This is a genomic window from Streptomyces sp. 2131.1, from assembly GCF_900105515.1.
GTDB classification, from domain to species: domain Bacteria; phylum Actinomycetota; class Actinomycetes; order Streptomycetales; family Streptomycetaceae; genus Streptomyces; species Streptomyces drozdowiczii.
Genome location: NZ_FNSY01000001.1, coordinates 5,252,215 through 5,308,702 on the forward strand (window position 1 = coordinate 5,252,215; position 56,488 = coordinate 5,308,702).

Consider the following 56,488-nt stretch of genomic DNA (forward strand, 5'->3'; position numbering starts at 1 on the left):
AGGATCCACTGCACCTGCTCGGGCGAGCTGGTCTCGTAGACCGGCACGGTGACCGCGCCCGCGCTCCAGATCGCGAAGTCCAGCAGCACCCACTCGTAGCGGGTGCGGGACATCAGGGCCACCCGGTCGCCGGGCTCGACGCCCGCGGCGATCAGGCCTTTGGCGGCCGACCGGACCTCGGCCAGGAACTGCGTGGCGGTGACGTCCGTCCAGACGCCCGCCACTTTGCGGCTCATCACCGCGACATCGGGATGCTGAGCGGCATTGCGGCGGATGAGATCCGTCAGGTTGCCGTCCGAGGGGACCTCGTACAGGGCCGGAAGGCTGAACTCGCGCAAGACTGCTGCTCCTCATCGGGCTCCGGTGCCACGGCTCTGTGTGACGCACCGGCGCGGTCCAAGATGGCGGGTGCTCAGTGGGGTGAGCACGACTGGACTGCCCGGACGTTACCCACCAGTACTCGGTTCCGGATAGGGGGTTCCGGCCAGATGTCTTATGCGTCACACATATCGGTCGTCCTTTCGCGCACAGTAGTCCACCCGCCCGCACCCCTCGAAATAACCGCAGGTCCAGGGCCTCTACCCAGGTGAGACCCCTCGTTCTAGGGTGGGTCTTCATGCGAGCAGGAGCGAACAGCCGGGGGGCCGCCGGCCGGCGCACCCGGGTCCACGTGGTCAGCGACGTGCACGGCAACACCGAGGCGCTGGTCCGCGCCGGGGACGGCGCCGACGCCCTGATCTGCCTCGGTGACCTGGTCCTCTTCCTCGACTACGCCGACCACTCGCGCGGCATCTTCCCCGATCTCTTCGGCACCGAGAACGCCGACCGGATCGTCGCCCTGCGCACCGCGCGCCGCTTCGAGGAGGCCCGCGACTTCGGCCGGGAGCTGTGGCAGGGCATGGACCGCAACGCCGCGATCACCGGCGCGGTCCGCAAGCAGTACGCCGAGATGTTCGCCGCGCTGCCCACCCCGACGTACGCCACCTACGGCAATGTCGACATCCCCGCCCTGTGGCCCGAGTACGCCGCCCCCGGCACCACCGTCCTGGACGGCGAGCGCGTCGAGATCGGCGGCCGCGTCTTCGGCTTCGTCGGCGGCGGCCTGCGTACGCCGATGCGCACCCCGTACGAGATCGACGACGAGGAGTACGCCGCCAAGATCGAGGCGATCGGCGAGGTCGACGTGCTCTGCACCCACATCCCGCCCGAGGTGCCCGATCTCGTCTACGACACCGTGGCGCGCCGCTTCGAGCGGGGCAGCCGGGCCCTGCTCGACGCCATCCGCCGCACCCGCCCCCGCTACTCGCTCTTCGGGCACGTCCACCAGCCGCTGGCCCGGCGGATGCGGATCGGCGCCACCGAGTGCGTGAACGTCGGCCACTTCGCCTCCACCGGCCGGCCCTGGGTGCTGGAGTGGTGAACCGCCCCACCCTGGGAGAGGCCGGCGGGCGCACGCGATAGCCTTCTGGCGGCAGGCCTCTGCCCATGAACCGGTACACCGCACTGGAGGGCCACAGCGATGGCTGAACACACCAGCTCGAGCATCACGATCGAGGCGGCGCCGGCCGACGTCATGGGTGTGATCGCCGACTTCGAGCGCTATCCGGAGTGGACCGGCGAGGTCAAGGAGGCCGAGGTCCTCGGCACCGACGAGCGCGGCCGCGCCGAGAAGGTCCGCCTCGTCCTGGACGCCGGCGCGATCAAGGACGACCACACCCTCGCCTACACCTGGATCGGCGACTACGAGGTCAGCTGGACCCTGGTCAAGTCGCAGATGCTCCGCGCCATCGACGGCTCCTACGCGCTCGCGCCGCTCGGCGACGGCGACCGCACCGAGGTCACCTACCGGCTGACCGTCGACGTCAAGATCCCGATGCTCGGCATGATCAAGCGCAAGGCGGAGAAGGTCATCATCGACCGCGCCCTCGCCGGCCTGAAGAAGCGCGTCGAATCCGTCCCGAAGGCCTGAGCGCGTGCGTACGGTCCTGGTCACCGGACCCGGCGGAGCCGGCCGTACCACCGTCGCCGCCGCCACGGCGCTGGCCTCGGCCCGCGACGGCGCCCGCGCCCTGCTGATCTCCGCCGACTCGGTACCCGGCTTCCCGGACGCCACCGGGCCCACCCCCGTCACCGGGGGCCTGTGGTCCGTCCGGATCGACTCCGGCGCCCACTTCCGCGATGAACTCCTCGCCCTCCAGCAGCAGTTGTCCGGCGTCCTCGACCTGCTCGGCGGCAACCCGCTGGACGGCGAGGAGCTGACCGAACTCCCCGGCAGCGCCGAACTCGCCCTGCTGCACGCGCTGCGCCGCGCCGCCCACGGCGACTGGGCCGACGGGGCGTACGACCTCCTCGTCGTCGACCTGCCGCCGCTGCGCGAGGCCCTCGCCCTGCTCGCCCTGCCGGAACAGCTGCGCCGCTACCTGCGCCGGCTGCTGCCCCGGGAACGCCAGGCCGCCCGCGCCCTGCGCCCGATGCTCGCCCAGCTGGCCGGCGTCCCCATGCCCGCCCAGTGGCTGTACGAGGCCGCCGCCCGGCGCGACGCCGAGCTGGCCCAGGTCCAGGCGCTCATCGAGGACCGCGCCACCACACTCCGGCTGGTCGCCGAGCCCGGACCGGCCTCCGACGACGCCCTGCGCACCGCCCGCACCGGACTCGCCCTGCACGGCCTGCGCACCGAGCCGCCGGTGGCCAACCGGGTGCTGCCCGGCCACTCGCCGGACCCCTTCTTCGCCGCGCTCGCCGCCCAGCAGGAGAAGGTCATCGCCCACTGGGACGCGGAGGGGCCTGGCCCGGTCCGCATCGCGCACCTCGGCCGTGACCCGCAGGGCCCCGCCGACCTCCTGGCCCTCGACGGCGGGGACGGGGCGCTGGCCGTGCCCGGCACCGCCGAGACGGCCGGCCGGGCCGCGGATCCCTGGTGGATCGAGGAGGCCGGCGGGCCGGAAGGCGACGGGATACTCGTCTGGTGCCTGAAGCTGCCCGGCGCCGTCAAGAAGGAACTTCAGCTCGTCCGGCGCGGCGGCGAACTCCTGCTGACCGTCGGCCCGTTCCACCGGATCGTGCCCCTGGAGCCCGTGCTGCGCCGCTGCACCGTCTCCGGCGCCGCGCTCACCGACGGCGTGCTCCGGGTCCGTTTCACGCCCGACCCGGAGCTCTGGCCCCGGACGAGCTGAACGGCGTACCACCGTTCGGGTAACGTCGAAGGTACGTGTCCGGTATGCCGGGCCGCCGGCCGCGATGTCCCAGGAGTCCGCCATGAGCGAAGCCACCGATCGTCCCGTCGACGACGACGCGTGGGCCGACGCGTGCGCCGAGGACCTCGCCGCCGAGCAGGCCCGCCGCCGCGCCGCCTACGGGCCGCCGCCCGGCTCCGCCGCCGAGGAGCTGCGCAAACTGGTGGACGCGGTCGCCGACAAGCTCGGCTCGTTCCAGGCGCCGCTCCTCGGGCTTGCCGCGCAGGGTGCCGTACAGCAGGTCATCCAGCAGGCCAAGGCGGCCGTGGAGCCCGTGATCGAGCGCAATCCGGACGTTTTCGAGCACATCGCGGCGGCCGGGAACGAACTGCTCGCCGCCTATCGCTCCGCCGTCCAGGGCCAGGAAGGCCGCTGGACCCGTGGGGCGGGCGACCCCGCGGGCACCGAAAACAAGGCGGAAGACCCCGAAGGCCCCCACGACGAGGGGTCCGGCGCCGGCGAACACATCGACCTGGACTGACCGGCGCCGACAGGGCGGGGCCCCGCCTCGGGTACGGTTGCCTCAGCGGGGCTCGACCGGAACTGAGGGATTCATGGGACTCACCATCGGCGTCGATATCGGCGGCACGAAGATCGCAGCTGGAGTGGTCGACGAAGAGGGCCACATCCTCTCGACCTTCAAGGTGCCGACCCCGCCGACGGCCGAAGGCATCGTGGACGCGATCGCGGCGGCGGTGTCCGGCGCAAGCGAGGGGCATCCCGTCGAGGCGGTCGGCATCGGCGCGGCCGGCTACGTCGACGACAAGCGGGCCACGGTGCTGTTCGCACCCAACATCAACTGGCGCCACGAGCCGCTCAAGGACAAGGTCGAGCAGCGCGTCGGCCTCCCCGTCGTCGTCGAGAACGACGCCAACGCGGCGGCCTGGGGCGAATACCGCTTCGGTGCCGGCCAGGGGCACGACGACGTCATCTGCATCACGCTGGGCACGGGCCTCGGCGGCGGCATCATCATCGGCAACAAGCTGCGCCGCGGACGCTTCGGCGTGGCCGCCGAGTTCGGCCACATCCGGGTCGTCCCGGACGGTCTGCTCTGCGGCTGCGGCAGCCAGGGCTGCTGGGAGCAGTACGCCTCCGGCCGCGCCCTCGTGCGGTACGCGAAGCAGCGTGCCAACGCCACCCCGGAGAACGCCCCGATCCTCCTGGGGCTCGGCGACGGCACCGTGGACGGCATCGAGGGCAAGCACATCAGCGAGGCCGCCCGCCAGGGCTGCCCGGTGGCCGTCGACTCGTTCCGCGAGCTGGCCCGCTGGGCCGGCGCCGGACTCGCCGACCTGGCCTCGCTGTTCGACCCGTCGGCCTTCATCGTCGGCGGCGGCGTCTCGGACGAGGGCGAGCTGGTCCTCGACCCGATCCGCAAGTCGTTCCGGCGCTGGCTGATCGGCGGCGAGTGGCGCCCGCACGCCCAGGTGCTCGCCGCCCAACTCGGCGGCAAGGCAGGGCTCGTGGGGGCCGCGGACCTGGCCCGTCAGGGCTGAGCCCACCGCATCACGGAAACATCGGACGCCCGTCGCGCCCCCTCGGGGAGCGGCGGGCGTCCGCACGAACGGCGGGCCGGGCGACACTTCGCGGACACGACCTGGCGCGGCGGGCGTCCGCCGTATCGTGAGGGCATGGCCACGATGTCGCTGCCCGATTCGCGCACCGAGCAGGACGGCTCGGCCGTCGTCCGCGTGCTCAGCTACAACATCCGGTCGATGCGCGACGACAGCGCCGCCCTCGCCCGGGTCGTCCGCGCCTGCGCCCCCGATCTGGTCCTCGTCCAGGAGGCGCCGCGGTTCTTCCGCTGGCGCAAGTACGCCGCCCGGCTCGCCGCCGCCACCGACCTGGTGGTCCTCGGCGGGGGCGCCACCGCCGCGGGGCCGCTGCTGCTGTGCTCGCTGCGCGCCACGGTCGAGCGCACCGAGGACATCCTGCTGCCGCGCACCCCGGGGCTGCACCGCAGGGGCTTCGCCACCGCAGTCGTCCGGTTCGCGGGCGCCCGGCTCGGCGTGGTCAGCTGCCACCTGAGCCTCCAGCGGCAGGAGCGCCTGGCCCAGGCCGAGCGGCTGATGGAGACCGTGGACGCGCTGGGCGTGGAGCATGCCGTGGTCGCCGGCGACCTCAACGACGTACCGAGCGGGCGGGCCTTCAGGCGTCTCGCCGGGCGCTACCAGGACTGCTGGGAGGTGAAGCCGCAGGGCGGCGAGTACACCTTCCCCGCGCACGACCCGCGCCGCCGGCTCGACGCGGTGTTCGCCACCGACGGCATCGAGGTCCTCGGCTGCGGGGTCCCGGACGGGCTGCCCGGGGTGCCGGCGGCCGACCTGCGCGCCGCCACCGACCACCTGCCGGTGCTGGCCGCGCTGCGGGTGCCGGCCAACTGATCCGGACGGGTCGTCAGACGACCGCGCCCCGGCCAGGGTCGTCGTCGCCGTCGTCGTCGGGGTTCATCCGCGCCACGAGCGTCACGAACCCGCCCAGGAAGCCGCCGACGCAGACCGTCGTCAGCCACCAGGTCATCTCCCAGGACAGCAGCACCGCGACCAGCATCAGCAACGGGCCGCCGACCACCGCGAGCCAGGCGAACTTCGCCGTGACGTCGGCCTCCGGCAGCGGCGGCGGCTCCGGCGGCACGAAGTGCCCCTCGTCGTCGTCCCCGCCGGGGGCATCCGGATCGGCCGGCTCGTAGTCGCGCGGGCCGCGCACGCCGGGAGCGAACACCACGGAACCGCCCAGCGGCCGGTCCTGGTCCGGTTCGGGCCTGGGCGGCTTCTTGCCGAGGCCCTTGTCCGCGGCCGGGGCGGTCAGCGGACCGTCGTCCGGCAGCGCGAGATCCTCGATCGACCGGAAGGGCCGCGCGCCCGGCGGGTCCGGCGGCTCCTCCCCGTACCCCGCGACGATGGCCTTCCAGGCGGCCTCCTCGTCGATCGGTCCGTCCCCCTCGCCGGCCACCGGGGCCGCCGGTGCCGGGGCGGCGCCGTCGTCGGCGACGGCCGCCCCCTCCACGGGGAGCGGCTCGCGCTCCTCCTCGCTGCCCGCGCGTTCCGCGTCGTGCTCAGCCACCGGACGTGCTCCCCTTCTTCCCGCCCTGATCGTTCTCGCTCGGAGCGAGGCGGCCGATGAACTCGAGGCTCTCGTCGAAGATCCGCTTCGCATCATGGTCCAACGTCGCCACGTGGTAGCTCTGTTCCAGCAGGACCTCGCGGACATCCGTCGAGGAGACACGGCTCAGGATGCGGGCGGAGTCGGCGGGCGGCACGACATGGTCCTGCGGGCTGTGCAGCAGCAGGAGCGGCTGGGTGACCTGGGGCAGACCGCCGTCGACCAGCCGGAAGAACGTCCGCACCGAGTGCGCCGCGTGCAGCGGGACCCGGTCGTAGCCCACCTCGGCCACGCCCTTCAGCGCGATGTCGCTGACCAGGCCCTTCGTCGTCGGCACCAGATGGCGGACCACCGGCAGCGCGTGCGCCGCGAGGCCGTGCACCTTGTTGGCCGGATTGACGAGGACCAGACCGCTGACCGCGTCCCCGTGCTTCGCGGCCAGGCGCAGCGCCAGCGCCCCGCCCATCGAGAGCCCGAAGACGAAGACCCGCGCGCAGCGCTCCAGCAGACCGCGCAGCTCCCGGTCCACCTCCGCGTACCAGTCCTGCCAGCCGGTCACCTGCATGTCCTGCCAGCGCGTGCCGTGCCCGGGCAGCAGCGGCAGCGAGACCGTGAGGCCGCGCTCGGCCAGGTACTCGGCCCACGGGCGCAGCGACTGCGGGGAACCGGTGAATCCGTGACAGAGGAGGACGCCGACCTCTCCGCCCTCGTGGCGGAACGGCTCGGCTCCGGGAAGGACCGGCACCGGGGTCTCCTGTTCGTGAGGCACGCGGGGAGCGTGAAGGGGGTGTACGGAAGGGTGTACGGGAGTGCGCGAGGATTACTTCACCGTACGCGACCGGGCCGACACCGACCAGGGCCGTCACCGGCCGGTCCCGCCCCGGGTGCGGCCACCCCGCCCGCGCCAGGGGCGGGACCGGCGACGCCTCGGGTTAAGGTCTGTCGGACAGCACACAGGAGGCATCCGAGTTGATCTACGGCGCTATGAAGTTCTCCATCGGCGGGTCTCTGAAGCTCGCCTTCAGGCCGTGGGTGGAGGGCCTGGAGAACATTCCCGCGCGCGGGCCCGCGATCCTCGCCAGCAACCACCTGTCGTTCTCAGACTCCTTCTTCCTGCCGGCCGTCCTGGACCGCAAGGTGACCTTCATCGCCAAGGCCGAGTACTTCACCGCGCCGGGCGTGAAGGGCAAGCTCACCGCCGCGTTCTTCAAGGGCGTCGGCCAGCTCCCCGTCGACCGCTCCGGCGCGCGCGGCGCCGGCGAGGCGGCGATCCGGGCGGGCATCCAGGTCATCGAGAGCGGCGGCCTCTTCGGTATCTACCCGGAGGGCACCCGGTCGCCGGACGGCCGGCTCTACCGGGGCAAGCCCGGCGGACTGGCCCGGGTCGCGCTCGCGACCGGGGCCCCGGTGATCCCCGTCGCGATGATCGACACGGAGAAGATCCAGCCGCCCGGCCAGGTCGTGCCCAAGCTGATGCGCCCCGGCATCCGCATCGGCAAGCCGCTCGACTTCAGCCGCTACCACGGCATGGAGGGCGACCGCTTCATCCTGCGCTCGGTCACCGACGAGGTGATGTACGAGATCATGAAGCTCTCGGGCCAGGAGTACGTCGACATCTACGCGACCGCCGCCAAGCGGCAGATCGCCGACGAGGCCAAGCGCCGGTCCGAGGCCGCGAAGAAGACGGACGGCGACCGCGCCTGAGGCGGGGCGCGGCGGTCCGCCGGGGGACGACGGGGGAGAACAGCATGGTCAAACGCGTACGCGTGGTGCGGATGTCGGTGGAGCAGCCGCTGTGGCGTGCCCTGACGGCGTACCGCGTTCTGACGATGCTCTACGCGCTCCTGCTCGCCGCCTTCGCCCGGCACGACTACGAGCGGCCCTGGATAGCGATCACGTTCCTGTCGCTGATGACCGTCTGGACGCTCGCCACCCTGCCGAAGGTGGGCAGCGCCGCCGCCTGCACCAAGCGCTTCCTGGGCGCGGACCTGGCCATCGCGCTGACCGGCATCGTCGTCACGCCGCTCGCCGATCTCCAGGCGCAGCACATCGACGGACCGACCCTGCCGTCGATCTGGACCGCCGGTTCCGTCCTGGCCTTCGCGATCAAGGGCGGCTGGCGCTGGGCTGGCTTCGCCTCCAGCCTGGTCGCCGTCGCCAACCTCATCGAGCGCGGCGAGCCCAGCCGCGACACCCTGCACAACGTGATGCTGGTCTGGGTCGCCTCCATCGCCATCGGGTACGTCGTCGAGGTCGCCCGCGCCAGTGAGCGCACCCTCGCCCGCGCCCTGGAGATCGAGGCCGCCACCCGCGAACGGGAACGCCTGGCCCGGGACATCCACGACAGCGTCCTCCAGGTCCTCGCGATGGTGCAGCGGCGGGGCACCGCGCTCGGCGGCGAGGCGGCGGAGCTGGGCCGGATGGCCGGGGAGCAGGAGGTCGCCCTGCGCACCCTGGTCTCCAGCGGCCTCGTGCCCCCCACCCGGGTCTCCGAGGACGCCTCCGAGGGTGCCGTCGTGCGCACCGTCGAGGCGGACGAGGACGAGCCGGGCGACGGGGACGGCGGCGAGACCGATCTGCGGACGCTGCTCGCCCCGCACGCCGGATCCCGGACCAGCTTCGCCGAGCCGGGCGCACCGGTCCTGCTTCCGGCCCCGGCGGCCGCGGAAGTGGCGGCGGCGGTCGGCGCCGCCCTGGACAATGTCCGGGTGCACGCGGGGGAGGACGCCCAGGCGTGGATCCTGCTGGAGGACTGGCCGGACGAGGTCATCGTCACGGTCCGGGACGACGGACCCGGGATCCCCGAGGGGCGGCTCGCGCAGGCCGAGGGGGAGGGGCGGCTCGGGGTCGCCCTGTCGATCCGCGGCCGGCTGCGCGACCTGGGCGGTACGGCAGAACTGATCTCGGTGCCCGGCCAGGGCACCGAGGTCGAATTGAAGGTTCCTAAGGTTCCACGGGGGAAGGCGGGTTCGGTCCGATGAGCGCGACACACGAAGAGGACGCCGGGCAGCGGGCGATCAGGGTGATGGTGGTCGACGACCACCCGATGTGGCGCGACGCCGTGGCCCGCGACCTCGCCGAGGCCGGCTTCGACGTGGTGGCCACCGCCGGGGACGGCCCGCAGGCCGTCCGCCGGGCCGGTGCGGTCACCCCGGACGTGATGGTCCTCGACCTCAACCTGCCCGGCATGCCCGGGGTCCAGGTCTGCAAGGAGCTCGTCGGCGCCCAGCCCGGACTGCGGGTGCTGGTGCTCTCCGCCAGCGGGGAGCACGCCGACGTCCTGGAGGCGGTCAAGTCCGGCGCCACCGGCTACCTGATGAAGTCGGCGAGCACCCAGGAGCTGACCGAGGCCGTCCGCCGCACCGCCGCCGGCGACGCGGTCTTCACCCCGGGCCTGGCCGGCCTGGTGCTCGGCGAGTACCGCAGGCTGGCCTCGGAGCCCGCCCCGGCCGCGTCCGACGAGCCGAAGGCCCCGGAGCTGACCGACCGGGAGACCGAGGTGCTGCGGCTGGTGGCCAAGGGGCTCTCGTACAAGCAGATCGCGGAGCGGCTCGTCATCTCGCACCGCACCGTGCAGAACCACGTCCAGAACACCCTGGGCAAGCTCCAGCTGCACAACAGGGTCGAGCTGGTCCGGTACGCCATAGAGCGCGGACTCGACGACGCGTAGGGCCTGAGCGGCGCGGCGGGCCGTCCCGCCGTATATTCGCGAGGACCGGCCGCGCAGCACGCAGACAGGGGAGACGCCGTGGAGATCCTGGCCTTCGGAGTGCAGTCCGACGAGAAGCCGCTGATCGAGAAGGCCTTCGCCGGGAAGCACGAAGTCCGGTGCCTCGACGTCTTCCTGAACCGCGACACCGCGCCCATCGCCGCGGGCTACGAAATCGTCTCCACGAGCGTCAACGCCGACCTGGGCGGCGCCGTGCTCCAGACCCTCGCGGCCGGCGGCACCCAGCTGATCGCCCAGCGGTCCACCGGCTTCAACAACATCGACCTGGACGTCGCCGAGCGCCTCGCCCTGCGCGTCGCCCGGGTCTCGTACTACTCGCCGTACTCGGTCGCCGAGTTCGCCTGGACCCTCGCCATGGCGGCCAACCGCCGGGTGATCCGCGCCGCGAGCCGCACCCGCGACTTCGACTTCCGGCTCGACGGGCTCCTCGGCCGCGACATGCACGGCCGCACGGCCGGCGTCATCGGCACCGGCAAGATCGGCGAGGCGTTCACCCGGATCGCCCACGGCTTCGGCATGAAGCTGCTCGGCTGGGACGTCGCCGAGAACCCGGCCTGTGTCGAGCTGGGCATGCGCTACGTCGACAAGGAGCGGCTGCTCGCCGAGGCCGACCTGGTCTCCCTGCACGTGCCGCTGCTCCCGGCGACCCACCACCTCATCGACAAGGACGCCCTCGCCCTGATGAAGGACGACGCGATCCTGGTCAACTCCAGCCGTGGCGGCCTCATCGACACCTCGGCCCTCGTCGTCGAGCTGCGCGGGGGGCGATTCCTGGGCGTGGGACTCGACGTGTACGAGGCGGAGGCCGGGCTGTTCTTCCTGGACAAGTCGCTGGAGGGTGTCGACGACGACACCCTGGCCCGGCTCGTCACCTTCCCGAACGTCATCGTCACCTCGCACCAGGCGTACTACACCGAGGACGCGGTCGGCCAGATCATCGACGCCACCGTGAAGAACGTCGACGACTACCTGGCCGGCCGCCGCAGCGAGAACGTCCTGGTCCCCGCCCGCCCCGGGTCCTGACCCCGCCAGGACCCGGAACGGCCGCGCCTCAGCCGCGTACCGGCAGCGCCGCCAGCAGCTCGGTCACGATCGCCGCACCGCGCAGCGTCAGCACCGACTCCGGGTGGAACTGCACCGAGGCGAACCCGGCCCCGCGCAGCGCGTGCAGCTCACCGGAGACCGCGTCCCGGCTCACCTCGATGCCGTGTGCGGCCAGCTCCGCCGCCCCGGAGTCGTCGCAGCGCGCGGTGAAGCTGTTGTAGAAGCCGACCGTCTCGGGCCGCCCGAACAGCTCGATACGGGTCTGCGCACCCTGGTACGGCACCGCCTTGCGGACGATCTCCAGGCCCAGCTCCGCCGCGATCAGCTCATGGCCCAGGCACACACCGAGCAGCCCGTGCCGGTGGTCCCGCAGCAGCTCCGCGGCCATCGCGCGCAGCAGCCGCATCTTCGGGTCGGCCGCGTCCCCCGGATTCCCCGGCCCGGGGCCCAGCACCACGGGCCCCTCGTGCGCCCGCACCGCCTCGCGCAGCCCAGGCTCGTCGTAGCGGCGCACGGTGACGTCCAGCCCCGAGGCGCGCAGCAGGTGCCCGAGCATCGCGGTGAACGTGTCCTCGCCGTCCACCACCAGGGCGTGGCCGGCGCGGTCGGCGGCGCGCTCCTGCATCCGCAGCCAGAACGGGGCGAGCCCGTCGCGCCGGGCGTCCAGGGCGTCCCGCACCCGGGGATCGGCGGCCAGCCGGGGCCGCTCCCGCTCCGCCTCGGGCCGGGCCGGGCGCACGCCGAGGGCGGACAGCACCCCGGCGGCCTTCGCGTGGGTCTCGGCGACCTCGCCGTCCGGCTCCGAGTGGCGCACCAGCGTCGCCCCGACCGGCACCCGCAGCGTGCCGTCGGCGTCGATGTCGGCGGTGCGGATCAGGATCGGCGAGTCCAGGCTCTGGGTGCCGTCCGGCTCCCGGCGCAGCAGGGCCAGCGCGCCCGCGTAGTAGCCGCGCCCGCCGGCCTCGTACCGCTCGATGACGCGGCAGGCGTTCTGCACGGGGGAGCCGGTGACGGTCGCCGCGAACATGGTCTCCTTCAGGACCTCCCGTACGTCCAGCGAGGAACGTCCGCGCAACTCGTACTCGGTGTGCGCGAGATGGGCCATCTCCTTCAGACGCGGGCCGATCACCACCCCGCCCATGTCGCCGACCGTGCACATCATCTTCAGTTCCTCGTCGACCACCATGGAGAGCTCCTCGGTCTCCTTGCGGTCACCGAGGAAGGCGAGCAGGCCCTCGGGGGTGGGCCCCTCGGCGGGATAGCGGTAGGTCCCGCTGATCGGGTTCATCACGACGGTCCCGCCGGACATCCGTACGTGCACCTCGGGGCTGGCGCCGACGAGCACACGGTCCCCGGTGTGCACGACGAACGTCCAGTACGCGCCCCGCTCGCCCGCGAGCAGCCGTCGGAACAGGGCCAGCGCGTCCGCCCGGCCGAACCCGTCGATCCGCCCCCGGAACGTCCGCCGGATCACGAAGTTCGCGCCCTCGCCCCGGCCGATCTCGTCCTCGATGACCCGCCGCACGGTCCCGGCGTACTCCTCGTCGCTGACGTCGAACTCCCCGTCCTCCACGTGGACTTCGTGGCGCGGCAGCCGCTCCAGCGCCTCGTCGAGGGTCAGCGTGTACGACTCGTCGGCGACCAGGACGGACAGCGGTGTGCCGTCGTCGCGTACGTCGAAGCCGCGCTCCGCGATCTGCCGGAACGGGACCAGTGCCAGCGAGGGCCGCTCGCCGACGGGGATGTCGGCGAGCCGGTCCGCCTCGTGCACCCGGCCGATCAGTACCTCGACGGTGTCGTGGTCGTGGCCGGGGGTGCGGCGGCGCAGCAGGGCGAAGGGCGGGCAGTCCTCGCCGAGGAGTCTGTCGATGCTCATGCCGGTGTTCACGGGGTGTGGTTCCTTCCAGGTGGATCAGCTGGGAGGAACGGCCCGCGGACACGGAAAAGGCCGCCCCTCGGGCGGCCTCTGCGTCAGTGCGAACGCGCGATCAGTGGGCCGCCGGATGAGCGGTCCACCACCAGTTACGGGTCGAGTGCGCGAACATGCTCCGTACCCTAACCCACCCGGGCCCGGGCCGAGACGTGCGTCTCAGTCACTGGGCAACCCGGAAAAGCAAGGGGCGCGACCCCGTAATGTGGGGCCCGTGACCGTGAACGCCAATACCTCCGTCGCCGGTGGCAACACCTGGCGAGACCTTCCCGCGGCGCAGCAGCCCGAGTACCCCGACTCCGAGGCCCTGCGCGATGTGCTCGCGGACCTCGCGTCGTATCCGCCGCTCGTCTTCGCGGGCGAGTGCGACCAGCTGCGTGCCCGTATGGCAGCCGTCGCCAAGGGCGAGGCGTTCCTGTTGCAGGGCGGCGACTGCGCCGAGGCCTTCGACGCCGTGTCGGCCGAGCACATCCGGGCGAAGCTCAAGACGCTGCTCCAGATGAGCGCCGTCCTCACCTACGCGGCCTCCGTGCCCGTCGTCAAGGTCGGCCGGATCGCCGGCCAGTACTCCAAGCCGCGCTCCAAGCCGACCGAGACCCGCGACGGCGTGACCCTGCCGACCTACCGCGGCGACTCCGTCAACGGCTTCGCCTTCACCGAGGCCGACCGGGTCCCGGACCCCGAGCGCCTGAAGCGGATGTACCACGCGTCCGCCTCCACGCTGAACCTCGTGCGCGCCTTCACCACCGGCGGCTACGCCGACCTGCGCCAGGTGCACGCGTGGAACCAGGACTTCGTGAAGTCGTCCCCGTCCGGCCAGCGCTACGAGGCCCTGGCCCGCGAGATCGACAACGCGCTGAACTTCATGAAGGCCTGCGGCACCGACCCCGCCGAGTTCAAGGCCGTCGAGTTCTACGCCTCCCACGAGGCGCTGCTCCTCGACTACGAGACGGCGCTGACCCGCACCGACTCGCGCACCGGCGAGCTGTACGACACCTCGGGCCACATGGTGTGGATCGGTGAGCGCACCCGCCAGATGGACGGCGCGCACATCGAGTTCGCCGCCAGGGTCCGCAACCCCATCGGGATCAAGCTCGGCCCGACGACCACCGTCGACGAGGCGCTGGGCTACGTCGAGCGCCTCGACCCCGAGCGCGAGCCCGGCCGGCTGACCTTCATCGTCCGCATGGGCGCCGACAAGGTCCGCGACAAGCTGCCCGAGCTGGTCGAGAAGGTCACCGCCTCCGGCGCCACCGTCGCCTGGGTGACCGACCCGATGCACGGCAACACCTTCGAGGCCGCCTCCGGCCACAAGACGCGCCGCTTCGACGACGTCCTGGACGAGGTCAAGGGCTTCTTCGAGGTCCACAAGGGCCTCGGCACGCACCCGGGCGGCATCCACGTCGAGCTGACCGGCGACGACGTCACCGAGTGCGTCGGCGGCGGCCACGAGATCTTCGTGGACGACCTCCACCAGCGCTACGAGACGGCCTGCGACCCCCGGCTCAACCGCAGCCAGTCGCTCGACCTGGCCTTCCTCGTCGCCGAGATGTACCGCGACCAGTAGGCGTCGCGAGCGGCACCCGTACGACTGTGGGGCACGGATCGATGTGATCCGTGCCCCACAGGGCGTTCCGGGGCTTTTACCGCCCGCGCGCGACGGGTAAGGTTAGGTTAGCCTCACCGATCATCGGGGCGGCGCCCACGACCCGTCCCCGCCCGGGAGGTGAACCGCATGTACGTCTGCTCGTGCTTCGGCGTTACGGAGCAGCAGGTCAAGGACCATGCGGCAGCCGGGGCTTGCACGCCCCGCCAGATCGCCTCCGCCTCCAAGGCCGGCACGGACTGCGGCGGCTGTGTCCGCACCATCCAGGCGATGCTCGGCCGCGGCGCCTGCCCGCGCCGGGAGCTCCTGGACCGGAAGCAGACGCCCGCCACCGCTCCCGTGGAAGGGCTCCCCGAAGCCGCCTGAGGGGGATCAGCTCTCCGGCTGCTCGATGAGCTGGGCGATGTACAGCGGCTCCCCGAGCTTCTCGACCAGGTCCAGCTGGGTGTCGAGGTAGTCGATGTGGTGCTCCTCGTCCGCGAGGATCGACTCGAAGATGTTCGCCGACGTGATGTCGCCCTTGTTCCGCATCAGCTCGATGCCGCGCTTGAGGCGGTCGATCGCCTCCACCTCGACCTGCCGGTCCGCCTGGAACATCTCGGTGACCGTCTGGCCCACGCGCACGTGGAAGAGCCGCTGATAGTTCGGCAGGCCGTCGAGGAAGAGAATGCGGTCGGTCAGGATCTCCGCGTGCTTCATCTCGTCGAAGGACTCGGCGCGCGTGTATTTCGCGAGCTTGGTCCAGCCGAAGTTGTCCTGCATCTTGGCGTGCAGGAAGTACTGGTTGATGGCAGTCAATTCGGCGGTCAGCTGTTCATTCAGGAACTCGATGACCTCGGGGTCGCCCTGCATCGCAGAGGCTCCTTCCAACCGGGAACTGGGCACGTTGGCGGCATCCTCGCATCGCTCCCGGTGACCGTCCAGTAAGTGCATGCTTAGTACGAGTTGCCCGAATCGGCTTCGCCCTGGTCACGACCACCCCTGCCTGTCTGTCACCATGGAGTCATGGGTCAGCCGGAAAGCCGGGAACACCGCGCGTCAGAGCAGTCCGAGCTTCCGCCGGGCCAGCGGCTGCAGCGCGGATGGCCGGTGACCCACTACGGGCCGGTGCCCAAGTTCAAACCGGAACGCTGGGAATTCCGGGTCTTCGGCGCGACCGCCGACGGTGAGAAGTGCTGCTGGAACCACGAGGAATTCTCGGCGCTGCCGTTCTCCTCGGTCGTCGCCGATCTGCACTGCGTGACCAAATTCAGCATGCTGGGCGCCGAGTGGGGCGGTGTGCTCGCCCGCGACGTCGTCGCCCTCGCCCCGCCCGCCCCCCAGGTCACCCATGTGATGGTCTGGGCCGAGTACGGCTTCAGCTCGAACCTCCGGCTCGACGACTTCCTCTCCGACCGGACCCTTTTCGCCACCCATAAGGGCGGCGAACTGCTCACCGCCGAACACGGCTTCCCGCTCCGCCTCGTCGTCCCCCACCTGTACGCGTGGAAGGGCCCCAAGTGGGTCCGGGGCATCGAGTACATGACCGCCGACCGCCGCGGCTTCTGGGAGGAGCGCGGCTACCACAACATCGGCGACCCCTGGCAGGAGCAGCGCTACTCCTACCAGGAGGAGCCCGGGGACGGCCCCGAGCTCTGACCGGCGCCGGACGGCGGCGGGATCAGCTGCCGTCGCGCAGCGCCTGGAGCCGCGCCACGTCCGCCGCGTGCCCCTCCTTGCCGCCCGGTGTCTCGATCACCAGCGGCACGCCCTCGGTGGCGGGGTGGCTGAAGAGCTCGCGGAACGGCTCTTCACCGATGTGACCCGAGCCGATGTTCTCGTGCCGGTCCTTGTGGGCGCCGGAGACGTCCTTGGAGTCATTGGCGTGGATGAGCTTCAGCCTGCCCTCGCCGACCGTCTCCACCAGCAGGTCCAGCGTCTCCTTCATCCCGCCCGGCCCGGCGAGGTCGTGCCCCGCCGCGAAGATGTGGCAGGTGTCCAGGCAGACCCCGAGCTTCGGATGGGCGTCCAGCGCCTCGAAGTACGGGCCGAAGTCCCAGGTTCGCGAGCAGAGCGAGGAGCCCTGGCCGGCCGTCGACTCCAGCAGCAGGAACGGGTCGTCGTCGTGCGTCAGCTCGTCCAGCAGCGGCCGCATGTGTGTCCGCACCTGGGCCAGCGCCTCCTCGCGGGGCCGCCCGCCGGTCGCCGAACCGGTGTGCACCACGACGCCCAGCGCGCCGATCTCCCGGGCCCGCCGCAGCGAGTGGCGCAGCGACTCCACGGACCGCTCCACCGTCGCCGGGGTGTGCGAGCCGAAGTTGATCAGGTACGGGGCGTGCACGTACGCCGGTACCGCCTCGGCGGCGCACTGGGCGCGGAACAGCTCGTCCTGCGCCGGGTTGCCGGCCGGGGTGGCCCAGCCGCGCGGGTTGGCGACGAAGACCTGGACGGCCTCGGCGCCCATCTCGCGGGCATACGGGAGGCCGACCTTGGCGAGGCCGCCGGCCACCGGCACATGGCCGCCGACTGGGTTGCGCATACGGATCTCTACAGTCCCTTGGTCTTGATGGTGATGGTGCTGCCCTCGGGGGCCTGGTCGCCGCCGTCCACGGACTGGCCGGCGATCTTGTCACTGATGAAGGGGAAACTGCGGTGGACCTTGACCTCGAAGCCCGCCGCCTCCAGCTCGTCGCTCGCCTCGTCGACGTCCTTGCCGACCACGTCCGGTACGTCGATCATCCGGGGCCCGTCGGACACCGTCAGCTTGACGGTGTCGCCCTCGGCCGCCTCCGTGCCCTCGCCCGGCGACTGGCGCGCGATGTCGCCCTTGTCCTCCGGCGAGTGCACCCGGCCGGGGACCACCTCGGCCTTCAGCCCCTCGTCGGCCAGCGCGGCGGTGGCGTCGTCGACGGAGAGCCCGGTGACGTCCGGGACGTCGACGGGGGCGCCCTTGGAGACCACGATCGCGACCGCCGAGTCCGGGTGGCGCTCGGTGCCCGCCCGGGGGTTCGTACGCAGCACCTCGCCGGCCGCCACCTCGTCGCTGAACTCCTTGGTGACCATGCCGGGGAGCAGGCCCACCTTCTTCAGCTGCCGCTTGGCGTCGGCGAGCCGGACGCCCTCGACGTCGGGCACCTCGATGATCTTGGGGCCGCGCGAGACGACGAGCGACACCGAGCCGTTGTCCCTGATCCGCGCGCCGGACTTCGGGTCGCTGCTGATCACCTTGCCCCGGTCGACGGTGTCGCTGTAGGCGCGCTTCACGCCCTTAAGCTCCAGACCGGCGTCCGAGAGCCGCTTCTTCGCCGCCTCCTCGGTCTGGCTCAGCACCGAGGGGACCTTGGTGAACTGCCCGGAGTTGATGTACCAGACGCCGCCGCCGACGCCCAGGACCAGCAGCACCGCCAGGACGGCCGCGATCAGCCCGCGCCGCGGACTGCCGAGCGGGCCGGTCCGCCGGGGCGGCGCCGGGTCCTGCGGCGGGGGCATCTCCAGCCGGTTGGTGTGGTGGGCGGTGCCCAGGTGCGTGGGAAGCACCCGGGGGATCACCGTCGTCCGGGAGTCGGCCCGCTCCGCCTCGTCGTCCGGGCCGTCGCCCGCGTCCGCGTCCCGCGCCGCGGTCAGGGCGCGCGGCGGTACGGCGTCGAGCTGCGCGTCCGTCAGGGCGGCGCGCGCCCGGCGGGCCTCGGCGAGCAGCGCCACCGCGTCGAACGGGCGGATTTCGAGCGAGCGGGCGGTGGCGCTCGCCACCAGCTCGTCCAGCTCGGGCGCGAGGCCCGGGACGACCGCCGACGGGGGCGGCACGTCCTCGTTCAGATGCTGGTAGATGACCTGGGCGGGGGACTCCCCGTCGCGCGGCTTGTCGCCGGTCAGCATCTCGTACAGCACGACGCCGCAGGCGTACACGTCGGCGCGGGTGTCCGCCGTGCCGTGCTCGATCTGCTCCGGGGCGAGGTACGAGACGGTGCCGAGGATCGTCCCGGTGGTGTTCGTCACCGCGTCCACGGCCCTGACCAGCCCGAAGTCGGCGACCTTGACCCGGCCGTCGTCCCCGATGAGCACGTTCTCCGGCTTCATGTCGCGGTGCACGAAGCCCGCCCGGTGCGCGGCGCCGAGGGCGGCGAGGACCGACTCCAGGATGTCCAGCGCTGCCCGCGGCTGCAGCGCGCCGCGCTCGCTGAGCACATCGCGCAGCGTGCACCCGGCGACGTACTCCATCGCCAGGTAGACGTACTGACCCTGGGCGCCCTGGTCGAAGACCCCGACCACGTTGGGGTGGGCGAGGTGCGCCACCGACTTGGCCTCGCGGATGAAGCGCTCGACGAACGAGGCGTCGGTCGCGAGCGCCGGGTGCATCACCTTGAGGGCGAGCACCCGGTCGAGCCGGGTGTCCATGGCCCGGTAGACCGTGGCCATGCCGCCCACGGCGATGCGGGCATCGACGCGGTAGCGGCCGTCGAGCAGCTGCCCGACGAGGGGGTCCTGGAGGGTCGTATCCACCATGCGAGTCTACGAGCCGCCACGGACAGGCCCGCCGCCGTGGGGCGAACCCGGCGCAGTACTGAAGCCGAGCCGTGACAGGGGCATGGGGCCCGGGGCCGGAATCCCGGCTTCCAGCGACCTTCCGGCCCCGGAACTGTGGATTCCGGCACGTTGGTCCGGCCCGGGGCGGCCCGTCGCGTTCAGAACGCCGGCCGCTCCGGGTCCAGCACCGCCCGCCCGGCCGCCGGCGAGGACGCCTCGGCGAAGTGGCGGCGCGGGATGCGCCCGGCCCGGTACGCGAGCCGCCCGCCCTCCACCGCGTGCCGCATCGCGGCGGCCATCAGCTCCGGCTCCTGGGCACGGGTCACCGCCGAGGCGAGCATCACCGCCGAGCACCCCAGCTCCATGGCCAGCGCCGCGTCCGAGGCCGTCCCGGCGCCCGCGTCCAGGATCACCGGCACCCCGGCCTGCTCGGTGATCAGCTGGAAGTTGTGCGGGTTGCGGATGCCCAGGCCCGAGCCGATGGGGGAGCCGAGCGGCATGACCGCCGCGCACCCCACGTCCTCCAGCTTCCGTGCCAGCACCGGGTCGTCGTTGGTGTACGGCAGCACGGTGAAACCGTCGTCCACCAGCGTCTCCGCGGCGTCGAGCAGCTCGACCGGGTCGGGCAGCAGGGTGCGCTCGTCGGCCACCACCTCCAGCTTGACCCAGTCCGTGCCCAGCGCCTCACGGGCGAGCCGGGCGGTGAGCACGGCCTCCCCGGCGGTGTAGCAGCCGGCGGTGTTCGGCAGCACCCGGACGGACAGCTTCTCCAGTACGGAGAGGACGGAGCCCTGGACGGTCGGGTCGAGGCGGCGCATGGCGACCGTGGTCAGCTCGGTGCCGGACGCGGTCAGGGACCGCTCCAGCACGTCCAGGCTGGGCGCGCCGCCGGTGCCCATGATCAGCCGGGAGCCGAAGTCGGTCCCGCCGAGGGTGAAGAGGTCGTCGGACACGGTCAGCCTCCCTGGACCGCGGTCAGGACCTCGACCCGGTCCCCGTCGCTGAGCGCGGCGGCGGTCCACCGGCCGCGCGGCACCACGGTCTCGTTGAGCGCGGCGGCCACCCCGGTCGGCGCGTCGGTCAGCGTCGCGACGAGGGCGTCCAGGGTGGTGCCCGCGGCGACGGCGACCGGTGCGCCGTTCACGGACACGGTGAGCGCGGTGGGCTCGGTCATGCGGGCTGCTCCTGGGGTGCGGGGGCGGGTGAGAACCTGCCCGGGGAGAAGGGGCGGGCCGCCTCGGGCAGCTCGCCGTCGGCCAGCAGCGACGCCATGGCGTCCCCGGTGACGGGGGTGAGCAGCACACCGTTGCGGCCGTGGCCGGTGGCGAGGTGGAGGCCGGGCAGCGCGGTGCGGCCGAGCAGGGGGGCGTTGTCGGGGGACGCGGGGCGCAGCCCGGCGCGGGTCTCGGTCAGCGGCAGCTCGGTGATACCGGGCACCAGCTCGTGGGCGTCGCGCAGCAGTTCGTAGACCCCGCCCGCCGTGACGGTGGTGTCCCAGCCCATCTCCTCGGTGGTGGCGCCGACGACCAGCTCGCCGTTCTCGCGCGGCACGAGATAGATGTGGCTGCCCCGGACAACGGCACGCACGGTGCGCGAGAGGAAGGGGGCGTACGCCGGGGGCACGGTGAGGCGCAGCACCTGGCCCTTGACCGGGCGGACCGGTGGCAGGACGTGGGCGGGGACCCCGGCGAGCCGCCCGCTCAGGCTGCCTGCGGCGAGCACGACCTGGCCGGCGGCCACCTCCGTACCGTCGTCGAGCACCGCTCCCGCGGCCCGGTCCGCCACCACCGAGAGGCGGTCGGCCCGGCGCCGGTGGAAGAGCACGCCGGCCCGTTCGCAGGCGGTGAGCAGCGCGGCGGCCAGCCGGCGCGGGTCGACCTGGTGGTCGCCGTCCACCCGCAGCCCGCCGCGCACGCCCGGGGCGAGCATCGGTTCCAGGCGGCGGCACTCGCGCCCGGTCAGCCACTCCGACTCCAGGCCCGAGCGGCGTTGCAGCTCGTGGAGTTCGCGCAGATGGGCGCGGTCGTCGGCGTCCAGCGCGACGGCCAGGGTGCCGCAGGCGCGGAAGCCGATGTCCCTGCCGCTCGCCTCCTCCAGCTCGGCCGTGAACGCCGCAAAGCGCTCGGCGGAGGCGAGGTTGAGCCCGAGCAGCGTCTCCTCGCCGTAGTGCAGCTCCGTGACGGCGGCCAGCATCCCGGCCGCGACCCGGGCCGCTCCGCCACCCGGTTCGGGGTCGGCGAGCGCGACGGCCAGACCGCGCTGCGCGGCCCGCCAGGCGGTCACCAGGCCGATGATGCCGCCCCCGATGACGAGGACGTCGGACCCGTCGGTGCGTCGGATGCGCATGGGCGTCCAGCCCCTCCCTTCGCCGGCATGACCCGGATCAGGTTCGTACGGTCGGAGGCCGCCAGCCTCCCTCTCAGCCCGGTGCGTCCGGGCTCCCGCGTGTCTTACGGTGGCCACCCTAGACCCCGCCCGGCGGACCGGATGGGGCCACCCTTCTCTGACCCTTCGTCAGGTACGTAAGGTGGACAGGTGAGCGAGCAGCAGCGGGCAGAGCGGACCGAGCGCCGGGTCGTCGTCGCGGGCGCGGGCATGGCGGGCGTCCAGACCGCGGTCGCCCTGCGGGAACAGGGCTTCACCGGCCCCGTGACCCTCATCGGCGCCGAACCCCACCAGCCCTACGACCGGCCCCCGCTGTCCAAGGCGGTGCTGCTCGGCAAGGCCGAGGAGTCCGCGTTCGACATCGACTTCGAGGCCCTCGGCATCACCCTGCGCCTGGGCTGCGAGGTCACCGGTGTCCGCGCCGGCGACCACGAACTGGACACCTCCGAGGGGCCGGTCCCCTACGACGTCCTGGTCCTCGCCACCGGCGCCGAGCCCGTCGCCCTGCCCGGCTCCGACGGCGTGCCCGGCGTCCACCTGCTGCGCACCCTCGACGACGCGGCCCGGCTGCGGCCCGTCCTGGAGGCGGGTCACCCCGTCGTGGTCGTCGGCGCGGGCTGGATCGGGGCGGAGTTCGCCACCGCGGCCCGCGCCGCCGGCTGCGAGGTCACCGTCGTGGAGGCCGCGGACCGGCCGCTCGCCGGCGCCCTGCCCGCCGAGGTCGCCGCCCCGATGGCCGACTGGTACGAGGAGAGCGGCGCCCGGCTCCTCACCGGCGCCCGGGTGGCCCGCGTCGAGTCCGGCGCGGTGGTCCTCGACGACGGGCGCACCCTCCCGGCCGACGCGGTCGTCGTCGGCATCGGCGCCCGCCCCGCCACCGGCTGGCTCGCGGACTCCGGGATCGCCCTCGGGCCCGAGGGCTCGGTGACCGCCGACGCGGCGCTGCGCACCTCGGTCCCCGACGTGTACGCCGTCGGCGACTGCGCCTCCTTCCCCTCCGCCCGCTACGGCACCCGCCTGGTCGTCCACCACTGGGACAACGCCCTCCAGGGGCCCCGCACCGCCGCCGCCCACATCGCGGCGCAGGGCGCGGCGGACGTCCCGCCCTACGACCCGGTGCCCTACTTCTGGTCCGAGCAGTTCGGCCGGTTCGTGCAGTACGCCGGACACCACGCGGACGCGGACACCCCGCTGTGGCGCGGCGACCCGGCCGAACCCGCCTGGTCCGTGTGCTGGCTGCGCGACGGCGTCCTGGTCGCGGTGCTGGCGGTCGGCCGCCCGCGCGACCTCGCCCAGGGGCGCCGGCTCGTCGAGGCGGGGGCCCGGATCGACGCGGCACGGGCCGCGGACCCCGCTGTACCGCTGAAGTCCACGGCCCTGCCGTAGGGCTTTCCGTCCGGATCAGGCTGGATCGGGCCGGATCAGGGAGCGGGGCGTGGCGCCGAGAACCTGAAGGGCCGAGTCCGGGTTTCGGCTGTCAGTCCGGGATGGCAGGCTTGTCCCGTGACCGAGATTGACGCAAAGACCGATGCACTCGTCCCCGCCTGGCTCCACCTGCCCGACATCGCGGAAATGCTCGATGTCGAGGTGACGCGTGTGCGGCAGCTGGTCAAGGAGGGCCAGCTCATCGCCGTACGCCGTGGGGAGAACCGGGCGCTCCAGGTGCCCGCCGCCTTCATCGACGGCGACAAGGTGGTCAAGGGCCTCTCCGGGACCCTGACGCTGCTGAAGGACGACGGCTACTCCGACGAGGAGATGCTCGAATGGCTCTTCACCCCCGACCCGACCCTGCCGGGCACGCCCGCGCAGGCACTGAGTGAGAATCGCGGCACGGAGGTGAAGCGCCGCGCCCAGGCGCTCGCCGTCTGAACCGACCGGGGAAGCGGGCCGCACCGCGCGAGCGGGCGGCCCGCTTCCCCGCGCCGCACCACTGATCCGCCGTCACCGTCTGTCCCGGGGGGAAACGCACCATGTCCACGTCTCGCGCGCCGCTGTCCGACGCCCGGCTCTATCTGTGCACGGACGCCCGCAGGCGCCAGGGCGACCTCCCCGAGTTCCTGGACGCGGTGCTCGCCGGCGGCGTCGACATCGTCCAGCTGCGCGACAAGGGCATGGAGGCCGCCGAGGAGCTGGAGCACCTCGCGGTCCTCGCCGACGCCTGCGAGCGCCACGGCAAGCTCCTCGCCGTCAACGACCGGGCGGACGTGGCCCACGCCATCGGCGCCGACGTGCTGCACCTGGGCCAGGGCGACCTGCCGGTGCCCGCCGCCCGCGCGATCATCGGCACCGAGCCGCTCATCGGCCGCTCCACGCACGCCGAGGCCGAGGTCGACGCCGCCGTCGCCGAGCCCGGCGTCGACTACTTCTGCACCGGCCCCTGCTGGCCCACCCCCACCAAGCCCGGCCGCCACGCGCCCGGTCTGGACCTCGTGCGGTACGCCGCCTCGCTCGCCCCCGCGCGCCCCTGGTTCGCCATCGGGGGCATCGACGCGGACAACCTCGACCAGGTGCTGGACGCCGGAGCCCGCCGGATCGTGGTCGTACGGGCCCTCACCGAGGCGTCCGACCCGGGCGCCGCCGCCGCTGAGCTGGCACGCAGGGTCCGCGAGCGCGCCGGAGCCTGACCGGCGCAGCGGGTTCCGGGCCGACGCCCGACGGAGGCCCCGGAGTCGGGTCTGGGACGATTCCGTCCGAAGGATGGACAAGAATCAGTCAATTCCGGCAAATGACTCCGGTTCGGTTGGGAGCCCGCCCTGCCCTGGTTAACCTGCCCGTATGGCCCTTGGCACACCTTCCACCAGGACAGATCACGCGCGCACCGTGCGTGAGATGCTCGCGACCGGCGCGACCTCGTACTCGTTCGAGTTCTGGGCGCCCAAGACCGAGAAGGGTGAGCGCAACCTGTGGAACGCGCTGCGCCGGGTCGAGGCCGTCGCCCCGAGCTTCGTCTCGGTGACGTACGGGGCCGGCGGCTCCACCCGCTCCGGCACGGTGAAGGCAACCCAGGACATCGCCGCCGAGTCCACGCTCACCCCGGTCGCGCACCTCACGGCCGTCGACCACTCGGTCGCCGAACTGCGCAACATGGTCGGCCAGTTCGCGGACGCCGGCATCCGCAACATCCTCGCCCTGCGCGGAGACCCGCCGGGCGACCCGATGGGCCCCTGGGTCGAGCACCCGCAGGGCGTGCGGTACGCGGCGGACCTGGTCCGGCTGATCAAGGAGGCCGGCGACTTCTGCGTGGGCGTCGCAGCGTTCCCCGAGCGGCACCCGCGCTCGCAGGACTGGGACGCCGACATCCGGCACTTCGTGGACAAGTGCCGCGCGGGCGCCGACTACGCCATCACGCAGATGTTCTTCGATCCGGAGGCGTATCTCCGGATGCGTGACCGGGTGGTCGCCGCGGGTTGCGAAACCCCGGTCATCCCCGAGGTCATGCCGGTCACCAACGTCCGGCAACTGGAACGGTTCTCCCAGCTCAGCGACGCGAAGCTGCCCGACGACCTGAAAGAGCGCATCCTCGCCGCCAAGGACGACCCCGCCGCTGTACGCTCCATTGGCATCGACTTCGCAACGCGGTTCAGCGCGAAGCTGCTCTCCGAGGGTGTGCCCGGACTGCACTTCATCACGCTGAACAACTCGACTGCGACGCTCGAGATCTACGAGAATCTCGGACTGCACAAGCAGTCGTGACAGGCCGTACCCGCCACGACCCGGGGCGGAGGCCGTAGAAGGGGGCGGGCATGGGCTGGACGGTCCTCTACATCGCGTTCGGTGTCGTCGCGCTGTGGCTGCTCGGCGAGGTCCTGCTGCAGTACAAGGCGCGGCTGCGCTGGCGGCTGCTCGCCTTCACCGGCTTCCTCTGCGTGGTCATCGGCGTCCTGATGCCGTCCGTCCCCGTCATCGCCCTCGGCGCGATCGCCTTCGCCACCGGCCAGACCTACGTCACGCTCTCCTTCCGCAAGGGCTTCTCCACCGGCTGGGCCATAGGGGGCAAGCCCGGCGCGAGCCGCCGCCGTCGCGGCGGCGGGGAAGGCCGCAAGCCCACGCTGGAGGTCTCGGACCTGGAGGTGGAGTACGAGGGGGACGCCGCGGCCGCCCCCGCCGCACCGCCGACCGCCCCGGCCGCGGTCTACGAGACCGAGCCGATGCCCGACGACACCGGCCAGTACGGCATCTACACCGACCCCGCCCCGCAGCGCCCGGACCACGAGCCCCAGGCCGCGCCCGGCTACGACGCCTACGACCCGTACACGGACTACGCGGCCCAGCAGCAGCCCCAGGGTCAGGACGGCTACGCCGGGGCCGGGCAGTACGACTACGGCACGGACCCGCAGAGCTACGCCGCCTACTCCGACCCGTACATCGGCACCACCGCGAGCACCCCGCAGTACGGCTCGTACGACGCGTACGGCAACTACGACGGCTACGGCAACCAGCAGCAGTACGGCGACCCGTACGCGCAGGCCGACGCCTACGGCTCCGAGACGCCGCCCGGCGGGGTCTGGGTGCCGCAGCAGCGCGAGGGCGAGCAGTACCCGCAGGAGCCCGCCGCCCAGCAGGCCCCGTACCCCAACGGCTACGACACCGGCCACAACGACCAGTACCGCTACTGACGGCCCGTCACTAAGGCCGGAAGGCCCGGCGGCTCACTGCGAGCCGCGGAAGGCGTCCCCCTCCACCACGGTCCCCGCGACCAGCGCACCGGACATGCCCGCGTGCGCGAGCCCGCCGCCCGGATGCGACCAGCCGCCGGCCAGCAACAGGCCCGGCAGCCGGGTCCGGTTGGCGGCGTGCAGAAACACGCCCGCCGCCCCCGCGAGGGCAGGCGGCGGGACGGCACCGCCGTCGGCGCCCGTGTCCGCGGCGGTCTCGGCGGGCGTCCGGACCCGAGTCCGCAGCACCCGCTCCCGCAGGCCCGGCACCGCCGCGTCCGCCGCGTCGATCAGCGTGTCCGCGTACCGCGTGCGCAGCGCCTCGTCCGTCCAGTCCACCGGGCCGTGCGGGGCCACCGTCGCCGTCAGCGTCACCGCCTCGTGCTCCGCGTCGGGCCGGGTCGCCGGATCGTCGGGGCGCAGCACGGTCACCGTGGGGTGCGAGGCGGTCCGGCCCCCGAACACCGCCTCGCGCTCCGCCGCCCCGTCCGCCGGGTGCACCACGGTCCGGTGCACGGCATCCGCGGACCGCCCGCCGCGCAGCGCCAGCATCACCACGAACCGGCCGCTCGCCCCCGTCTCCTGACGCACCGCCACATCCCCGTCGGCCCACAGCTCCCGACCGGGCACAAGGCCGGGCCACGGCCGCGCTCCCAGTACCACGTGCGCAGCCTCCGCGACCGTCCCGTCCGCCAGCTCCACGCCCGCCGCGCGGCCGTCCTTCTCGACGACCCGGGCCACCTCGGCGCCGAGGACGAACTCCACCTTCCGGGCCAGGCACCGCTCGTACACCGCCCGCGCCAGCGCTCGCATGCCGCCCATGACGTACCAGCTGCCGAACGTCTCCTCCATGTACGGCAGCAGCGCCGCGCTCGCCGGGGCGCGCGAGGGGTCGAGGCCGTACGCCAGCGCGTACCCGTCGAGCAGGGCCGCCAGCCGGGGTTCCGCGAGCTCCCAGGCGCCGATCTCCGCCACCGTCCCCGCCCGCCGCGCCGGACGCAGCAGCCGCCGGCGCTCCTCGGCCGGATACGGGTCGCGGCCCAGCACCTGCCAGTCGGGGCGCAGCGGCTCCTCCAGGAGCGGGCGCCGCGAGCGGTCCCAGGCGTCCCTGGCCCGGTCGAGGAAGGCGCCCCACTTCGCGCCCGCCCCGCCGCCGAGCGCGGTGTCCAGGGCGGCGACGGTCCCGGCGCGCGAGGCGTTCGGCAGGGAGACGGAGGTGCCGTCCGCGAAGAGGTGGCGGCTCGCCGGGTCCACCTGGACGAGCGTGACGCACCGCTCCAGCGGCTCCTTGCCGGTCTTCACGAACAGGTCCCGGTGGACCGCGGGGAGGTGGAGCAGCCCGGGGCCCGTGTCGAACGCGAAGCCCTCCTCGGCGTGCTGCCCGAGCGAGCCGCCGTACGTGTCGGACCGCTCGTACACCGTTACCCGGTGGCCTGCCACGGCCAGCCGGGCCGCCGCCGCCATCGCGCCCATCCCGGCGCCGATCACCGCAATTCGTGCCATGGATGCGACCTTAACGGCCGCCGCGGACACCCGGTCCGTCAGGTCGGGGGAGCGCCCGTGTACGGGAAGGCGGGCTGCCGCCCCCGGCGCTTCTCCTCGCGGCGCTGGGCCCTGCGGCGCCAGAACCGGCGGATGCGGGAGGCCAGGAAGACCACGATCACCAGGCCGGTGACGAGGAGCGTTCCGGCGAGGCCGGCCGCTATCCACGGATGGAAGATCGCGAAGGTGACGATCCCCGCGACGCCCAGGTCCTCGGTGGCGCTCAGCGCGATGTTGCTGAGCGGCTCGGGAGAGGTGTTGACCGCCATCCGGGTCCCGGCCTTCACCAGATGGCTCACCAGCGCGGTGGAGCCCCCGATGGCGCCGGCCGCGATCTGCGGCAGCGAACCGCTCTCGCCGGCCAGCAGCGCCGCCACGACCGCGCCGGTCACCGGCCGGACGACCGTGTGGATCGCGTCCCAGACGGTGTCCACGTACGGGACCTTGTCCGCGACCACCTCGCAGAGGAAGAGGACCGCGACGACGACGAGGACGTCGGTGCGCTGGAGCGAGGCCGGCACCTCGTCGCTGACGCCGGTCGCGCCGAATATGCCGAGCAGGAGGACCACCGCGTACGCGTTGATCCCGCTTGCCCAGCCGCTTGTGAACACCAGGGGGAGTACGGACACGGAGGCGATGGTAGCCAGCGGGACCGACATCGCGGCAGTGCGCACATGACCGGGCTCTGAGTACCCGTACTCAGAGCCCGGGATGAGTACCCGCACGGATGGGCCGCGACCCGCCCGGACGGCAGAGTGGGTCTCCACGGAAGGGGCGCCGCCCCGCCACCGCCGGCACGGGGCGGCGGTGGCGGGACGGCACCTCTCTTCCGAACGGGGGTGCGCGGCGGAGGACTTCGGGACCACGGGGGACAGGGGGTCACGGGGGAAGGTCCTCCGGCAGCACGGAAGGCGCCGGCCGGGCGGGCTCGGGAATCCGGGCCACGCCCGGCCGGCGCCTTCATGCGTACGGGACGGGCGCGGCGGCCTCAGCGCCCGCTGACGCGGCCGCGCAGCAGCAGGGACAGCGCCGAGTGCACGTCGTCGATCGACCGCTCCGGCTGGAACGCCTGCCAGTCCAGCGCCGCGACCAGCACCATGCCCACCAGCGCCGCCGCGGTGAGCGGGACGTCGATCTCCTCGCTCAGCTCGCCGTTCGCCACGCCTTCCGCGATGACGCCCTCCACCACGGCGACCGCGTCGCGGCGCACCACCAGCAGCGTGGACTGCCAGGCGCGGTTGGTGCGCCACAGCTCGGCCACGTACAGCTGGGTGAAGGCCGGATAGCGGTCGATGAAGACCAGACCGGCCCGGATCATGGCGTCCAGCGCCTCCACCCGGCTGCCGCCTCGTGCCCCGGTCTCCTCGGCCGCCGCGCGCAGGGAGGCGGTGAGCAGTCCGACGCCGTGCCGCAGCAGCTCCTCGAACAGCTCGGTCTTGCTCTTGAAGTTGTAGTAGACCGTGCCCTTGGCGACCCCGGCCCGGTCGGCGATCTCGTCCACCGTGGTCGCCGAGAAGCCCTTCTCGGCGATGAGGGTGACGGCCGCTTCGTAGAGCTTCTGCCGGGTGGCCTGGCGGCGCGTGCTGCTACTGCTTTCCATGCTCCTGATTCTCACAGGTCCCGGCGGGCTCACAGGCTCAGCTCCGGGTGGAGCCGCTCCAGTGTCCACATCTGCTTGCGGCGGGCCGACAGGGCGGTCAGCGCGAGCGCCCCGGCGGTGAACGCCACCAGGACCGCGCAGCCCTGCCAGACCGGGCCGAGCCCGCCGCCCGTGATCAGCCGGCGCAGCCCCTCCACGACGTAGCTCATCGGCAGGTACGGGTGGATCGCGTTGAAGAAGCCCGGACTGGTCTGTACGGGGTAGGTGCCGCCGGCCGAGGTCAGCTGGAGCATCAGCAGCGCGAGGACGAGGATGCGCCCCGCCGCCCCGAAGCAGGCGTTCAGCCACTGCACGATCGCCGCGAAGCAGCAGGTCACCAGCGCCAGGAAGCCGAGCGTCCCGGCGGTGTGCGCCATGTCCAGGCCGGGGCCCCAGTGCAGGACGGACATCAGCGCGGCCGTCTGGAGCAGCCCGATCCCGGCCACCGGCAGCCAGCCCGCGAGGGCGATCCGCCAGGCCGGTGCCCCGGCGGCCAGGGCGCGCCGGCTGAGCGGCTGGATCAGCATGTACGCCACCATCGCGCCGACCCAGAGCGAGAGCGGGATGAAGTAGGGCGCGAAGCCCGTGCCGTAGTTCGGGGCGGAGTGCAGCGACTGCGAGGCCAGCCGTACGGGGTCGGCCATGACCTCCGTACGGGCGTCGCGGTCCTTCTTGCGGTAGTCGGGGATCTTGTCGACGCCGTCGCCCAGGCCCTTGGCGAGCGTGGTGGAACCGTCGCTGAGCCGGACCATCCCCTTGTCCAGGCTGTCGGCGCCCTTCTTGAGCTTGCCGACGCCCGTGTTCAGGTCGGCCGCACCGGTCTTCGCCGTGCCGAGGCCGGTGTGCAGTCGGCCGGCGCCCTTGGCGACCTTGTGCGCGCCGGTGTTCAGCGCGTTGACCTTCTTGACCGCCGCTTCCAGGTCCTCGTCCAGGTGCGGGGAGCGCGCGGCGAGGTCCTTCGCCTGCTTCTCCAGGGTCGTCAGCTGGGTGCGCAGCTTCTTGAGGTCCCCGTTCTGGTTCTTGACCAGCGCGTTCACGTCGTCGGCCACGGCGACGACGTCGTCCGCAGCCGTCACGGCCCGCTTGAGCGGCGGGCAGACGGTGGGGTCGGGGACCGGCTGCTCCTCGCAGCGGGTGCGGTGGACGGCGGTGAGGTCGTCGGCGGCGGTGTGCGCGGCGGCCGCTGCCGTGGGGGCCGCCTTCACCAGCAGGTCCAGGTTGTCCCGTACGGTCTTCGACGAGTCGGCGACCAGCCGGGCGGTGTCGCCGATGGTCTTGCCGTTGTCCTTCAGGAACGGGCGCACGTCGGCGGCGACCCCGTTGACCTTGTCGGCGAGGATCTGGGTGCCGTCGGCGACCTGGCGGGAGCCGGTCTCCAGGTCGCCCGCGCCCTTGTTCAGCTTCACGATCCCGCCGGCCAGCTTGCCGCTGCCCTTCTTGGCGTCCTTCAGTCCGTCCGCGAGGTCCTTCGAGCCCTTCTCGGCCTTGCCGATCCCGTCCTTCAGGTCGGACGCGCCCTTGGCCGCCTTCGCCGTCTCGTCGTGGAGACCGGAGAAGCTGATGAAGATCCGGTCCAGGAACCCGCGCGAGGCGTTGGCCGACGCGGCCCTGCGGACCTCGGAGAACACGGTCCGGGAGATCTGCCCGACGATGTAGTTGTTCGCGTCGTTGGTACGCACCTGGAGCGCGCCGGTCTCGGGGGACTCGCCGGCGCTGGAGGCGATGCGCCTGCTGAAGTCCGACGGCATGCGCAGCGAGAGGTAGTACGTGCCGTCCTCGACGCCCTTGTCCGCCTCCTCGGCGCTCACCTCGTGCCAGTCGAAGGTCTTCGACTGGAGGAGCTTGTCCGTGATCTGGTCCCCGGCCGCGAGGCGCTTGCCGTCGGCGGTGGCCCCCTCGTCGTCGTTGACCAGGGCGACCGGGATGCGGTCCAGGCGCCCGTACGGGTCCCAGAAGGACCACAGGTACAGGGCGCCGTAGAGCAGGGGGAGCAGCAGGAGCGCGGCGAGGGCGGCGCGCGGCAGCCGCCCCCTGCCGAAGCGCCTCAGCTCAAGCGCGGCCAGTCTCGGCGAACGCATCGGCCGGTTCCTCCTCGTGCGTGGTGGCGTCGGTTTCCATGAAGGCGTCCGTGCGTACGGTGACGGCGTCCTCGGGCGCCTCGCTGCAGACGGCGAGCACGGTGGTGCCGGCGGCGGCCACGGAGCGCAGCAGCTCCCAGACCTCGGCGCGCTCGGCGTCGGACAGCTTCAGATCGGTGTCGTCCACCGCGAGCAGCCGGGGTCGGCCCATCAGCGCGAGCGCCACGGAGAGCCGCAGCGCCTCCGGCCGCTCCAGGTCGCGCACGGCGGTGCGCTCGGCCTTGGGCAGCGTGGCGGGGTCGAGCCCGGCGGCGTCCAGGGCGGTGTCGATGCGGGCGCGGGCGGCGGCGGCGCGCTCGCCCGGCGGGCGCAGCAGTGCGCGCAGGGAGCCGTCGTAGCGGCGCTGGAGCAGGGCCCGCTCGCGCAGGTGCTCGGCGACCGTGAACGCCGGGTCCAGGTCGCTGACCCCGGGCACCGGCCCCAGGGCCGCGATACGGCGGACGGCGGCGGCCCGGCGCGGCAGAGCGAGGCCACCGGTCGCGGCCTCGCCCTCGGTGGGGCGCATACGGCCGGTGAGAGCGAGCAGAAGGCAGGTACGGCCGGTGCCGGACGCGCCCTCGACGGCGATCAGGGAACCGGGATCCGCGCTGAACGTCACGTGGCGGAAGGCCCAGCCCCGCGGCCCTTCGAGCCCCAGGCCCTCGGCGGTGACGGCGGCCCCGTGCGGACTCTCCACGGACCCTCCCCCCTCTCCTTCTTTGAACTGACTGGTCAGTGCAAAAAGGTAGCCCGAACTCGCGATCGAAGCAAAAGCCCAGGTCAGGGGGTGATCGAGACCGATTGTCAGTGGGGGCAGTCACGATGGATACAGACGGCCACGAAGCCGTTACCGAGACAGGAGGTTCTGTCATGGCCCACTCGTCCGCAGCCGCCGCTCCGCGACGCCGCGCAGACGGCCCTGCTTCCTCACCGACCGGCCCGGCCCGCGACGTCCACCCCGTCGTCCGGCGCACCACCGCACCGCCCGCCGCCCTCGATCTCCTCACCCAGGCCCGCGCCGGCCTGGAAGAGGCAGCTGTCCTCGCCGTCCCCAACGAGCGGTACGCCACCGCCCACCTCGCGGCCCTGCGCACCGCGGCCGCCGTGCTCGCCGCACGGGCCCGCCCCGAGCCCGCGCGCCGCCGCCGCGAGCCGATCCGCAGCGCCTGGGAGATCCTCCCGGAGCTGGCCCCCGAGCTCGCCGAGTGGAGCGCCCTGTTCGCCTCCGGCGCCGCCCGGCGGGCCCGCGCCGAGGCGGGCATACCCGGCGCCGCCAACCGCCGCCAGGCCGACGACCTGCTGCGCGACGCGGCCATGTTCCTGCGCCTGGTCGAGCGGCTGCTCGTGCTCCAGCCGGTGCTCCCGCAGCCGCGCGGGGGGCGGCCGGACGCGGGATGACCGCGGGGGCGGCGCCAGGCAATAGGGTGGGGACAGGACCTGTTACCTGCGCTGTTCACGCTCCGCCCCCGCGGCGGCCCGTGCCGAGGAGTCAACTGCCGTGTCGGACCCGCTGCGCCCCCGCGCCTCCCTCCGTACCGCTGTGGTCTGGGAGGTCCTCAAGGACGCCCTCGACCGCCGGGTCAAGGTGACCGGCCGGGACGCCCTGGACGTGCTGGACACCGGCGGCGGCACGGGCAACTTCGCCGTGCCCGCCGCCCGTCTGGGCCACCGGGTCACCGTCGTGGACCCCAGCCCCAACGCGCTCTTCGCGCTGGAGCGCCGGGCCGCCGAGGCGGGCGTCGCCGACCGGGTCCACGGGGTGCAGGGCGACATCCTCGGTCTGTTCGACGTGGTGGAGCGCGGGGGGTACGACGCGGTGCTGTGCCACGGCGTCCTGGAGTACGTCGACGACCCCGCCGAGGGTGTGCGGAACGCGGTGGAGGCCCTCCGTCCGGCCGGGGCGCTGAGCCTGCTCGCCGCCGGGCTGGGCGGCGCCGTACTGGCCCGCGCGCTCGCCGGCCACTTCAACGAGGCACGGCACGCGCTGGGCGACCCGGAGGGCCGCTGGGGCGACGGGGACCCGATGCCCCGCCGGTACACGGCCGAGCAGCTGACCGAGCTGGTCACGGCCGCCGAGGTCGAGGTGGGCGCCGTGCACGGCGTCCGGGTCTTCGCCGACCTCGTCCCTGGAGTCCTGGTGGACACCGAACCGGGCGCGATGGAGGCCCTGCTCAAGCTGGAGGCCGCGGCCGCGGAACTGCCGGCGTTCCACTCGGTGGCCACCCAGCTGCACGTCCTGGGCACCAAGCGCGGCTGAAACCCCCGGAGGGTTACCGGCGGCAGCGCGGCTGATCAGCGACGCAGCGGCATACGGAGTACGCACCGGCAGCCCCGTTCGGGGCTCCGGCCCCGTATGATCGGGGGACACCATCCGGCATGACGGATCGGAGGTTGGGGAATCAACGCCTCAGCAGCTGAGCCGTCGTGGCGGCCCGGACTGGCTGATTGGCAATGAGGGCGGGTTTCACGGGGGCGATTCCCTGCCTATCCTGGAAGGGCCGCATACCGGCCGCCCCCCGCGGCCGACGACGAGGAGGACTCCGTGCCGCTCTCGGAGCACGAGCAGCGAATGCTCGAGCAAATGGAGCGAGCGCTGTACGCCGAAGATCCCAAGTTCGCGACAGCGCTCGAGGGAAGTGGGCTGCGTACGTACACCCGGCGACGGGTCTACCAGGCAGTCGCTGGCTTTCTGGTGGGTATCGCGCTCCTCATGGCCGGAATGGTCGCTCAGCAGATCTGGATCAGCGTAGTGGGCTTCCTCGTCATGCTGGGCTGCGCGGTGCTCGCAGTCACGGGATGGCGCAAGGCACCCAAGCCGGGCGAGCAGCAGGCGGTGCGCGCCGGCGGTGCGGGCGAGCGCCGGCAGTCCCGTCAGCGCCGGTCCGTGATGAACCGGATCGAGCAGCGGTGGCAGCGCCGCCGTGACGAGCAGGGACAGTAGGACACAGTACGTAAGGGTGAGGGGCGGCCGCGGATGCGGCCGCCCCTCACCCTTACGTGAACCCGCTCACCCCTCCTGGCGGGACGGGCGGCGGGTCCAGGACGGGCGCGTGGGCAGGTGGAACCGGGCGGTGAGAGCCGCACGGCGCTTCGAGAGGGCCCCCGCCACCCGTACGGCCGAGCGAGGCGCCACCAGTGCGCGGAGGCGGGTGGCGCGGCCGGCCGCGAGGCCCAGCCCGGTCCGTACCGTGCGCGCGTCCTCGGCCAGGCCCGACACCGGGCGCGGCTCGGGGGCGTAGAGCACCTGCTCCACCGCTCCCGCCACCCGGTGCACCGCCTCCGACGCCTCGGTGTCCAGCCGGCCCAGGCGCACCAGCCGTTCGGCGGCCCGGCGCGGGGTCAGGGCCTCGTCCGGCGGGGTGCCGTGGTCCCACGCCGTGTCGGTGATCTCCTGCCACGCCGCCAGCGTCCGCGCCGCCGTGTCCGCCGGGGTACGGCCGGCCGACGCGCCCAGCCTGCGCGCCCGCGTCCGTAGCCGCCAGCACATCGGCAGCAGCGGCAGCAGGATGACGAGCACGACCGCGACGACGATGCCGAGCACGGTGCCCGTCGGCGTCCCCGGGTCCGTCGGCGCGGCCACCCCGGGCGCCGCCGACTGCCCGCACTCGCCCTGCTTGAGCATCTGTGCCGGGCAGCTCTCCGACGCGGACGGGGTGGGCGCGGCCGGGGCAGAGGCGTCCGCCTCCGGCCGGGCCGGGTCCGCCGTGTCACCGGACGGCGCGTCCGGCAGGGTGTACGACGGCACCGAACCCCGTGTCGGCGTCGGCTCGAAGCGCGTCCAGCCGATGCCCTCGAAGTACAGCTCGGGCCAGGCGTGCGCGTCGCGCAGCCCCACCGTGTACGAACCGTCCGGCTGGGCGGAGCCCGGTGTGAAGCCCACCGCGACCCGGGCCGGGATTCCCAGCGTCCGGGCCATCGCGGCCATCGTGAACGAGAAGTGGACGCAGAAGCCCCGCCGGTCCTTCAGGAAGCGGGCGATCGCCGAGGTGCCGGTGCCCGAGTCGACCGAGGTGTCGTAGGTGAACCCGCCGTTGGTGGCGAAGTAGTCCTGGAGCTTCACCGCACGCTCGTAGGGGTTGGCGGCCCCCTTGGTGACCTCGTCGGCCCGCTGCGCGACTACCGGCGGCAGTGTCTGGGGCACCTCGGTGTACTCGCGGAGCAGGTCCGTCGGCACCGCGCCCGCGCGGGCGAGCTGGTCGGACGTCGGCTGCACGTCGAGGCTGGTCACCGTGTACTGCGCGCCGCCGGTGGTCTCCCCGTCGTCACCGACGAGCGTGCGCCCCTCCGGCTCGAACCGCCAGCGGCCGCCCACCCGCACCTCGGCCGCCGGGAAGGGCAGCGGCAGATAGGTCTGCTTGTACGAGGGTGACGCCGAGACGGTCGACCTGACCTCCGTCACGGAGACGGAGGGGGAGAGGCCCGAAGGCGTCGGGAACCGCTTCGGCACGTCCTGGAGCCGCCGCGTCGAGGCACGCCACTCGTTCCCGTTGAACTGGTCCAGCGCCAGGATGCGCAGATAGAAGTCGCTCGGGCTCTTCGCGTTGGTGCGGTACGACATCACCTGCCGGTTCTCCGGCTGGTTCAGATTGTCCTGGAGCGAGACCAGCGGGTTCACCGCGGAGATGGTGCCGCCCCCGGAACCCCTGCCGCCCCCGCCGCCCGTACCGCCCAGCAGACCGCTGTCGAGCGCGGGCAGCGCAGCGGGCACGACCAGTGCGATCCCGAGGGCCAGCGCGCCGATCCGCCGACCTGTGCGCACCGGGGCGAGCGCCCTGCCGCCCGTCGCGTCGGGCCCGGCGGACGAACCGCCCCGGGGCGCGGCCGCGCCGGCGAACACCCGGCCCCACTGGGAGAGCCGGTCACGCCCCTCGGCGAGCAGGAGCAGCAGATAGCCGCACCCGGCCAGCAGGAACCACAGCCAGTCCGCGCCGCGCTCGGTGAGCCCGGCCGCGATCGAGTAGAGCGCCAGCAGGGGCAGTCCGGCGGGCGCCGCGCTGCGGAACGTCACCGCCAGCGTGTCCACCAGCAGCCCGACCAGCAGGACACCGCCCACCAGCATCAGCCGGATCCCCGGGGTGGCCGGCGCCGGAATCGCGTACTGTCCGACGTCGTCGCCACCGGCCGTCAGCAGGTCCGCGAGCCGCCGCACGGCCTGCGGTCCGGGCAGCACGCCCGCCACCGCCTGCTCCCGGGCGAACACCACGGTCAGCAGCACCACCATGACCAGCGCCTGGGCCGCGACCGTCAGCAGCCGGGGCAGCGGCACCCGTCGGCCCAGCGCCCCCATCCCGCTCTGCACGGCCAGCAGGAACACCGCCTGCGCCATCCAGTTCGACGGGTCCACCAGCGGCAGCATCGAACACGCCGCCATCAGCGTCGCCGCGAAAGCCGCCAGAGCCAGCCGGCCACGACCGCTCATGACCGCTCCCTCGTACCCAGCGCCCCCATGCGCAGCCCTCTCATCCCCAGCCCCCGCCGTATCCGGCCGGTCCGGCCGCGGCGCCGGACTCGGCCGAGGCCCCCTGCCGGCCCGCCAGCTGCCACAGCGCGCCCAGCTGTGCGCCGGGCCCCGCCGGCACCACCGTCCACCCCGCCTCGCGCAGCCTGCGGTCCCGTCGCTCCGCCGCTTCCCGGGTGGCGGGCGATTCGCCGTTCACCCAGGCGGCGCTGTCCAGCACGAAGGCCACGGCCCCACCGCTGCGCTGCCGCATCCGGGTGGCCACACCGGTCTGTTCGTCGTCCAGATCGCCCAGGAAGGCGATCAGCAGCCCCTCGCCGCCCCCGCGCAGCACGTCGTAGGCGCGCGAAAGGCCCCCGCCGTCGGAGTGGTCGATCTCCGCGAGGGTGTCCAGCATCAGCCCCGCCGACTCCGCGGTGGCCTGGGTGGCGCCGGCGAAGCCGCCCTCGCCGTCGCCCGGCACCGCGTCCCCCACGTCCGTCAGCAGCCGGACCGCGAAGCCGCGCTCCAGCATGTGCACCAGCACGGAGGCCGCCCCGGAGACGGCCCACTCGAACGCGGAGTCCGGCCCCGTCCCCCGGTAGGCGGCCTCCCGGGTGTCGAGCAGGACCGTGCACCTGGCGCGCTGCGGCTGCTCCTCGCGGCGCACCATCAGCTCGCCGTAGCGGGCGGTGGAGCGCCAGTGGACCCGGCGCAGGTCGTCTCCGTAGCGGTAGCCGCGCGGGATCACGTCGTCCTCACCGGCCAGCGCCAGGGACCGCTGGCGTCCCTCGCCGCGGCCGGACGCCTCGCCCGCCAGCCGTACGGGCGGCAGCGGCTCGGTGCGCGGGACCACGACCAGGGTGTCGTACGCGCTGAAGGAACGCGTCAGCTCACACATGCCGAACGGGTCGCTCAGCCGCAGTTGCAGCGGCCCCAGCGGGTAGCGGCCGCGCAGGTCGGACCTGACCCGGTACGACACCTCGCGCCGGCCGCCCCCCTCCACCCGGTCCAGCACGAACCGGGGCCGTGGCCCGAGCACGTACGGCACCCGGTCCTGGAGCATGAGCAGCCCCGTGGGCAGCCGCGAGACGTTGTCCATGCGCAGGTGGACGCGGGACTCCGAGCCGGCCGGGACGCGCGACGGGGAGAGCTTGCGGGTGCCCGTGACCCGGTAGCGGGTCCGGTAGAGAACCGTCACGCACACCAGCGGCAGCACGGCGAGCAGCAGTCCGACGCGCAGCAGGTCACCCTGGCCCAGCACATAGGCGCAGACCGCCGCGGCGCTCCCGGCGGCGAGGAAGGACCGCCCCCGGGTGGTCAGGCCGCCGAGCGCGGCCCGTACCCCGCCCTTGTCGTCGGCCCCGTCCATCGCGACGGGTCCCCCCGGAGCCATCACGGACGCCGCATGCCGGGCTGCTGCGGGCCGCCGTACGCCGGGCCGGCCTGGTACGGGGGAGCGGGCACGGCGCCGCCGGAGGCCGTGGGTACCGGGGTGTGCTGAAGGATCTCCAGCACCACCTGCTCGGCGCTGCGGCGGTTGAGCTGGGCCTGCGCGGTGGGCAGCAGACGGTGGGCGAGCACCGCGACGGCCAGCGCCTGCACGTCGTCCGGCAGGCAGTAGTCCCGGCCGGCCAGCGCGGCGGACGCCTTGGCGGCGCGCAGCAGGTGCAGCGTGGCGCGCGGCGAGGCGCCGAGCCGGAGGTCGGGGTGGGTGCGGGTGGCACCGACGAGCTGGACGGCGTATCTGCGGACGGCCTCGGCCACGTGGACCGCGCGGACCGCGTCGATGAGCTTCACGATGTCGTGCGCGTGCGCCACGGGCTGCAGGTCGTCGAGCGGCGAGAGGCCCCCGTGCACGTCGAGCATCCTGAGCTCGGCCTCCGCGCTGGGGTAGCCGATCGACACCCGGGCCATGAACCGGTCGCGCTGGGCCTCGGGGAGCGGATACGTGCCCTCCATCTCCACCGGGTTCTGCGTCGCCACGACCATGAACGGGTCGGGCAGCTCGTAGCTGTGCCCGTCGATGGTGACCTGGCGCTCCTCCATCGACTCCAGCAGCGCGGACTGGGTCTTCGGCGAGGCGCGGTTGATCTCGTCGCCGATCACGACCTGGGCGAAGATCGCGCCGGGCTTGAACTCGAAGTCGCGCCGCTGCTGGTCGTAGATCGACACACCGGTGATGTCCGAGGGCAGCAGGTCCGGCGTGAACTGGATGCGCCGCACCGAGCAGTCGACGGACCGGGCCAGCGCCTTGGCCAGCATGGTCTTGCCCACCCCGGGGACGTCCTCGATCAGCAGGTGCCCCTCCGCGAGCAGCACGGTCAGCGAAAGCCGCACGACCTCGGGCTTGCCCTCGATCACGGTCTCCATCGACCTGCGCACCCGCTCGACGGTGGTGGTCAGATCTGTGAGGCTCGCTCGATCGTCATAGGTCGTCACCCGGCCCTCCTCGGCCCTGCCCCGCGCTCACGAGGAGCGCGGGATTCCCCAGTCACGGGCCGGCACCGTCGCGCGGCGCGGCCCTCCCCGAAATGCGGACACCACGCCGGAAACAAGGTCCGACGGGGTGTCACTCACGCATTCTTGTTGCCGTTACCGCTTCGTGTCACTCGCCTGTGGACAACCGGGAGTGATATGTCGGATTGGGTGATGATTTCTCACCGGAAGGTGGTCGTCCGCCCCCTGCGGGCGGCCCTGCCGGGCCGCCCGGTCCGATCATCATCCGGTCAGGCGGCCGGCAGGACCTCGCGCAGCTTTCCGGTGGTCACGTCGAAGACGAAGCCGCGCACGTCGTCGGTGTGCTTGAGGAACGGCGAGGTGCGGGCCCGCTGCATCGACTGCCGCACGTCCTGGTCGGCGTCGGTGTAGGCCTCCACGGCCCACGACGGCCGCTGTCCGACCTCGTGCTCCAGCTCCTGGCGGAAGTCCTCCGTGATGGACTCCATGCCGCAGCCCGTGTGGTGGATCAGGACGATGCTGCGCGTGCCGAGAGCCCGCTGACTGATCGCCAGCGAACGGATGACGTCGTCCGTGACCACGCCGCCGGCGTTGCGGATGGTGTGACAGTCGCCCAGCGACAGGCCGAGGGCCTTGTGCAGGTCGAGCCGGGCATCCATGCAGGCGACCACGGCGACCTGGAGCACCGGCTTGGCGTCCATACCGGGGTCCTTGAACTCGGAGGCGTAACGGCCGTTCGCCTCGACCAGACGGTCGGTGACCGTGGCGGAGGCGGCGGGCTCGGCGGGGGAGTGCGCGGAAGTCGACATGCTCAAGACGTTAGCCCCCGCCACCCGCCCCGGTGGGAGGGGGAAGCGGACAAAAAACGTCAACACCGCTTGTTGTGAGGTAATCCACAAGCCTGTCTCAGGTCGCCCGCGTGAGTGAACGCGCGAGGGCCGACGCGCTGCCGGGTTGATTGATCGGGAATCGATGGAGTGGCAGGGTGGACTAAAGTGACGGGAAGTTACCGACAGCCTGCACATTTCGAACTATTACCCGTGTGCGCGGCGTACGTACGGCCCGGCCCTCTCCCGCTCGCCGGTCGGCTGACGCCCCTTCCCCGGCGCCGGCGGACCTCCCCTTCGCGAGCGGGCGGGGACCAGGCCGTACGTCCCGCCACGCGGGAGCTGAGCCTGAGAGGGCGCATGAGCCAGACCCGACACGTCCCGGTGATGCTCCAGCGATGCCTGGACATGTTGGCACCGGCTCTGGAGGCGCCCGGCCCCCAGCCCCCCGTGGTCGTCGACTGCACCCTCGGCCTCGGCGGCCACAGCGAGGCGCTGCTCGCCGCCTTCCCCACCGCCCGGCTGATCGCCCTGGACCGCGACAAGGAGGCCCTGCGCCTCTCCGGCGAGCGGCTCGCCCCCTACGGCGACCGCGCGACCCTGGTGCACGCCGTCTACGACGAACTGCCCGAGGTGCTCGACCGGCTCGGCGTCCCCAAGGTGCAGGGCATCCTGTTCGACCTCGGTGTCTCCTCGATGCAGCTGGACGAGTCCGACCGGGGCTTCGCCTACGCCCGCGACGCACCGCTCGACATGCGCATGGACCAGACGACCGGCATCAGCGCGGCCGAGGTCCTCAACACCTACCCGCCGGGCGAACTCGTGCGCATCCTGCGCGCGTACGGCGAGGAGAAGCAGGCCAAGCGCATCGTCTCCGCCGTCGTGCGCGAGCGCGAGAAGGAGCCGTTCACCAACAGCGCCCGGCTCGTCGAGCTGATCCGTGAGGCCCTGCCGCAGGCCGCCATGCGCACCGGGGGCAACCCCGCCAAGCGCACCTTCCAGGCCCTGCGCATCGAGGTCAACGGCGAGCTCACGGTCCTGGAGCGGGCCATTCCGGCCGCCGTCTCCGCCCTCGCCGTCGGCGGGCGCATCGCGGTCCTCGCGTACCAGTCGCTGGAGGACCGCCTGGTCAAGCAGGTGTTCGCGGCGGGCGCCGCCAACACCGCCCCGCCCGGCCTGCCCGTCGTCCCCGAGCGCTACCAGCCCCGGCTGAAGCTGCTCACCCGGGGCGCCGAACTCCCCACCGAGGAAGAGGTCGCCGAGAACCGCCGCGCCGCCCCGGCCCGGCTGCGAGGCGTCCAGCGCATCCGCGAGGACGAGCGGTGAGCCGCCGGTCCGCGGCCGCGCCCGCCGGGGACGGAGCGGTGCGGTGAGCAAACCGGCCGGGCCGCGACAAGGACGCGCCGCACGGCTCGCCCGGCTGATGCCCGCCGGGCCGAGCACCGCGGCCCGGACCCCGTTCGTCCTGCTCGTCGTCCTGCTCCTGGGCGGCGGCCTGATCACCCTGCTGCTGCTCAACTCCGCGCTCAACGAGGGCTCCTTCGAGCTGAGCGAGCTGAAGAAGCGGACCACCGAGCTGACCGACGAGCAGCAGGCCCTCCAGCGCGACGTCGACGCCTCCTTCGAGCCCGATGCCCTCGCCCGCCGCGCCCGCGAGCTGGGCATGGTCCCCGGCGGCGGCCCCGCCTTCCTGAACCCCGACGGCACGGTCCGGGGCGTCCCGTCCAAGGCCCCGCCGGCCCCGGCCGTCGCGCCCCCGCCGGCCCCGGTCGTCGTGCCCCCGCCGACCACGCCGGCCGCGTCCCCGTCCGCCGGCGCGCCCACTCCCACGGCCACCCCGGCGCCCGGCGCGGCCACGGCCTCCGGCACCCCGGCAGCACAGCCCTCCACGAGCCCCGGCAGGTGACACGCAGTGCCCTCCAAGGAACCACCGCGCCGCCGGGTCCCCGGCCCCGCGCGGCCCCGTAACGCCGCCGCGTCCGCCCGGCCGCGCCCCCAGCAGCGACGCCGCCCCTCCGCCGCGCCGCGCGGCCGGGCGCCACGCGGACGCTCCGGGCGGACGCTGCGGCTGGGCAGCCCGCGTCCCAGGCTGCGGCTGGTCAGCCTCGGCCTGACGCTCGTCATGATCGCGTTCGTCGTACGGCTCCTCCAGGTCCAGGCCGTCGACGCGCCCGCGTACGCCGCGAAGGCGGAGACGAACCGCTACCTGAGCTACACGGTCGCCGCGGAGCGCGGGGAGATCACCGACCGCAGCGGCATCGCGCTGGCCACCAGCGTGGACGCGTACGACATCACGGCCGACCCCAAGATGTTCACGCCGGCCGACAGCAAGGCGCCCGACGCCCCCCAGCAGGCGGCGGCGCTGCTCGCGCCGATCCTCGGCGTGGACGCGGAGGGGCTCGTCAAGAAGCTCTCCCAGCCGAAGAGCCGGTACGCGGTCCTGGCCCGCAGGCAGACCCCGCAGGTCTGGAAGCAGATCAAGGACCTCAAGTCCGTCTTCGCCGAGAAGGCCGCGAAGGACAAGCTGGCCGGCGGCACCGGCGCCAATGTGCTGGCGGGCGTCTTCCAGGAGGCGACCACCAAGCGGGTCTACCCCAACGGCGCCCTGGCCGCCGGGATACTGGGCTACGTCAACGCCGAGGGCAAGGGCGCGGGCGGCCTCGAATCCCAGCTGGACAAGCAGCTCGCGGGCGAGGACGGCACGATCAAGTACGCCCAGTCCGGCGGCCGCAGGGTGCCCACCGCGGGCACCAAGGAGGTCCCGGCGGTGGCGGGCTCCGACATCGAGCTGACCATCGACCGCGACATCCAGTGGGCGGCCCAGAAGGCCATCTCCGAGCAGGTGGAGAAGTCGAAGGCCGACCGCGGTTACGTCATCGTGCAGAACACCCGCACCGGCGAGGTCCTCGCCATGGCCAACGCCCCCGGCTTCGACCCCAACGACCTCTCGCAGGCCGACGCCGCCTCCCTGGGCAACGCGGCCCTCCAGGACGTCTACGAACCCGGCTCCACCAGCAAGGTGATGTCCATGGCCGCCGTGCTGGAGGAAGGCGTCGCCACCGCCGGTACGCACGTCACGGTCCCCAACCGGCTGCACCGGGGCGACCGCCTCTTCAAGGACGACATCGACCACCCCACCTGGCAGCTGACGCTCAACGGCGTCCTCGCCAAGTCCAGCAACATCGGCACCATCATGGCCACCGGTCAGCTGGGGAAGACGCAGCCGCAGGCGAACAAGGTGCTGTACTCCTATCTGAGGAAATTCGGCATCGGATCGCCCACCGGGCTCGACTACCCCGGCGAGACGCCCGGCCTGCTCGCCAAGCCGCAGGACTGGTCGACCTCGCAGCAGTACACGATCCCGTTCGGCCAGGGCCTCTCCCTCAACGCCATGCAGGCCGCCTCGATCTACTCGACGGTCGCCAACGGCGGCGTACGGATCGAACCGACCCTCGTACGCGGTACCAGGGGCCCGGACGGCCGCTTCAACCCGGCCGAGGCGCCCGGACAGAGGCGGGTCGTCAGCGAGAAGACCGCCAAGACCCTCGCCACCATGCTCGAATCGGTGGTCAGCGACCAGGAGGGCACCGGCACCAAGGCCCAGATCCCCGGCTACCGGGTCGCGGGCAAGACCGGCACCGCCAACCGCGTCGACCCGGTGCGCGGCGGCTACCACGGCTACACCGCGTCCTTCGCCGGCTTCGCGCCCGCCGACGACCCCCGGGTCACCGTCTACTGCGCGATCCAGAACCCCACCAAGGGCAGCCACTTCGGCGGCCAGACCTGCGGACCCATCTACAAGCAGGTCATGGAGTTCGCCCTCAAGACCCTCCAGACACCCCCGTCCGGCCGCCCGCCGGCCAAGCTGCCGGTCTTCTTCGGAACCGGCGAGTGAACTCGCGGAGACCACCAGTGACAACCATCACCCCCGACCCCGGGAACCGGAACGAGAACGTCCGTTCCTCCGGCCCCTCACTTCGCGAGAGGGCAGGTGCGCCCGGTACGCTCACCGCCGTGCCCCACGCTGAACAGTCCCGAACGACCCAGAAGGACGCGCCTGTGAACTACCCGGGAGCGCCCCGCCCGGACCGGCTGCGGCCGACGTCCCTGGCCACGCTCGCAGACCGGCTGGGAGCCGAACCGCCGGGCACCGGCGACGTCACCGGCATCACCCACGACTCCCGGGCCGTGCGCCCCGGGGACCTGTACGCGGCCCTGCCGGGCGCCCGGCTGCACGGCGCCGACTTCGCCGCCCAGGCGGCCGGCCTCGGCGCTGCGGCGATCCTCACCGACCCCACCGGCGCCGAGCGCGCCCGGGCCACCGGGATCCCGGTGCTGGTCACCGAGAACCCGCGCGGCCGGATGGGCGAACTCGCCGCCGAGATCTACGGCCGGCCCGGCGCCGACCTCCTCCAGATCGGCATCACCGGCACGTCCGGCAAGACCACCACCGCCTACCTCGTCGAGGGCGGCTTCCGCGGCGCGGGACGCCCCACCGGGCTCATCGGTACGGTGGAGATGCGGATCGGCGACGAGCGCATCAAGTCCGAGCGCACCACGCCCGAAGCCACCGACCTCCAGGCCCTGTTCGCCGTCATGCGCGAACGCGGCGTCGACGCCGTCACCATGGAGGTCTCCAGCCACGCGCTGGTACTCGGCCGGGTCGACGGCTGCGTCTTCGACGTCGCCGTCTTCAACAACCTCAGCCCGGAGCACATGGAGTTCCACTCCGGCATGGAGGACTACTTCCAGGCCAAGGCCCAGCTGTTCACCCCGCGGCTCAGCAAGCGGGGCGTCGTCAACTACGACGACGAGTACGGCCGCAGGCTCGTCACCGAGGCATCCGTGCCCATCACGACCTTCTCCGCCGAGGGCCACCCGGACGCCGACTGGCGCGCCGAGGACGTCGTCGTCGGCCAGCTCGGCTCCACCTTCACCGTCGTCGGCCCCGACGGCGAGCGGGCCGACGCCAAGGCCCCGCTCCCCGGCCCGTTCAACGTCGCCAACACCCTGGCCGCGATCGTCACCCTCGCCGTCGCCGGCGTCGACCCGCAGACCGCGGCCGACGGCATCGCGACCGTGCCCGGCGTGCCCGGCCGGCTGGAGCGGATCGACGCCGGACAGCCCTACCTCGCGCTCGTCGACTACGCGCACAAGACCGACGCCGTCGAGTCCGTGCTGCGCTCCCTGCGCAAGGTCACCAAGGGCAAGGTGCACATCGTCCTCGGCTGCGGCGGCGACCGCGACACCACCAAGCGCGGCCCGATGGGCGCGGCGGCCGCCCGGCTCGCCGACACCGCCGTCCTGACCTCCGACAACCCCCGCTCCGAGGACCCCCTCGGCATCCTCGCCGCCATGCTGGCCGGCGCCGCCGAGGTCCCCGTCCACGAGCGCGGTGACGTCCTCGTCGACGCCGACCGCGCCGCGGCCGTCGCCGCCGCGGTGGCCCGGGCCGAACCCGGCGACACCGTGCTCGTCGCAGGCAAGGGCCACGAGCAGGGCCAGGACGTCCACGGCGTCGTCCGCCCCTTCGACGACCGGGTCGTCCTGCGCGAGGCCATCGAGCGCTCCCTGGGGCACGACGGCGCCGACCCCCGTGCCTCCCACCACGAGAACAACAGTCAGGGATGACCAAGTGATCGCCCTTTCCCTCGCCGAGATCGCCGAAATCGTCGGCGGGCAGACGCACGACATACCGGATCCGGCAGCGACCGTCAGCGGGCCGGTCGTCATCGACTCCCGCAAGGTGACGCCCGGCAGCCTGTTCGTCGCCTTCGCCGGCGAACGGGCCGACGGCCACGACTACGCCGAGCGCGCCGCCGAGGCGGGCGCGGCCCTCGTCCTGGCCACCCGTCCCGTCGGTGTGCCCGCGATCGTCGTCGACGACGTCGTGGCGGCCCTCGGCGCGCTCTCCCGCGCTGTCGTCCGCCGCCTCGGCGCCACCGTCGTCGCCCTCACCGGCTCCGCGGGCAAGACCTCCACCAAGGACCTCATCGCCCAGCTCCTGGAGCGCAAGGGGCCCACCGTCTACCCGGAGGGCAACCTCAACAACGAGATCGGCCTGCCGCTCACCGCGCTGCGCGCCACCGACGAGACCAGGCACCTGGTCCTCGAAATGGGCGCCCGCTACATCGGGGACATCCGCTACCTCACCGGACTCGTCCCGCCGCGCATCGGCCTCGTGCTCAACGTCGGCAGCGCGCACATCGGCGAGTTCGGCGGCAAGGAGCAGATCGCCCAGGCCAAGGGGGAGATGGTCGAGTCGCTGCCCGAGGACGGCATCGCCGTGCTCAACGCCGACGACCCCCTCGTACGCGCCATGTCCTCCCGTACCAAGGCCCGGGTCGTCCTCTTCGGCGAAGCCGCGGATGCGGACGTACGGGGCGAAGACGTGCGACTCACCGACGACGGACGCCCCGCGTTCCGCCTCCACACACCCACCGGGTGCAGCGACGTGACCATGCGCCTGTACGGTGAGCACCACGTGTCGAACGCGCTCGCCGCGGCCGCCGTCGCCCATGAGCTGGGCCTGTCCGCAGACGAGATCGCCGAAGGGCTCTCCGAGGCGGGCACCCTCTCCCGCTGGCGCATGGAGGTCACCGAGCGTCCGGACGGCGTGACGTTCGTCAATGACGCCTACAACGCCAACCCCGAATCCGTGAAAGCCGCGCTCCGCGCGCTGGTCGCCATGGGGAAGGGGCGTCGTACGTGGGCGGTGCTCGGCCTGATGGCCGAGCTCGGCGACGCCTCGCTCGCCGAGCACGACGCGGTCGGACGGCTCGCCGTCCGGCTCAACGTCAGCAAGCTCGTCGCGGTCGGGGGCAGAGAAGCCTCCTGGCTGCAACTGGGCGCATACAACGAGGGTTCGTGGGGTGAGGAGTCGGTGCACGTGTCCGACGCACAGGCTGCCGTCGACCTGTTGCGCAGGGAACTGCGCCCGGGAGACGTCGTGCTGGTGAAGGCGTCCCGGTCGGTCGGCCTGGAGCAGGTCGTAACGGCACTGCTGGAGAACGCGACCGAGGGCGAGGTCGCGGGCCGATGAGGCAGATCCTCTTCGCGGGAGCCATCGGGCTCTTCCTGACCCTGGTCGGCACACCGCTGCTGATCAAGCTCCTGGCCCGCAAGGGATACGGGCAGTTCATCCGCGACGACGGCCCGCGCACCCACGGGTCCAAGAAGGGCACGCCCACGATGGGCGGCATCGCCTTCATCCTGGCGACGCTCATCGCGTACTTCCTGGCGAAGGTGATCACCGGCGAGGAGATGCGCTTCTCCGGTGTGCTGGTCCTCTTCCTGATGGCCGGCATGGGACTCGTCGGCTTCCTCGACGACTACATCAAGATCGTCAAGCAGCGCTCGCTCGGTCTGCGGGCCAAGGCGAAGATGGCCGGCCAGCTGATAGTCGGGATCGCCTTCGCGGTGCTCTCGCTGCAGTTCGCCGACGCCCGCGGCAACACCCCGGCCTCCGACAAGCTCTCGTTCGTCGAGGACTTCGGCTGGTCGATCGGCCCGGTGCTCTTCGTCGTCTGGGCGCTGTTCATGATCCTCGCCATGTCCAACGGCGTGAACCTGACGGACGGTCTGGACGGCCTGGCCACCGGCGCGTCGGTGATGGTCTTCGGCGCGTACACCTTCATCGGGCTCTGGCAGTTCCAGGAGTCCTGCGCCAACGCCGGAACCCTCACGAACCCGAGCGCCTGTTTCGAAGTGCGCGACCCCCTCGACCTCGCGGTCGTGGCCTCGGCGCTGATGGGCTCCTGCTTCGGCTTCCTGTGGTGGAACACCTCGCCGGCCAAGATCTTCATGGGGGACACCGGTTCGCTCGCCCTCGGCGGCGCGCTCGCGGGCCTCGCGATCTGCTCGCGCACCGAGTTCCTGATGGCCGTCCTCGGCGGACTCTTCGTGATGATCACGATGTCCGTCGTCATCCAGGTCGGCTCGTTCAAGATGACCGGCAAGCGCGTCTTCCGCATGGCACCGCTCCAGCACCACTTCGAACTCAAGGGGTGGTCCGAAGTCCTTGTGGTGGTCCGCTTCTGGATCATCCAGGGCATGTGCGTGATCGTCGGACTCGGCCTCTTCTACGCAGGATGGGCAGCCAAGAAGTGAGCAACGTGGACTGGCAGGGCAAGCACGTCACGGTCGCCGGACTCGGGGTCTCCGGGATCCCGGCGGCCCGGGTGCTGCACGGCCTCGGCGCCGTCGTCACCGTCGTCAACGACGGGGAGGACGAGCGCTCCCGCGCCCAGGCCGCCGAGCTGGAGGCGCAGGGCATCGCCGTGCGCCTCGGCGACGGCGACACCCTGCCCACGTCCACCGAGCTCGTCGTCACCGCCCCCGGCTGGAAGCCCGGCAAGCCGCTGTTCGCCGCGGCCGCCGAGGCGGGCGTGCCGGTCTGGGGCGACGTCGAACTCGCCTGGCGGCTGCGCGGTCAGGACGGCCGGGAACCGGCGCCCTGGCTCGCGGTCACCGGCACCAACGGCAAGACCACGACCGTACGGATGCTCGCCTCCATCCTGGAGGCCGCCGGACTGCGCACCGCCGCCGTCGGCAACATCGGCGTCTCGCTGCTGGACGCCGTCCTCGGCGACGAGCCCTACGACGTCCTCGCCGTCGAACTCTCCAGCTACCAGCTGCACTGGGCGCCCTCCCTGCGCGCCCACTCCGCCGCAGTGCTCAACCTGGCCCCCGACCACCTCGACTGGCACGGCTCCATGGAGGCGTACGCCGCCGACAAGGGCCGGATCTACGAGGGCAACCGGGTCGCCTGCGTGTACAACGCCGCCGACCCGGCCACCGAGGACCTGGTGCGCGAGGCGGACGTCGAGGAGGGCTGCCGGGCCATCGGCTTCACCCTCGGCACGCCGGGGCCCTCCCAGCTGGGCGTCGTGGACGGCATCCTCGTCGACCGGGCCTTCGTGCAGAACCGCCAGAAGCAGGCCCAGGAGCTGGCCGAGGTCGCGGACGTCAATCCGCCGGCCCCGCACAACATCGCCAACGCCCTGGCCGCCGCGGCCCTGGCCCGCGCCTACGGCGTCGAGCCCGCCGCCGTGCGCGACGGGCTGCGCAACTTCCGCCCGGACCCGCACCGCATCGAGCACGTCGCGGACGTCGGCGGCGTCGCGTACGTGGACGACTCCAAGGCCACCAACACGCACGCCGCCGAGGCATCCCTCGCCGCCTACGACTCCATCGTCTGGATCGCCGGCGGGCTGGCCAAGGGCGCCACCTTCGACGAGCTGGTGACCGGCTGCGCCAAGCGGCTGCGGGGCGTCGTGCTGATGGGCGCCGACCGCGCCCTGATCCGCGAAGCCCTCGCGCGACACGCGCCCGAGGTCCCTGTGGTCGACCTCGACCGGACCGACACTGGGGCGATGTCCGAGGCGGTCCGCGAGGCGGCAGGGCTCGCCCGGCCGGGAGACACCGTACTGATGGCCCCGGCCTGCGCCTCCATGGACATGTTCGTCAACTACAACAAGCGGGGCGAGGCCTTCGCGGACGCCGTCCGCGCACGCGCCGCCGAGAGCGCCTGACGGGTCCGGCCGCCGCGCCGCACCGTCCCGGCCCACCGGGGCGCGTACGGCTGCGCCGGGGCGGTGCCGCGGCGCCGGAGCCCCGGGCACGAGCAGTGGAGGGGACAGGGACATGCCGGCCGAAGAGAGCGTGCGGGTACGGCCCGCTGCCAAGGCCCGGCGGCCCGCGGCGGTGCGGGCCCGGAGCACGGGCGGCCCCCGCAGCCCGCGCGGCGGCGGTGTGCGGCGGCTGTACGAGCGGGCACGGCGGGCCTGGGACCGCCCGCTGACGGCGTACTACGTGATCCTGGGCGCCGGACTGCTGATCACCGTGCTCGGCCTGGTGATGGTCTACTCCGCCTCGATGATCAAGGCGCTGGAGCTGGGCAAGCCCGGCACCTACTTCTTCCGCAAGCAGTTCCTGGCCGCCGTGATCGGGGCCGGGCTGATGGCGGCCGCCGCCCGGATGCCGGTCAAGCTGCACCGCGCGCTGGCCTACCCGCTGCTCATGGGCGCCGTCTTCCTGATGGTCCTGGTCCAGGTGCCGGGGATAGGGATGTCGGTCAACGGCAACCGCAACTGGCTCTACCTGGGCGGGCCCTTCCAGCTCCAGCCCAGCGAGTTCGGCAAGCTGGCCCTCGTCCTGTGGGGAGCCGACCTGCTCGCCCGCAAACAGGACAAGCGGCTGCTGACCCAGTGGAAGCACATGCTGGTACCGCTGGTGCCGGTCGCCTTCATGCTGCTCGGACTCATCATGCTCGGCGGTGACATGGGCACTGCGATCATTCTCACGGCCATCCTGTTCGGCCTGCTCTGGCTGGCCGGTGCGCCGACCAGGCTCTTCGCCGGAGTGCTCGCCACCGCCGGCCTCATCGGCTTCCTGCTGATCAAGACGAGCCCCAACCGCATGTCCAGACTGGACTGCATGGGCGCCAGCGAGCCCGGGCCCGGCGGCTCCTGCTGGCAGGCCGTGCACGGGATCTATGCTCTGGCGTCGGGCGGATGGTTCGGATCGGGCCTCGGTGCGAGTGTGGAAAAATGGGGCCAACTGCCCGAACCCCACACCGACTTCATCTTCGCCATCACCGGGGAGGAACTGGGGTTGGCGGGGACGCTGTCGGTGCTCGCCCTCTTCGCGGCTCTAGGCTATGCGGGTATCCGCGTGGCGGGACGCACGGAGGACCCCTTCGTGAGGTACGCAGCGGGAGGTGTGACCACCTGGATCACGGCGCAGGCCGTGATCAACATCGGTGCGGTGCTCGGCCTGCTGCCGATCGCCGGTGTCCCGCTCCCGCTGTTCTCCTACGGGGGGTCGGCCCTGCTGCCGACCATGTTCGCCGTCGGGCTGCTGATCGCGTTCGCGCGGGACGAGCCCGCCGCGAAGGCGGCCCTGGCCGTGCGGAGGCCCGGGGTGAGATGGAAGACGATGAGACGGCGCGTCAAGAAGCGTTCGTCCGGAGAGCGGTGAATTTCGGTGCATGTCGTACTCGCCGGCGGGGGGACCGCCGGCCACATCGAGCCCGCGCTTGCCCTCGCGGACGCCCTGCGCAGGCAGGACCCGAGCGTGGGGATCACCGCTCTCGGTACGGAGCGGGGACTGGAGACCAGGCTCGTACCCGAGCGGGGGTACGAACTCGCCCTCATCCCGGCCGTACCGCTGCCGCGCAAGCCCACCCCCGAACTCATCACCGTCCCGGGCCGGCTGCGCGGCACCATCAAGGCCGCCGAGCAGATCCTGGAACGCACCAGGGCCGACTGCGTGGTCGGCTTCGGCGGTTACGTGGCCCTGCCGGGCTACCTGGCGGCCAAGCGGGCCGGCGTCCCGATCGTGGTCCACGAGGCCAACGCCCGGCCCGGCCTGGCCAACAAGATCGGCTCGCGGTACGCGCACGGCGTCGCCGTCTCCACGCCGGACAGCAAGCTGCGCGGCGCCCGCTACATCGGCATCCCGCTCCGCCGCACCATCGCCACCCTCGACCGGGCCCGCGTACGCCCCGAGGCGCGCGACGCGTTCGGCCTCGACCCCAACCTGCCCACGCTGCTGGTCTCCGGCGGCTCGCAGGGCGCCCGCCACCTCAACGAGGTGGTGCAGCGCGTCGCCCCGCTGCTCCAGCGCTCCGGCATCCAGATCCTGCACGTGGTCGGACCGAAGAACGAATTGCCGCGCGTGGACAACATGCCCGGGATGCCCCCCTACATCCCGGTACCGTACGTGGACCGGATGGATCTCGCGTACGCCGCGGCCGACATGATGCTCTGCCGCGCGGGCGCGATGACCGTCGCCGAACTCTCCGCCGTCGGACTGCCCGCCGCCTACGTCCCGTTGCCCATCGGCAACGGCGAACAGCGGCTGAACGCCCAGCCGGTGGTCAACGCCGGCGGCGGTCTGCTGGTGGACGACGCGGCGCTGACCCCGGAGTGGGTGCAGGGCAACGTCCTGCCGGTGCTGTCCGATCCGCACCGGTTGTATGAAATGTCCCGTGCCGCCGCAGAGTTCGGCCGCCGGGACGCCGACGATCTGCTGGTCGGCATGGTGTACGAGGCGATTGCCGCACGCCGTAACGCGTGAGGCGGGCGGGTCCGGGGGCACCGCCCCCGGACCCGGCATAAGGAGCGAGCGTGGCCGGACCGACGACCGCCCAGCGCGGTGCAGGGAAGCAGGAGGACGCCCCGGAACGGCCGCCGCGCCCGGGTCCCGAGGGGCGCCGCATCACCCGGCGCCGGCTGCTGGTCCTGATCGCCGCGGCCGTGCTGCTGCTCGGCTCCGGCGCGGTCTGGGTGCTGTACGGGTCCTCCTGGCTGAGGGTCGGGCAGGTCAGGGTGACCGGCGTCCGGGTGCTGACGCCGGCCGAGGTGGAGCGCGCGGCCGCGGTGCCGATGAACGCCCCGCTGGTCTCCGTGGACACCGGCGCGATCGAGAAGAGGTTGCGCCAGAAGTTGCCTCGTATCGACTCGGTGGATGTCGTTCGGTCATGGCCGCACGGCATCGGACTTAAGGTGACCGAACGACAGCCGGTCCTGTTGGTCGAAAAGGGCGCGAAGTTCATCGAAGTGGACGCCGGGGGCGTGCGCTTCGCGACGGTGGACAAGGCGCCCGCGGGCGTACCCCTGCTGGAAGTGGCCACCGGTCACTCCGCGAGTCTGCGCCGCTTCGGCGGCGACCGGCTGGTGCGGGAAGCGGTCCGGGTGGCGGGTGATCTCCCGGGCGGTGTCGCCGAGGACACCCGGGTCGTCCGGGTCGCCTCGTACGACGCCATCTCCCTGGAACTCACCGGAGATCGAACGGTGCTGTGGGGGAGCGGTGAAGCGGGTGCGGCGAAGGCGCGAGTCCTCACCGCTCTCATGAAGGCCGCCCCCAAAGCGGGACACTTCGACGTGAGTGCACCCACCGCCCCCGCGGCATCGGGTAGTTGACGCACATTTGGCCTGGCCAGCACCCTGGTTGGTCAGCGCTACGGGTGATCACATAGGGTGAAAAGAAAAACGGGAGGTTCGGCGTGTTCGTTGAACGTGCGCCACTTGTCGACTTAGTGTCCTGTTCGGAAGAGTCCATGAAGCAGACACACTGGTAACCCTAAACTTGAACGTTAGGGTTTGGGTCGGCGTTCGGACCGTCCCAATCGGCATCCGTCGTCGCGGCGGGATCACCGCGAAGCGACGACACGTAACTCGAGGCGAGAGGCCTTCGACGTGGCAGCACCGCAGAACTACCTCGCAGTCATCAAGGTCATCGGTGTCGGCGGCGGTGGTGTCAATGCCATCAACCGAATGATCGAGGTCGGTCTCAAGGGCGTCGAGTTCATCGCGATCAACACGGATGCGCAAGCCCTGTTGATGAGCGACGCCGACGTCAAGCTCGACGTCGGCCGTGAACTCACCCGCGGCCTCGGCGCCGGGGCGAACCCGGCCGTCGGTCGTAAGGCGGCAGAGGACCACCGTGAGGAGATCGAGGAGGTCCTCAAGGGGGCCGACATGGTCTTCGTCACCGCAGGCGAAGGCGGCGGCACCGGCACCGGTGGCGCACCCGTCGTCGCCAACATCGCGCGCTCGCTCGGCGCCCTGACGATCGGTGTGGTCACCCGCCCGTTCACCTTCGAGGGCCGGCGTCGCGCGAACCAGGCGGAAGACGGCATCGCCGAACTCCGCGAAGAGGTCGACACCCTCATCGTCATCCCCAACGACCGGCTCCTGTCCATCTCGGACCGCCAGGTCAGCGTGCTCGACGCATTCAAGTCGGCCGACCAGGTGCTGCTGTCGGGTGTCCAGGGCATCACCGACCTCATCACCACGCCGGGCCTGATCAACCTCGACTTCGCCGACGTCAAGTCGGTCATGTCCGAGGCCGGATCGGCGCTCATGGGCATCGGCTCCGCCCGCGGCGACGACCGCGCGGTGGCCGCCGCGGAGATGGCGATCTCCTCGCCGCTCCTGGAGGCGTCCATCGACGGCGCCCGCGGTGTCCTGCTCTCCATCTCCGGCGGCAGCGACCTCGGTCTCTTCGAGATCAACGAGGCCGCCCAGCTGGTGAGCGAGGCGGCGCACCCGGAGGCGAACATCATCTTCGGCGCGGTCATCGACGACGCCCTCGGCGACGAGGTGCGCGTCACCGTCATCGCGGCGGGCTTCGACGGCGGACAGCCGCCGGCCCGGCGGGAGATCGCGCTCGGCGGCAACACCGCCAAGCGCGAGGAGCCGGCCCCGACGCCGGTCCGGGCCGCCGAGCCGGTGCGTCAGTCGGGCGGGCTCGGTTCCGTCCCGCCGCGCGAGGAGTCGCCGGCGCAGGCCGAGCCGGCTCCGGCGGCGGGTGAGACCCACCTTCCACCGGTCGTCTCGCCGCCGCACGTCCCGCCGGCCCGTCCCTACTCGGACTCCCAGGCCGAAGAGCTGGACGTACCGGACTTCTTGAAGTGATAGGTCCGCACGACGCAGTGAGCTCGAAGGTTTCTGTCTTTTCGCGGGGCGGCGCTCATTTCTCCTTCACCGACAGGTGGGGCGGAGTGAGCGCCGCCCCGTACGCGGAGCTCAATCTCGGCGGCGCGGTCGGCGACGACCCCACCGCCGTTCTCGCCAACCGGGAGCGCGCCGCGCGTGCCCGGGGCATCGATCCGGCGCGGGTCGTCTGGATGAACCAGGTGCACGGCCGCGACGTGGCCGTGGTCGACGGGCCCTGGGGCGACGCCCCGGGGATTCCCGCCGTCGACGCCGTGGTCACCGCGCGCCGCGGCCTCGCGCTCGCCGTACTCACCGCGGACTGCACGCCCGTCCTGCTCGCCGATCCGGAGGCCGGTGTCGCCGCCGCGGCGCACGCGGGCCGGCCGGGGCTGGTCGCCGGTGTCGTGCCGGCCGCGGTCGAGGCCATGGTCCGGCTCGGCGCGGAGGTCTCCCGGATCACCGCCCGTACCGGGCCGGCCGTCTGCGGGCGGTGCTACGAGGTGCCGGCGGCGATGCGGGACGAGGTCGCCGCGCGCGTGCCCGGTTCGTGGTCCGAAACGAGCTGGGGCACCCCGGCGGTGGACGTCACCGGCGGCGTGCACGCGCAGCTGGCGGCGCTCGGCGTCACCGACCGGCACGCGTCGCCCTTCTGCACCCTTGAATCGGGCGACCACTTCTCGTACCGACGCGACCGCACCACCGGGCGGCTCGCCGGATATGTCTGGCTGGACTGATAGGGCATGACGGAACGCAAGGACGAACTCGCCGCGAATCTGGCGCGGGTGGACGACCGGATCGCCTCGGCCTGCGCCGCGGCCGGGCGCCCGCGGGAGGACGTGACCCTGATCGTGGTCACCAAGACCTACCCCGCGAGCGATGTGCGGATTCTGCACGGACTCGGTGTGCGTCAGGTCGCGGAGAACCGCGACCAGGACGCCGCCCCCAAGGCAGCCGCATGTGCGGATCTGTCCCTCTCCTGGCACTTTGTCGGTCAATTGCAGACCAACAAGGTTCGTTCGGTGGCCGGTTATGCCGATGTCGTGCAGTCGGTGGACCGTACGAAGCTGGTGACCGCCCTCTCGTCGGCGGCCGGACGCGGCGGCCGCGAACTCGGCTGCCTGATCCAGGTGGCGCTCGACGCGGAGAGTGGGGAGCGGGGTGCGCGCGGAGGCGTGGCCCCGGACGGGATCGAAGAGTTGGCCGACGCGGTCGCCGACGCGCCCGGGCTGCGACTGGACGGACTGATGACCGTCGCGCCGCTCGCCGGGCCGTTCGCCGGACGCCAACGGGCCGCGTTCGACCGGCTGATGGAATTCTCATCCCGGCTGCGCGGGAACCATCCTGCTGCGAACATGGTCTCTGCAGGGATGAGTGCGGACCTCGAGGACGCGATCGCGGCCGGAGCGACACATGTGCGCGTCGGTACTGCGGTACTCGGAGTCCGCCCCGGCCTCGGGTAACGTCGCCAAGCAAGTCGGACCACAGCAGAAAATATGGTCATTACCGCCCAGGGCGGGCAGGCCGGAGTGGATCGCGGGCACTTGGTGACAGATGCCGATCCACCACAGAGCGGAGGACTCAGAGCATGGCCGGCGCGATGCGCAAGATGGCGGTCTACCTCGGCCTCGTGGAGGACGATGGGTACGACGGCCCGGGGTTCGACCCCGACGACGAATTCGAACCCGAGCCGGAGCCCGAACGCGACCGGCGTCGGCACCAGCCCGCGCATCAGGTGGAGCGGGACCGGGAGCGTGACGAACCGGTCCGCGCGGTCCAGCCGCCGGCGCAGCGGGAGCCCGTCCAGATCCCGGCGGAGCGCGAGCGACCCGCCCGG

The 56,488-nt window shown here is 72.7% G+C and carries 55 protein-coding genes and 1 riboswitch (2 of these 56 running past the window's edge); of the genes, 35 read left to right on the forward strand and 20 right to left on the reverse strand.

Translation table 11 applies throughout. From position 1 onward, the window contains the following. Positions 1-338, reverse strand: partial view of an AMP-dependent synthetase/ligase gene (locus BLW14_RS23585; RefSeq protein WP_093709183.1) — the 5' end (the start) only. 1,459 nt of this gene lie to the left of the window's left edge; only the first 338 of its 1,797 coding nucleotides appear in the window; the start codon lies at positions 336-338; its stop codon lies beyond the left edge, outside the window. A gap of 278 nt (positions 339-616) precedes the next feature. Between BLW14_RS23585 and BLW14_RS23590 the strand changes: the two genes are divergently transcribed. From BLW14_RS23590 to BLW14_RS23615, 6 genes are all read left to right on the forward strand, one after another. Further along, positions 617-1,420: a metallophosphoesterase family protein gene (locus BLW14_RS23590; RefSeq protein WP_093709184.1), complete on the forward strand. Its 804-nt coding sequence runs from the start codon at positions 617-619 to the stop codon at positions 1,418-1,420. Between the two features lie 99 nt (positions 1,421-1,519). Then, the gene (locus BLW14_RS23595; protein ID WP_093709185.1) at positions 1,520-1,969 is read left to right on the forward strand and encodes an SRPBCC family protein; all 450 of its coding nucleotides are present in this window, start codon (positions 1,520-1,522) and stop codon (positions 1,967-1,969) included. Between the two features lie 4 nt (positions 1,970-1,973). Further along, complete coding sequence (locus BLW14_RS23600; protein WP_093709186.1) at positions 1,974-3,173, forward strand: ArsA family ATPase; 1,200 nt, start codon at positions 1,974-1,976, stop codon at positions 3,171-3,173. An 82-nt stretch (positions 3,174-3,255) separates the two neighbouring features. After that, entirely contained in the window at positions 3,256-3,714 is a 459-nt protein-coding gene (locus BLW14_RS23605; protein ID WP_093710830.1) for a DUF5304 domain-containing protein, read from the forward strand. Between the two features lie 73 nt (positions 3,715-3,787). Then, positions 3,788-4,729 carry an ROK family glucokinase gene (locus BLW14_RS23610; protein WP_093709187.1) on the forward strand — a complete coding sequence of 314 codons (942 nt, stop codon included), beginning with the start codon at positions 3,788-3,790 and terminating at the stop codon, positions 4,727-4,729. Positions 4,730-4,864: 135 nt separating this feature from the next. Then, the gene (locus BLW14_RS23615) at positions 4,865-5,617 is read left to right on the forward strand and encodes an endonuclease/exonuclease/phosphatase family protein (RefSeq protein ID WP_093709188.1); all 753 of its coding nucleotides are present in this window, start codon (positions 4,865-4,867) and stop codon (positions 5,615-5,617) included. Between the two features lie 13 nt (positions 5,618-5,630). Here BLW14_RS23615 and BLW14_RS23620 read toward each other — a convergent pair whose 3' ends face one another. Both BLW14_RS23620 and BLW14_RS23625 read right to left on the reverse strand, forming a co-directional pair. Next, positions 5,631-6,296: a hypothetical protein gene (locus BLW14_RS23620; protein WP_093709189.1), complete on the reverse strand. Its 666-nt coding sequence runs from the start codon at positions 6,294-6,296 to the stop codon at positions 5,631-5,633. Then, complete coding sequence (locus BLW14_RS23625) at positions 6,289-7,080, reverse strand: alpha/beta hydrolase (protein ID WP_093709190.1); 792 nt, start codon at positions 7,078-7,080, stop codon at positions 6,289-6,291. The genes BLW14_RS23620 and BLW14_RS23625 overlap by 8 nt, the downstream gene beginning before the upstream one ends. Before the next feature lie 224 nt (positions 7,081-7,304). Between BLW14_RS23625 and BLW14_RS23630 the strand changes: the two genes are divergently transcribed. The 4 genes from BLW14_RS23630 (at position 7,305) to BLW14_RS23645 (ending at position 11,088) form a co-directional block, all read left to right on the forward strand. After that, positions 7,305-8,039: a lysophospholipid acyltransferase family protein gene (locus BLW14_RS23630; protein WP_207925554.1), complete on the forward strand. Its 735-nt coding sequence runs from the start codon at positions 7,305-7,307 to the stop codon at positions 8,037-8,039. 44 nt (positions 8,040-8,083) lie between these two features. After that, complete coding sequence (macS, locus tag BLW14_RS23635) at positions 8,084-9,316, forward strand: MacS family sensor histidine kinase (protein WP_093709192.1); 1,233 nt, start codon at positions 8,084-8,086, stop codon at positions 9,314-9,316. After that, positions 9,313-10,005 carry a response regulator gene (locus BLW14_RS23640; protein WP_093709193.1) on the forward strand — a complete coding sequence of 231 codons (693 nt, stop codon included), beginning with the start codon at positions 9,313-9,315 and terminating at the stop codon, positions 10,003-10,005. The genes macS and BLW14_RS23640 overlap by 4 nt, the downstream gene beginning before the upstream one ends. Before the next feature lie 78 nt (positions 10,006-10,083). After that, positions 10,084-11,088: a 2-hydroxyacid dehydrogenase gene (locus tag BLW14_RS23645; RefSeq protein ID WP_093709194.1), complete on the forward strand. Its 1,005-nt coding sequence runs from the start codon at positions 10,084-10,086 to the stop codon at positions 11,086-11,088. 28 nt (positions 11,089-11,116) lie between these two features. Here BLW14_RS23645 and BLW14_RS23650 read toward each other — a convergent pair whose 3' ends face one another. Both BLW14_RS23650 and BLW14_RS35770 read right to left on the reverse strand, forming a co-directional pair. Continuing rightward, positions 11,117-12,985 (reverse strand): anthranilate synthase family protein, encoded by a 1,869-nt coding sequence (locus tag BLW14_RS23650; RefSeq protein WP_093710831.1) that lies wholly within the window; start codon positions 12,983-12,985, stop codon positions 11,117-11,119. Positions 12,986-13,097: 112 nt separating this feature from the next. Then, on the reverse strand, positions 13,098-13,154 hold the full coding sequence (locus BLW14_RS35770) for a trp operon leader peptide (RefSeq protein ID WP_073735655.1): 57 nt from the start codon (positions 13,152-13,154) through the stop codon (positions 13,098-13,100). A gap of 105 nt (positions 13,155-13,259) precedes the next feature. Here BLW14_RS35770 and BLW14_RS23660 point away from each other — a divergent pair, with 105 nt between their 5' ends. Together BLW14_RS23660 and BLW14_RS23665 are read left to right on the forward strand one after the other, a co-directional pair. Continuing rightward, positions 13,260-14,606 carry a class II 3-deoxy-7-phosphoheptulonate synthase gene (locus BLW14_RS23660; RefSeq protein WP_177154239.1) on the forward strand — a complete coding sequence of 449 codons (1,347 nt, stop codon included), beginning with the start codon at positions 13,260-13,262 and terminating at the stop codon, positions 14,604-14,606. 168 nt (positions 14,607-14,774) lie between these two features. Continuing rightward, positions 14,775-15,011 carry a (2Fe-2S)-binding protein gene (locus BLW14_RS23665; protein WP_093709196.1) on the forward strand — a complete coding sequence of 79 codons (237 nt, stop codon included), beginning with the start codon at positions 14,775-14,777 and terminating at the stop codon, positions 15,009-15,011. Between the two features lie 6 nt (positions 15,012-15,017). Here BLW14_RS23665 and bfr read toward each other — a convergent pair whose 3' ends face one another. After that, a complete protein-coding gene (gene bfr, locus BLW14_RS23670; protein WP_093709197.1) occupies positions 15,018-15,497 on the reverse strand; it encodes a bacterioferritin in 480 nt (159 codons plus the stop codon). Between the two features lie 153 nt (positions 15,498-15,650). Between bfr and BLW14_RS23675 the strand changes: the two genes are divergently transcribed. Next, the gene (locus BLW14_RS23675; RefSeq protein WP_093709198.1) at positions 15,651-16,283 is read left to right on the forward strand and encodes a sulfite oxidase-like oxidoreductase; all 633 of its coding nucleotides are present in this window, start codon (positions 15,651-15,653) and stop codon (positions 16,281-16,283) included. 22 nt (positions 16,284-16,305) lie between these two features. Here the strand turns inward: BLW14_RS23675 and BLW14_RS23680 are convergent, their stop codons facing one another. The 5 genes from BLW14_RS23680 to thiO all read right to left on the reverse strand — a co-directional run bounded on the left by BLW14_RS23680 (position 16,306) and on the right by thiO (position 21,494). Continuing rightward, positions 16,306-17,163, reverse strand: coding sequence for a deoxyribonuclease IV (locus BLW14_RS23680; protein WP_093709199.1), 858 nt, complete (start codon positions 17,161-17,163; stop codon positions 16,306-16,308). An 8-nt stretch (positions 17,164-17,171) separates the two neighbouring features. Beyond that, entirely contained in the window at positions 17,172-19,124 is a 1,953-nt protein-coding gene (pknB, locus tag BLW14_RS23685; protein WP_093710832.1) for a Stk1 family PASTA domain-containing Ser/Thr kinase, read from the reverse strand. A 182-nt stretch (positions 19,125-19,306) separates the two neighbouring features. After that, positions 19,307-20,101 carry a thiazole synthase gene (locus tag BLW14_RS23690; protein ID WP_093709200.1) on the reverse strand — a complete coding sequence of 265 codons (795 nt, stop codon included), beginning with the start codon at positions 20,099-20,101 and terminating at the stop codon, positions 19,307-19,309. A gap of 2 nt (positions 20,102-20,103) precedes the next feature. Continuing rightward, a complete protein-coding gene (gene thiS, locus BLW14_RS23695) occupies positions 20,104-20,322 on the reverse strand; it encodes a sulfur carrier protein ThiS (protein WP_093709201.1) in 219 nt (72 codons plus the stop codon). Further along, positions 20,319-21,494, reverse strand: a complete 1,176-nt coding sequence (gene thiO, locus BLW14_RS23700) for a glycine oxidase ThiO (RefSeq protein WP_093710833.1) — start codon at positions 21,492-21,494, stop codon at positions 20,319-20,321. The genes thiS and thiO overlap by 4 nt, the downstream gene beginning before the upstream one ends. Then, a riboswitch (TPP riboswitch) is annotated at positions 21,492-21,603 on the reverse strand. Its footprint overlaps the gene before it by 3 nt. An 80-nt stretch (positions 21,604-21,683) precedes the next feature. On the opposite strand from thiO, the gene BLW14_RS23705 reads away from it, so the two are divergent. The 5 genes from BLW14_RS23705 to BLW14_RS23725 all read left to right on the forward strand — a co-directional run bounded on the left by BLW14_RS23705 (position 21,684) and on the right by BLW14_RS23725 (position 26,149). Continuing rightward, entirely contained in the window at positions 21,684-22,919 is a 1,236-nt protein-coding gene (locus tag BLW14_RS23705) for an NAD(P)/FAD-dependent oxidoreductase (RefSeq protein WP_093709202.1), read from the forward strand. Between the two features lie 117 nt (positions 22,920-23,036). Beyond that, positions 23,037-23,402 (forward strand): Rv2175c family DNA-binding protein, encoded by a 366-nt coding sequence (locus BLW14_RS23710; RefSeq protein ID WP_018518659.1) that lies wholly within the window; start codon positions 23,037-23,039, stop codon positions 23,400-23,402. Positions 23,403-23,503: 101 nt separating this feature from the next. Next, positions 23,504-24,157 (forward strand): thiamine phosphate synthase, encoded by a 654-nt coding sequence (gene thiE / locus BLW14_RS23715; RefSeq protein WP_093709203.1) that lies wholly within the window; start codon positions 23,504-23,506, stop codon positions 24,155-24,157. Positions 24,158-24,308: 151 nt separating this feature from the next. Beyond that, the gene (gene metF, locus BLW14_RS23720) at positions 24,309-25,226 is read left to right on the forward strand and encodes a methylenetetrahydrofolate reductase [NAD(P)H] (RefSeq protein WP_093709204.1); all 918 of its coding nucleotides are present in this window, start codon (positions 24,309-24,311) and stop codon (positions 25,224-25,226) included. Between the two features lie 50 nt (positions 25,227-25,276). Then, positions 25,277-26,149 carry a hypothetical protein gene (locus tag BLW14_RS23725; protein WP_093709205.1) on the forward strand — a complete coding sequence of 291 codons (873 nt, stop codon included), beginning with the start codon at positions 25,277-25,279 and terminating at the stop codon, positions 26,147-26,149. Positions 26,150-26,182: 33 nt separating this feature from the next. On the opposite strand, the gene BLW14_RS23730 is transcribed toward BLW14_RS23725, so the two are convergent. The 5 genes from BLW14_RS23730 to BLW14_RS23750 form a co-directional block, all read right to left on the reverse strand. Then, the gene (locus tag BLW14_RS23730; protein WP_177154079.1) at positions 26,183-27,691 is read right to left on the reverse strand and encodes a phytoene desaturase family protein; all 1,509 of its coding nucleotides are present in this window, start codon (positions 27,689-27,691) and stop codon (positions 26,183-26,185) included. 38 nt (positions 27,692-27,729) lie between these two features. After that, positions 27,730-28,359, reverse strand: coding sequence for a DUF4126 domain-containing protein (locus BLW14_RS23735; protein ID WP_177154080.1), 630 nt, complete (start codon positions 28,357-28,359; stop codon positions 27,730-27,732). 359 nt (positions 28,360-28,718) lie between these two features. Continuing rightward, positions 28,719-29,330 (reverse strand): TetR/AcrR family transcriptional regulator, encoded by a 612-nt coding sequence (locus tag BLW14_RS23740; RefSeq protein WP_093709208.1) that lies wholly within the window; start codon positions 29,328-29,330, stop codon positions 28,719-28,721. Positions 29,331-29,359: 29 nt separating this feature from the next. Continuing rightward, positions 29,360-31,447 (reverse strand): YhgE/Pip domain-containing protein, encoded by a 2,088-nt coding sequence (locus BLW14_RS23745; protein ID WP_093709209.1) that lies wholly within the window; start codon positions 31,445-31,447, stop codon positions 29,360-29,362. After that, positions 31,419-32,183 carry an ATP-binding cassette domain-containing protein gene (locus tag BLW14_RS23750; protein ID WP_093709210.1) on the reverse strand — a complete coding sequence of 255 codons (765 nt, stop codon included), beginning with the start codon at positions 32,181-32,183 and terminating at the stop codon, positions 31,419-31,421. Before BLW14_RS23750 ends, BLW14_RS23745 begins: the two co-directional genes overlap by 29 nt. A gap of 173 nt (positions 32,184-32,356) precedes the next feature. On the opposite strand from BLW14_RS23750, the gene BLW14_RS23755 reads away from it, so the two are divergent. The 3 genes from BLW14_RS23755 (at position 32,357) to BLW14_RS23765 (ending at position 34,427) form a co-directional block, all read left to right on the forward strand. After that, positions 32,357-32,884 carry an SAV_6107 family HEPN domain-containing protein gene (locus BLW14_RS23755; RefSeq protein WP_093709211.1) on the forward strand — a complete coding sequence of 176 codons (528 nt, stop codon included), beginning with the start codon at positions 32,357-32,359 and terminating at the stop codon, positions 32,882-32,884. Positions 32,885-32,984: 100 nt separating this feature from the next. Beyond that, on the forward strand, positions 32,985-33,743 hold the full coding sequence (locus tag BLW14_RS23760) for a class I SAM-dependent methyltransferase (RefSeq protein WP_093709212.1): 759 nt from the start codon (positions 32,985-32,987) through the stop codon (positions 33,741-33,743). 285 nt (positions 33,744-34,028) lie between these two features. Next, positions 34,029-34,427 carry a DUF3040 domain-containing protein gene (locus BLW14_RS23765; RefSeq protein WP_018518670.1) on the forward strand — a complete coding sequence of 133 codons (399 nt, stop codon included), beginning with the start codon at positions 34,029-34,031 and terminating at the stop codon, positions 34,425-34,427. 66 nt (positions 34,428-34,493) lie between these two features. Here BLW14_RS23765 and BLW14_RS23770 read toward each other — a convergent pair whose 3' ends face one another. The 4 genes from BLW14_RS23770 to BLW14_RS23785 all read right to left on the reverse strand — a co-directional run bounded on the left by BLW14_RS23770 (position 34,494) and on the right by BLW14_RS23785 (position 40,192). Further along, a complete protein-coding gene (locus BLW14_RS23770; RefSeq protein WP_093709213.1) occupies positions 34,494-36,905 on the reverse strand; it encodes a transglutaminase TgpA family protein in 2,412 nt (803 codons plus the stop codon). Positions 36,906-36,945: 40 nt separating this feature from the next. Further along, a complete protein-coding gene (locus BLW14_RS23775; protein WP_177154081.1) occupies positions 36,946-38,319 on the reverse strand; it encodes a DUF58 domain-containing protein in 1,374 nt (457 codons plus the stop codon). Beyond that, a complete protein-coding gene (locus BLW14_RS23780) occupies positions 38,319-39,365 on the reverse strand; it encodes an AAA family ATPase (RefSeq protein ID WP_093709215.1) in 1,047 nt (348 codons plus the stop codon). The genes BLW14_RS23775 and BLW14_RS23780 overlap by 1 nt, the downstream gene beginning before the upstream one ends. 287 nt (positions 39,366-39,652) lie before the next feature. Continuing rightward, positions 39,653-40,192 (reverse strand): beta-class carbonic anhydrase, encoded by a 540-nt coding sequence (locus BLW14_RS23785; RefSeq protein WP_093709216.1) that lies wholly within the window; start codon positions 40,190-40,192, stop codon positions 39,653-39,655. Between the two features lie 378 nt (positions 40,193-40,570). Here BLW14_RS23785 and rsmH point away from each other — a divergent pair, with 378 nt between their 5' ends. The 14 genes from rsmH to BLW14_RS23860 all read left to right on the forward strand — a co-directional run. Continuing rightward, complete coding sequence (gene rsmH / locus BLW14_RS23790; protein ID WP_093709217.1) at positions 40,571-41,536, forward strand: 16S rRNA (cytosine(1402)-N(4))-methyltransferase RsmH; 966 nt, start codon at positions 40,571-40,573, stop codon at positions 41,534-41,536. Positions 41,537-41,633: 97 nt separating this feature from the next. Further along, positions 41,634-42,116, forward strand: coding sequence for a cell division protein FtsL (locus tag BLW14_RS23795; RefSeq protein ID WP_093709218.1), 483 nt, complete (start codon positions 41,634-41,636; stop codon positions 42,114-42,116). A 6-nt stretch (positions 42,117-42,122) separates the two neighbouring features. Then, positions 42,123-44,105 (forward strand): peptidoglycan D,D-transpeptidase FtsI family protein, encoded by a 1,983-nt coding sequence (locus BLW14_RS23800; protein ID WP_093709219.1) that lies wholly within the window; start codon positions 42,123-42,125, stop codon positions 44,103-44,105. Between the two features lie 17 nt (positions 44,106-44,122). Beyond that, positions 44,123-45,841, forward strand: a complete 1,719-nt coding sequence (locus BLW14_RS23805) for a UDP-N-acetylmuramoyl-L-alanyl-D-glutamate--2,6-diaminopimelate ligase (protein WP_093709220.1) — start codon at positions 44,123-44,125, stop codon at positions 45,839-45,841. Between the two features lie 4 nt (positions 45,842-45,845). After that, entirely contained in the window at positions 45,846-47,252 is a 1,407-nt protein-coding gene (murF, locus tag BLW14_RS23810) for a UDP-N-acetylmuramoyl-tripeptide--D-alanyl-D-alanine ligase (RefSeq protein ID WP_093709221.1), read from the forward strand. Then, positions 47,249-48,319 carry a phospho-N-acetylmuramoyl-pentapeptide-transferase gene (mraY, locus tag BLW14_RS23815; protein WP_093709222.1) on the forward strand — a complete coding sequence of 357 codons (1,071 nt, stop codon included), beginning with the start codon at positions 47,249-47,251 and terminating at the stop codon, positions 48,317-48,319. Before murF ends, mraY begins: the two co-directional genes overlap by 4 nt. Continuing rightward, entirely contained in the window at positions 48,316-49,743 is a 1,428-nt protein-coding gene (gene murD / locus BLW14_RS23820; RefSeq protein ID WP_093709223.1) for a UDP-N-acetylmuramoyl-L-alanine--D-glutamate ligase, read from the forward strand. The genes mraY and murD overlap by 4 nt, the downstream gene beginning before the upstream one ends. A 112-nt stretch (positions 49,744-49,855) precedes the next feature. Next, entirely contained in the window at positions 49,856-51,190 is a 1,335-nt protein-coding gene (gene ftsW / locus BLW14_RS23825; protein ID WP_093709224.1) for a putative lipid II flippase FtsW, read from the forward strand. Between the two features lie 6 nt (positions 51,191-51,196). Then, the gene (murG, locus tag BLW14_RS23830; RefSeq protein ID WP_093709225.1) at positions 51,197-52,291 is read left to right on the forward strand and encodes an undecaprenyldiphospho-muramoylpentapeptide beta-N-acetylglucosaminyltransferase; all 1,095 of its coding nucleotides are present in this window, start codon (positions 51,197-51,199) and stop codon (positions 52,289-52,291) included. Between the two features lie 50 nt (positions 52,292-52,341). Further along, positions 52,342-53,136, forward strand: coding sequence for a cell division protein FtsQ/DivIB (locus tag BLW14_RS23835; protein WP_093709226.1), 795 nt, complete (start codon positions 52,342-52,344; stop codon positions 53,134-53,136). A gap of 276 nt (positions 53,137-53,412) precedes the next feature. Beyond that, on the forward strand, positions 53,413-54,633 hold the full coding sequence (ftsZ, locus tag BLW14_RS23845) for a cell division protein FtsZ (protein ID WP_093709228.1): 1,221 nt from the start codon (positions 53,413-53,415) through the stop codon (positions 54,631-54,633). Next, positions 54,630-55,388 (forward strand): peptidoglycan editing factor PgeF, encoded by a 759-nt coding sequence (gene pgeF, locus BLW14_RS23850; RefSeq protein WP_177154082.1) that lies wholly within the window; start codon positions 54,630-54,632, stop codon positions 55,386-55,388. Before ftsZ ends, pgeF begins: the two co-directional genes overlap by 4 nt. A 6-nt stretch (positions 55,389-55,394) precedes the next feature. Then, on the forward strand, positions 55,395-56,114 hold the full coding sequence (locus BLW14_RS23855; protein WP_093709230.1) for a YggS family pyridoxal phosphate-dependent enzyme: 720 nt from the start codon (positions 55,395-55,397) through the stop codon (positions 56,112-56,114). A gap of 125 nt (positions 56,115-56,239) precedes the next feature. Then, on the forward strand, positions 56,240-56,488 hold the start of the coding sequence (locus BLW14_RS23860) for a cell division protein SepF (RefSeq protein WP_018104459.1). It continues 369 nt past the right edge of the window; the window shows 249 of its 618 coding nt (coding positions 1-249); its start codon is at positions 56,240-56,242; its stop codon lies beyond the right edge, outside the window.

What these genes read in the sequence shown, in the direction of transcription:
- BLW14_RS23730 (WP_177154079.1), bottom strand. Translation starts at nt 27,691, where the DNA reads ATGGCACGAATTGCGGTGATCGGCGCCGGGATGGGCGCGATGGCGGCG.
- BLW14_RS23615 (WP_093709188.1), top strand. Translation starts at nt 4,865, where the DNA reads ATGGCCACGATGTCGCTGCCCGATTCGCGCACCGAGCAGGACGGCTCG.
- BLW14_RS23650 (WP_093710831.1), bottom strand. Translation starts at nt 12,985, where the DNA reads ATGAGCATCGACAGACTCCTCGGCGAGGACTGCCCGCCCTTCGCCCTG.
- bfr (WP_093709197.1), bottom strand. Translation starts at nt 15,497, where the DNA reads ATGCAGGGCGACCCCGAGGTCATCGAGTTCCTGAATGAACAGCTGACC.
- BLW14_RS23855 (WP_093709230.1), top strand. Translation starts at nt 55,395, where the DNA reads ATGACGGAACGCAAGGACGAACTCGCCGCGAATCTGGCGCGGGTGGAC.
- BLW14_RS23775 (WP_177154081.1), bottom strand. Translation starts at nt 38,319, where the DNA reads ATGGCTCCGGGGGGACCCGTCGCGATGGACGGGGCCGACGACAAGGGC.
- BLW14_RS23640 (WP_093709193.1), top strand. Translation starts at nt 9,313, where the DNA reads ATGAGCGCGACACACGAAGAGGACGCCGGGCAGCGGGCGATCAGGGTG.
- BLW14_RS23610 (WP_093709187.1), top strand. Translation starts at nt 3,788, where the DNA reads ATGGGACTCACCATCGGCGTCGATATCGGCGGCACGAAGATCGCAGCT.
- BLW14_RS23680 (WP_093709199.1), bottom strand. Translation starts at nt 17,163, where the DNA reads ATGCGCAACCCAGTCGGCGGCCATGTGCCGGTGGCCGGCGGCCTCGCC.
- BLW14_RS23785 (WP_093709216.1), bottom strand. Translation starts at nt 40,192, where the DNA reads ATGTCGACTTCCGCGCACTCCCCCGCCGAGCCCGCCGCCTCCGCCACG.
- BLW14_RS23725 (WP_093709205.1), top strand. Translation starts at nt 25,277, where the DNA reads ATGGGCTGGACGGTCCTCTACATCGCGTTCGGTGTCGTCGCGCTGTGG.
- BLW14_RS23595 (WP_093709185.1), top strand. Translation starts at nt 1,520, where the DNA reads ATGGCTGAACACACCAGCTCGAGCATCACGATCGAGGCGGCGCCGGCC.
- macS (WP_093709192.1), top strand. Translation starts at nt 8,084, where the DNA reads ATGGTCAAACGCGTACGCGTGGTGCGGATGTCGGTGGAGCAGCCGCTG.
- BLW14_RS23590 (WP_093709184.1), top strand. Translation starts at nt 617, where the DNA reads ATGCGAGCAGGAGCGAACAGCCGGGGGGCCGCCGGCCGGCGCACCCGG.
- thiS (WP_093709201.1), bottom strand. Translation starts at nt 20,322, where the DNA reads ATGACCGAGCCCACCGCGCTCACCGTGTCCGTGAACGGCGCACCGGTC.
- BLW14_RS23770 (WP_093709213.1), bottom strand. Translation starts at nt 36,905, where the DNA reads ATGAGCGGTCGTGGCCGGCTGGCTCTGGCGGCTTTCGCGGCGACGCTG.
- mraY (WP_093709222.1), top strand. Translation starts at nt 47,249, where the DNA reads ATGAGGCAGATCCTCTTCGCGGGAGCCATCGGGCTCTTCCTGACCCTG.
- BLW14_RS23675 (WP_093709198.1), top strand. Translation starts at nt 15,651, where the DNA reads ATGGGTCAGCCGGAAAGCCGGGAACACCGCGCGTCAGAGCAGTCCGAG.
- ftsW (WP_093709224.1), top strand. Translation starts at nt 49,856, where the DNA reads ATGCCGGCCGAAGAGAGCGTGCGGGTACGGCCCGCTGCCAAGGCCCGG.
- BLW14_RS23740 (WP_093709208.1), bottom strand. Translation starts at nt 29,330, where the DNA reads ATGGAAAGCAGTAGCAGCACGCGCCGCCAGGCCACCCGGCAGAAGCTC.
- BLW14_RS23795 (WP_093709218.1), top strand. Translation starts at nt 41,634, where the DNA reads ATGCCCGCCGGGCCGAGCACCGCGGCCCGGACCCCGTTCGTCCTGCTC.
- thiE (WP_093709203.1), top strand. Translation starts at nt 23,504, where the DNA reads ATGTCCACGTCTCGCGCGCCGCTGTCCGACGCCCGGCTCTATCTGTGC.
- BLW14_RS23665 (WP_093709196.1), top strand. Translation starts at nt 14,775, where the DNA reads ATGTACGTCTGCTCGTGCTTCGGCGTTACGGAGCAGCAGGTCAAGGAC.
- BLW14_RS23745 (WP_093709209.1), bottom strand. Translation starts at nt 31,447, where the DNA reads ATGCGTTCGCCGAGACTGGCCGCGCTTGAGCTGAGGCGCTTCGGCAGG.
- BLW14_RS23605 (WP_093710830.1), top strand. Translation starts at nt 3,256, where the DNA reads ATGAGCGAAGCCACCGATCGTCCCGTCGACGACGACGCGTGGGCCGAC.
- rsmH (WP_093709217.1), top strand. Translation starts at nt 40,571, where the DNA reads ATGAGCCAGACCCGACACGTCCCGGTGATGCTCCAGCGATGCCTGGAC.
- metF (WP_093709204.1), top strand. Translation starts at nt 24,309, where the DNA reads ATGGCCCTTGGCACACCTTCCACCAGGACAGATCACGCGCGCACCGTG.
- BLW14_RS23755 (WP_093709211.1), top strand. Translation starts at nt 32,357, where the DNA reads ATGGCCCACTCGTCCGCAGCCGCCGCTCCGCGACGCCGCGCAGACGGC.
- thiO (WP_093710833.1), bottom strand. Translation starts at nt 21,494, where the DNA reads ATGCGCATCCGACGCACCGACGGGTCCGACGTCCTCGTCATCGGGGGC.